This window comes from Paraburkholderia sp. J11-2, from assembly GCF_905220185.1.
Lineage (GTDB): Bacteria > Pseudomonadota > Gammaproteobacteria > Burkholderiales > Burkholderiaceae > Paraburkholderia.
The window spans coordinates 1-55,457 of the sequence record NZ_CAJMYY010000008.1 but is presented as its reverse complement, the minus strand read 5'-3'; the positions used below and the strand labels follow the sequence as shown (position 1 = coordinate 55,457).

Genomic DNA, 55,457 nt, shown 5'->3' with positions numbered 1-55,457 from the left:
CATGGAACAATCGACACCGGATCGTCAGATCGAATTACGCGAATTAAGCGCAGTCAATGCAGCGCTAAATCGTGTTCAGGCAGTCATCGAATTCGACCTTCAAGGCACCATTCTTCACGCCAATGAGAATTTCCTCGCGACGCTCGGCTATACACTCGAGGAAGTGCGCGGCAAGCATCACCGGATGTTCTGCGATCCTGATTATGTGCGTACCGAGGCTTATCGGCAGTTCTGGGACCGGCTTGGCCGCGGCGAGTTCGACCGCGGCGAATACCGGCGCGTAGGGCGCGGCGGCCGCGAGATCTGGATCAACGCGTCATACAACCCGGTGATCGACGAAAACGGCCGGCCCTACAAGGTCATCAAGTTCGCCACCGATATCACCGCCGCCAAGCAGCAGCACGCGGAATACGAAGGGCGTCTGCGCGCCATCGACAAGGCCCAGGCCGTGATCGAGTTCGACACGGGCGGTGTCGTGCTGCACGCGAACCAGAATTTCCTCGACACACTCGGCTATCGTCTCGAAGAAATTCTCGGCAAACATCACCGCATGTTCTGCGAGGAGTCGTACGCGGCCAGCCCCGACTATCGCGAGTTCTGGGCCAAGCTCAATCGCGGCGAGTTCGACGCGGGACGTTACAAGCGCATCGCCAAGGGCGGCCGCGTGGTGTGGATCCAGGCGACCTATAACCCGATCTTCGACGTGAATGGCCGGCTCTACAAAGTCATCAAGTTCGCCAACGACGTGAGCGCCCAGGTCGAGCTGGAAGAGAGCGTGCAGCGCCGCGCGCAGGACGATCAGCGCAAGGTCGAGAAGCTGCTCGGCGTGGTGAGCCGCGCGGCCGCCGGCGACCTCACGGGCGACGTCGAGGTCACCGGCGAGGAGCCGATCGACCAGCTGGCCGCCGGCATCAAGGGCATGATGAGCGACCTCGCGGGCGTGATCGGCAAGGTGGTCGAATCGGCGGGCACCTTCAAGGACTCTTCGCAGGACATCGCCGCGCGCGCGGACACCGTGGCGAGCGGCGCACAACTGCTCGGCGCGACGGTCGAGGAAATGAACGCATCGATCGAGGAACTCACGGCCTCCATCAACTCGATCGCCGACAACTCACGGGGCGCCGACCAGCTCGCCAAGGACACGCAACAGGAGGCGGAGCGCGGCGCGAAGGCCGTGACGCGATCGATCGAGGCGATGGAGTTGATCAACCGCTCGTCGGAGGATATTGGCGAGATCATCAAGGTGATTGGCGAGATCGCCAGCCAGACCAATCTGCTTGCGTTCAACGCGGCGATCGAAGCGGCGCGCGCGGGCGAGCACGGCCTCGGCTTCTCCGTGGTCGCCGATGAAGTGCGCAAGCTGGCGGAACGCTCTTCGCAAGCGACGAAGGAAATCTCCAAACTCATCAACGAGTCGGTGAAACGCGTTGCGCAGGGCAGCGAAATTTCGAAGCAGGCGGGCGAAGCCTTCGAGAAGATCGTGGCGGGTGTGAGCCGCACGACCCAGGCGATTTCGGAGATCTCATGCGGCGCGGACGAGCAGCTCATTGCGGCCCGCGAAGTGAGCGCCGCGATTCAGCAGGTCGCCGAGGAAACCGAGAAGTCGGCGGGTGCATGCGACACGATCGCGCGCGCGGCGGCGTCGCTCAAGGGCGGGGCGGTGGGTCTCGACACGACGGTGGCGCGCTTCGTGGTGTGAAGTCTGGAGGTTGCAGTGGATATCGATCAGGATGCCGAATTGTCGGTGCGTAACGCGCTGTTCGAGAAGGTGCGCCGGCATACCGGTATCGCGATGAACGAGCGCAAGTGGACCATGCTCAAGGGCCGCTTGCGCCGCCGCATCATGACGCTCGGGCTGCCCGACTATGGCGATTATTTGCGCTTGCTCGACGGCAGTTCGGACGAGGTGCGCGACTTCATCGATCTCGTCACGACGAACGAAACGTCGTTCTTTCGCACGCCCCGCATCTGGGAGTATCTGGCGGGCGAATTCCTGCCGCGATGGGCAGCACAGCGCAAGGGCGAGCCCTTGCGCGTCTGGTCGGCTGCAGCGTCGAGTGGCGAGGAGGCGTGGACAACGGCCATGCTCTGCGAGGAGTTGCGCTTGCTGCATCCCTCGCTACGCTATGCGATCGTCGGCACCGATATCTCCGACGGCATTCTTGCGAGTGCACGCGCCGGACACTATGCCGGCCGCAGCATGGAGAGCCTGCGCCAGCAGCGGCCGGAACTCGTGCAGCGGTATTTCCGCAGCGACGCGGCGGGCATCAGCGTGAACGAGGCCTTGCGCACGCACGTGAGCTTTCGCCGTCACAACCTCTACGACGTGCCGCGCGATCTCGGCCAGTTCGATCTGGTCCTGTTGCGCAATGTCCTGATCTATTTCGATCTCGAAGGCCAGAAGGCCGTGCTCGCCAACGTGCGGCGGGCGATGCGGCCGGGCGCCGTGCTGATCGTGGGCGAGTCCGAATCGCTGAGCCGGGTCGCAGCGGGATTCGTCTTCGAACAGCCGCTCATCTATCGCAACGAGGTACGTGAACATGAGCATCCAGCGTGACGTGCAGGTGCGAATGTGTGAAATCGCCGTGAGCAGCGGCGAGGAAGGGAAAATCCTGCGCGCGACGCTGGGGTCGTGCGTGGGCATCGGGCTCCTGTGGCGCTCGCGCGCGACGTACGGGTTAGCCCATTGTCTGTTGCCCGAGCCCACGGGAGGTGCACGGGCCGCGGGTGCTCCGCAGGCCGGCAATGGCGCGAAGTACGTGATCGAAGCGTTGCCGAAACTGCTCGCCATGATGCACGCCCACGAGGCTCGCGAAGGCGATATCGAGGCTGTGCTCGCGGGGGGCGCGAACATGATGCACCATCGCACGACAATTCACGAACCGATCGGAGAGCTAAATGTTCGTATTGCGCGCCAGATGCTGGCCGACGCGCGGCTGAAACTCGTGCATGTCGACGTGGGCGGCGAGTGCGGTCGCCAGCTGAGCATCGACTGCGAGCAGCATCACTATGCTGTGCGCCACTTCTCGCGCTCGCTCGAGCCGAAGTCCTCTGCGATGCCCTCGCAGTTGCCGGAACAAGGAGTCACTCGATGAGTCTACGCACGCTTGCAGCCGGCCCGAACGTGGAACTGTACGGCTCGTTCCATCTGGCGGGCACCGAACTGGCGCTGCCGGTGTCCGCCTTGCAGGAGGTCGTCAATCCGCCCGAGACGCTCACAGCGATCCCGCTTGCACCGTCGTATTTGCTCGGGCTTTTCAACCTGCGCGGCACGCTGATTCCCGTGGTCGATCTGCGGCAGCTGCTGCGTTTGAACGCCGAGAGCACGAGCGCGGCGCGCAAGGTCGCCATTGTCGAATCCGGCGGCGTACGCGTAGGGCTGCTGTTCGACGCGACGGGCGAAATTTTGCGTGTGCCGCGCGAGCAGGTCATCACGCTCGACGTGCCCGAGGGCAGCCCGCCCATGGCGATTGGCGCGGTGCTCAAGCTCGACGGCGGCGAGCGCATTCTGCAGGTGCTCGCGCCCGCGGTGCTGCTCAGTTTGCGCGACATGCCGCAGCTCGCGCAAACGGCGCCGCGCGCGGCCGAGCGGCGTGCGCACCAGGGGCAACGCCGCCAGAATGTGTCGTTCAAGGTGGGCGCCACGGCGCTCGCGCTGCCGATGGACGCGATCCAGGAAATTATCCGCGTGCCGGCCTTGCAGCAGTCGCCGCTCGCCAACGAGGTATGCATCGGCATGCTGAACCTGCGCGGCGCGACGATTCCCGTGCTCGATTTCAGCGCGCTGCTGGGCTTCGCGCGCGCGAGCGGCGACGAGGCGCGTGTGGACGAGCGGCGCATTGTCGTGCTTCATCGCAACGACCTGCATTTCGGCATGCTGGTGGACGAAGTGGCGAGCATCGTTGCATATCGCGAAGAAGACCTGCTGCCCATGCCGGCTTACGGCGGCAATGCGCAGCGCTCGCTGTTCGCGGGTTATCTGGCGGCCGAAGATGGCGCGGGCGTGCTGCTCATGAACGCCGACGCGCTGTTTGCCAACGAGCGTGTCGTGGCGCTCGCGGCGGGTCATCGCGATCTGTATCGCAACGCTCTGACGCAGGCGGCGCAAAAGCGCGGTGCAGGCACGCGGCAAACGCTCGTTACGTTCCGCATCGGCCAGTTGATCGGCGTGCGCATCGCCCAGTTACGCGAGGTAATCGACTATCGCGACGACATCGTGCATACGCCGGGGCTGCCCGGCGTCGTGCGCGGCATGCTCAACCTGCGCGGCGTGCTCGTGACCGTGATCGACGTGCGCGCGATGTACGGCATGCCGCCGTATGAGGATCTCGCGCGCGCGAAGGTGCTGATTGTCGAATACGAGCGTGAAAAATACGGACTGCTTGTCGATTCGGTCGAAGATATCGTGACGCTGACCGGTTCGGCCCAGCTCGCGTTGCCGCAGTCGTTCACGCGCAGCGAAGGCGCGTGCGTGCGCAACGACATGCGCGAAGCCGTGGAACTGCCGGGCAAGGGCACGCTGATGCTGCTCGACCCCGCTTCGCTATGCGCGCGCGTGGCCGAGGAAGCGGCGGTTTGATGGCTGGCCAACCAGTGTGCGAAGCGGCGCGCCGGCTAGCGCGCGGCGCGTTCGCGCTCGAGCCGGCGCACCGCTTCACCCACGTCCTGGCTGAATTGCGCTAGCGCGGCGAGTTCGAGGTTGGGCGGCTGCAGGGCCGACCAGAGCGCATCCACGAGCCGTTCGGCCGTGGCGTCGATGTCCGTGCGGCGGTTGGCGAGCGTCGCGTCCCACAGCACGTGCTCCATGGGCCCGAACACCAGAGAACGCAGCAGCCGCAGCGGCAGGTCGTTGCGGATCTGGCCGTTTTCCTGGCCGCGCGCGAGCACCCGCATGAGCGGCGCCGTGTAGCGGCGCTGCATTTCCGTGAGCGCGTCGCTCAGATCGTGGTGGCGCGTGCGGCCTTCCGAGAGCACCAGTTCGCAGATGCCGGTGCCGCTCTCCAGCATCAACTGCAGATGCATGCGCACGATGAATGCAAACTGCTGGCGCACGGTGCCGTCGCGCGGCAGGCCGCCTTCGATCGCGGCGATCGATTCGTCATACCAGTCGCCGATCACGCGCGCGCACAACTCCCGTTTGCCCCGAAAGTAGCTGAACACCGTTGCCTCGGACACACCGAGGCGCTGGGCGATCTCGGCCGTGGTGGCGCGCGCGTACCCTTTTTCCGAGAACACCTCGCGACCCGCTTGCAGGATTTCCCGCACGCGCTGCTGCGACTTGCGGCCCGCCGGCTGGCGGCGCGAGGCGGGCAGGACGGCTTTCTGGGCAACGGCTTCCATGTTGAGCTTGATTCAATTTACGTCAGGGTGGAATTCATTATCTACGAAAGAATCGCCGCCAGACAAGGAAATTTCATCTGCATGACAACTTGAGCGTCACTCAGAAATACCTATTGACGTTAACGTAAATGTGGCGTGAAATGGGCGTCCATGGGGCGAAGCACCGCCCGGACCGAGATTCTCTGGAGACACACATGAGCAACGTACCCGGTTTGCAGTTCCCGCTTGGCGAAGAAGTCGAAATGCTGCGCGACAGCATCGCCGGCTTTGCGGCGAAGGAAATCGCGCCGCGCGCGGGCGAAATCGACCGCACCGACCAGTTCCCGATGGACCTCTGGCGCAAGTTCGGCGACCTGGGCGTGCTCGGCATGACGGTTTCGGAGGAATACGGCGGCGCGAACATGGGCTACACGGCTCACATGGTCGCGATGGAGGAAATCTCGCGCGCGTCCGCCTCGGTCGGCCTGTCATACGGTGCGCATTCGAACCTGTGCGTGAACCAGATTCATCGCAACGGCACCGAGGCGCAAAAGCGCAAGTACCTGCCGAAGCTCGTTTCGGGCGAACACATCGGCGCGCTCGCCATGAGCGAGCCGAACGCGGGTTCGGACGTCGTGAGCATGAAGCTGCGCGCGGAAAAGAAGGGCGACCGCTATGTGCTCAACGGCACGAAGATGTGGATCACCAACGGCCCGGATTGCGACACGCTGGTGGTCTATGCGAAAACCGACCCCGAAGCAGGGTCGCGCGGCATTACGGCGTTCATCGTCGAGAAAGGCATGAAGGGCTTTTCGGTTGCGCAGAAGCTCGACAAGCTCGGCATGCGCGGCTCGCATACGGGCGAACTAGTGTTCCAGGACGTGGAAGTGCCCGAAGAGAACATCCTGGGCCAGCTCAACGGTGGCGTGAAGGTGCTGATGAGCGGCCTCGACTACGAGCGCGCCGTGCTTGCGGGCGGCCCCACGGGCATCATGGCCGCGGTCATGGACGCCGTGGTGCCGTACATCCACGACCGCAAGCAGTTCGGCCAGGCCATCGGCGAATTCCAGCTCATTCAGGGCAAGGTTGCCGATCTCTACACGACGTACCAGGCGTGCCGCGCATATCTCTACGCAGTGGGCCGCCAGCTCGACACGCTCGGCAAGGACCACGTGCGCCAGGTGCGCAAGGACTGCGCGGGTGTGATTCTCTACACGGCGGAAAAGGCCACGTGGATGGCGGGCGAAGCCATTCAGATTCTCGGCGGCAATGGTTATATCAACGAGTATCCGGTGGGGCGTCTCTGGCGCGACGCGAAGCTCTACGAAATCGGCGCGGGCACGAGCGAGATTCGCCGCATGTTGATCGGCCGCGAGCTGTTCGCGGAAACGATGTAATCCCAGGCAACTCAGGTTAATCAAGGGAGGACGGGATGCCGGTCATCGAATCGAAGCTCAATCCGCGCTCGGAAGACTTCAAGGCCAATACCGCGGCACTCGAAGCGCTCGTCGCGGACCTGCGCGAGAAGATCCAGAAGCTTTCGCTCGGCGGCGGCGAGGCCGCGCGCGACAAGCACCTCTCGCGCGGCAAACTGCTGCCGCGCGATCGCATTGCGCAACTGCTCGATCCGGGCACGCCGTTTCTGGAGTTCTCGCAACTCGCGGCTTACGGCATGTACAACGACGACGCGCCGGGCGCGGGCATCATCACGGGCATTGGCCGCATTGCCGGCCAGGAGTGCGTGATCGTTTGCAACGACGCCACGGTGAAGGGCGGCACGTACTATCCGGTCACGGTGAAGAAGCACGTGCGCGCACAGGAAATCGCGCAGGAAAACAACCTGCCGTGCGTGTATCTCGTCGATTCGGGCGGCGCCAACCTGCCGAACCAGGACGAGGTGTTCCCGGACCGCGATCACTTCGGCCGCATTTTCTACAACCAGGCGAATCTGTCTTCGCAGGGTATTCCGCAGATCGCCGTGGTGATGGGCTCGTGCACGGCTGGCGGCGCCTATGTGCCGGCCATGAGCGACGAGTCGATCATCGTGAAGAACCAGGGCACGATTTTCCTTGGCGGCCCGCCGCTCGTAAAGGCGGCGACGGGCGAGGAAGTGAGCGCCGAGGACCTGGGCGGCGGCGACGTCCATACGCGTCTTTCCGGCGTGGTCGACCATCTCGCGCAGAACGACGCCCACGCGCTGGCGATTGCGCGTTCGATCGTCGGCAATCTGAACCGCACGAAAACGCCGCCTGTTGTGCTGCGCGAACCGCTGCCGCCGCGCTTCGACGCGAAAAGCCTCTACGGCGTGATTCCCGTCGATACGCGCAAGCCGTTCGACGTGCGCGAGGTGATCGCCCGCATCGTCGACGACTCGGCTTTCGACGAGTTCAAGGCACGCTACGGCACCACGCTCGTGACCGGCTTCGCGCACATCTGGGGCCACCCGGTCGGCATCATCGCGAACAACGGCATTCTGTTCTCCGAATCGGCGCTGAAGGGCACGCACTTCATTGAGCTGTGCTGCCAGCGCAAGATCCCGCTCGTGTTCCTGCAGAACATCACGGGCTTCATGGTGGGCCGCAAGTACGAGAACGAAGGTATTGCGCGCAACGGCGCGAAGATGGTGACGGCGGTGGCCACGGCCAAGGTGCCGAAATTCACGGTCATCATTGGCGGCTCGTTCGGCGCAGGCAATTACGGCATGTGCGGCCGCGCGTATTCGCCGCGTTTCCTGTGGATGTGGCCGAACGCGCGCATTTCGGTGATGGGCGGCGAGCAGGCCGCATCCGTGCTCGCCACGGTGCGCCGCGACGGCATCGAAGCGAAGGGCGGCACGTGGAGCGCCGAAGAAGAAAATGCATTCAAGCAGCCGATTCGCGATCAATACGAGGTGCAGGGCCATCCGTACTACGCGAGCGCACGCCTTTGGGACGACGGCGTGATCGACCCGGCGCAAACGCGCGACGTGCTCGGCCTCGGCCTTTCCGCCACGATGAATGCGCCGATCGAAGAGACGCGCTTCGGCGTGTTCCGCATGTGATGCATTGAGGACGAGAACAATGCAATACGAAACGCTCACCGTAGACATCGTCGGGCACGTGGCGACTGTCACGCTCAATCGCCCGGACGTGCGTAACGCGTTCAACGAGACGATGATCGCGGACGTCACGGCGGCATTCACGGCGCTCGGCGCTCACGACAACGTGCGCGCGATCGTGCTCGCCGGCAATGGCAAGGCCTTTTGCGCAGGCGCGGACCTGAACTGGATGCGCAAGATGGCCGGCTATTCCGACGAGGAGAATCGCGCCGACGCCATGCGTCTCGCGCAAATGCTCTCGGCGGTCTATCGCTGCCCGAAGCCGGTCGTCGCACGCGTGCATGGCGACGCCTATGCGGGCGGCATGGGCCTCGTTTGCGCGGCGGATATCGTCGTAGCCGTGGAAACCGCACACTTCTGCCTTTCCGAAGCGCGCCTCGGCCTCATGCCCGCCACGATCGCGCCTTACGTGATCCGCGCGCTTGGCGAGCAGGCATCGCGCCGCTACTTCGTCACCGCCGAAGCCTTCGACTGCGCCATCGCGCAGCGGCTTGGCCTCGTGAGCGAAGCCGTGAGTGCGCAAGCACTCGACGCGACCGTGCAACGCATTACCGAAACGCTTTGCACGAACAGCCCGAACGCCGTGCGCGAGTGCAAGCAGCTCGTGCAGGACGTCGCGGGCCAAACGATCGACAACGCGTTGATCGAAGACACCGCCGTTCGTATCGCGCGTATTCGCGCGAGCGAGGAGGGGCGCGACGGCGTCTCGTCGTTCCTTGAAAAGCGCACGCCGCGCTGGCGCGATCAATAAGGCAAGAAGCAGGAAACGAAGCGAGGACAGCACATGTTCAACAAAATCCTGATCGCCAACCGCGGCGAGATCGCATGCCGGGTTGCGGCTACGTGCAGGCGGCTCGGCGTGAAGAGCGTGGCCGTGTACTCGGACGCCGACGCGAACGCCAAGCACGTCGCGGCCTGCGACGAAGCCGTGCATATCGGCGAAGCGGCCGCCGCGCAAAGCTATCTGCGCTTTGAGCGCATTATCGAAGCCGCACGCGCCACGGGCGCTCAGGCCATTCACCCCGGCTATGGCTTTCTTTCGGAGAACGAAGACTTTGCCCGCGCATGCGAAGCGGCGGGCATCGCCTTTATCGGGCCGCCGGTCGAGGCAATCGCCGCCATGGGCTCGAAGGCGGCCGCGAAGGCGCTGATGCATGCGGCGGCCGTGCCGCTCGTGCCGGGCTATCACGGCGACGACCAGGACCCCGCGCTCCTGCAGCGCGAGGCGGATGCAATGGGCTACCCCGTGCTGCTCAAAGCAAGCGCGGGCGGCGGCGGCAAGGGCATGCGCGTGGTCGAGCGCAGCGAGGACTTCGCGGCGGCGCTCGCTTCGTGCAAGCGCGAGGCGGCAAGCAGCTTCGGCAACGATCGCGTGTTGATCGAGAAGTACCTCACGCGGCCGCGCCACGTTGAAGTACAAGTGTTCGCCGACAAGCACGGCGGCGCGGTCTACCTGTTCGATCGCGACTGCTCGGTGCAGCGCCGTCACCAGAAAGTGCTCGAAGAGGCGCCCGCGCCGGGCCTGGCCGACAACGTGCGCCGCGCCATGGGCGAGGCGGCCGTGGCCGCGGCGCGTGCGGTCCATTACGAGGGTGCGGGCACCGTCGAATTCATCATGACGGGCGCCGACTTCTACTTCATGGAGATGAACACGCGCCTGCAGGTCGAGCACCCCGTGACGGAAATGATCACGGGCCTCGACCTCGTCGAATGGCAATTGCGCGTGGCCGCGGGCGAGCCGCTGCCGCTCGGGCAGTCGCAGCTTTCGATCACGGGCCATGCACTCGAAGCGCGCATTTACGCGGAAAACCCGGCGCGCGGCTTCCTGCCCTCCACAGGCACGCTCAAGCATCTGCGCATGCCCGAGGGCGTTGAGTTCCGGCTCGGCGACGCGGGTCAGCGCGCGAGCGTGCGCATCGACAGCGGCGTGCGTGAGGGCGACATCATTACGCCGTTCTACGATCCGATGATCGCCAAGCTGATCGTGCACGGCGCGACGCGCGAGGACGCGCTGGCGCGCATGGAGCGTGCTCTCGAAGCGTGCGAGGTGGTGGGGCCGCATACGAACGTCGAGTTTCTGCACCGGCTCGTGACCTGTGAGCCGTTTGCGAGCGCCGATCTCGACACGGGCCTGATCGAGCGCAACCACGACGCCTTGTTCTCGCCGCAGCAGAAGCCGGTTCGCGAAGCGCTTGCGCTCGCGTGCGCGGCGCTGCTTGGCCGCGAGGGTGGGCTGACGACGGGCACGTCGCCGTGGCAGTCGCTTTCGCATTGGCGCTTGAATAGCGGCTTTTCGCAATCGCTTGCTTGGCGCGACGTCGAAAGCGACACGGCGTTCGCCGTGGCGCATACGCATGACGGCAGCGAACAGACGCTAGCCTATGCGGGCCACGCGACGCGTTACACATGGTGGCGCGGCGACGGCGCGGACGAATACGGCGCGACCATCGGCGACAAGCACGTAAAGGGTCGCGTATTCATCGACGGCGACGTGTTTCATGTGTTCTGCCTCGGCACGGCAATGGCGTTCGAGTGGCAGAACCTGCTCGCGCACGCCGCCGACGCGGAGCACGGGGAGGGCCGCCTGACCGCGCCCATGCCGGGCAAGGTGATCGCCGTGCTGGTGGAGCCGGGCGCCGTGGTCGAAAAAGGCACGCCGCTCATCGTCATGGAAGCGATGAAGATGGAGCACACGATCGGCGCACCGGCGGCTGGTAAGGTGACCGAAGTTTTGTACGGCGTAGGCGACCAGGTGGCGGACGGTGCGCAATTGCTCGTGCTCGAAGCCGCTTGACGATGCTTGATGAGAGTTGACTGGCTGGGCCAATGAGTTCTTTCCGGTTTCCCTGTAGCCGGAGAACGACGTGAGAGTTTTACCCTGGGGCGCTCTGTTATAGCGGAGCGCCCTTTTTTTCGCTTGCGGCCAGGAACCGCTCAGCGTTGCTTCGCATGCGCCGCAAGCAGTTCCCGATGCCGCGTTTCGGTGTCGTCGTCGGCTGGGAACATGCATTCAAGGCGCAATTCCTGAGCGGCGACGTTTTGCGGCGCGCCCACGCTTGTCACCATCGAAAAATAGCGAAGCACGCTGCCGTTGCTGATGAAACTCAGTGGAATGACTGGCATGCCAGGCGTGCTGCTCGATCCGTGATGCGCTTTCCAGTCGCCCGGCACGCCGGGATATGCAAGCAATTCATCGAGAAGCATACGGGTTTCGTCGTCGATCACGCGGCCGACCGCTTCGCGATAGACACGCTGCAACAGGCTTCGCGAAACGTTCTCCCAGTCGGCAAGGAAGGGGCGTAGGCCCTGAGGATCGAACATCAAATGCAGCATGTTGCGCCGGCCCGTGCGCGCCGCCATGTCGATGAAGTGGCCGAAGAAGCGCGGCGCGGCGTCGTTGGTCATCAGCACGTTCCAGTGCCGGTCCATGACGATGGCCGGAAACGGATCGTGCTGGCGAATCACGCGCTCCAACGCCCGCACGACGTGCTGCATTTCCTGTGCGTTCCAGGGCGCTTCCGAATAAACGGGCGCGTAGCCGGCGGCGAGCAGCAGGGCGTTGCGCTCGCGCAGCGGCACATCGAGTGTCTGTGCCAGGGCAAGCAGCGTGTCACGGCCCGGCACGCTGCGCCCGCTTTCGATAAAGCTGATCTGCCGCTGGGAGATTCCCGCATCCAGTGACAGATCGAGTTGACTCACGCCACGCGCATCCCGCCAATAGCGCAGCAGGGTGCCGAGTTCGCTTTGCGTCGCGTGTGGGACGGCTCGCGTGGCGTTCATCAGTTCTCCATAGTTGAAGTGAACCACGATAGCGGACTCACGCCGCGTTCGCACGCCAGGCAAATGGCTCGAACTGCGCTTCGAGCGCCGGGTGTGTCACGCTCGCGACGTAGTTCGTGATGGCCGATGCGGCGACCACCGCGATGACCTCCAACGTCTGCTCGGCGCTGAACCCTGCATCGAGAAAGCGCTGCTGGTCTTCGCCGGAGATACGGCCGCGCTTTTCGATCAGCGTGCGCGCAAGCGTCGACAAGGCAGCGAGTTGCGCGTCGGCCGGCGGGCGGCCGTGGCGCATCGCTTCGACGTCGGCGCGACTGACGCCTTCCGTCAAGGCTAGCGCCGTGTGAAACGCAACGGGCCATTCGGCTGCATTCGTGACCGCATTGGTCAGCAGCAGTGTCTGGATCTGCGGCTCGCTCAGGCTGCTCGAGTGGACACGCTGGAACACGCTGAAAAAGCCGCCGATCAGCACCGGCGAGTTGGCCATCTTCGCCGCGATGTTCGGGATCATGCCGAACGTCTGCTGCAGTTGCTGGAGCACGGGCTGCGATTGCGCGGGTGCGGACTCGATCGTGTGTTGAGGATAGGTGGACATGCTGACTCCTGGGTGTTGGGCGTCACCCGATTGGCGACGCGACAGCCGAAGAGTAGAAGCGACGGCGCGCCGCGCCAATTACATGCCATGTAATAGCGGCGCTGCAGTGAATCGCGAACTTTGGCGTGCAGGGCGTGGCCGCGTTTTCGAGCGCGCATTTTTCAGGAAAACAGTGCGATCATGTGTGCAGGCTTTTCGGCAGACCTTTCAGGTCGAACTCTGGGACGCCTGCTGCCGAGCCGACTCCCCACTCGGGGAGATGCGGGGTCGGAGTGCAAATCTTCTGCAACCCACCATGGCCATACCACCGCTCTACCAGACAGGTGAGGTCATCATGCTTGGTGTTCGTAAAGCTGTGTTCCCGGTGGCGGGAATCGATATGAGCTTTCTGCCGGCAACGAAGGCGAGCCCGAAGGAAATGCTGCCCGTTATCGACAAACCGCTCATTCAATACGCTGTTGAAGAAGCAATAGCCGCAGGCATTACGGAACTGATATTCGTCACGGGCCGCGGTAAGCGTGTCATCGAGGATCATTTCGACAAGTCCTACGAGGTCGAACATCGGCTGAGGGCGCGAGGCAAGCAAAATCTCGTCGAGCTCGTGCAGGACATCAAGCCGGCCAACGTCGAGTGCATCTACGTTCGGCAAGCCGAGCCGCTTGGTCTTGGCCACGCCATACTCTGCGCAGAAAAGCTCATTGGCGACGAGCCGTTTGCAATCGTGCTCGCTGACGATCTGCTCGATGGAACGCCCCCGGTTCTCGCGCAGATGGTGCATATATTCAGCCACTACGATTCCTCGGTTCTCGCCGTCGAGGAATTCGATTCGCGAGAGTCCACGACGCACGGCGTGATCGATGGCCGCCATTGGGACGAACGCGTGATCAGCGTCAGCCGCATCATCGAGAAGCCTTCGCCCGAACTGGCGCCGTCGAGCTTCGGCGTTGCCGGACGCTATGTGCTCATGCCAAGCATCTTCGCGCATTTGCGTTCGGTGAAGCCCGACTTGAATGGCGAGATCCAACTCACGCCCGCCATCCATTCAATGCGCGAGGGGGAGCAGGTGCTGGCCTACGAGTTCGTTGGCAAGCGCTATGACTGCGGCACCAAGCTCGGCTATGTTCAGGCGACGGTTGATTTCGCCCTGCGGCATGCGGAGTTGCACGAGACCTTCGACGCATGGCTGCGTGAGCGCGTTGGCGCGTTGCAACTGGGTGCGTGGGCACCGGTTCCGATGCTCAACCAGCTGGCTCCGGGCGTGCAGGAACTCGCGCACTGAAGTCATGCCAGGTTGCATAGGAGAATTGAACGATCCGTGCGAACGTGCAGGCTCCATTGCAGGGTTTCATGCTATCTGGATGAAACCCGATGATTCCGCCCTTTTTCAAAGGTGATGCGAGGAAAGGAAAGGTAAGAAACGTTGCAAGGTTCCGCCCGCCCCGCTGCTTTAAAATCGCGGCATGAACCCCAGCGTCCTCATTGTCGACGACGATCCCGTCGTGCGCGACCTGCTGAGCCGTTTTCTGCGCTCGCATAACTTCGATACGGCCGTGCTGCACGACGGCGTCCACCTCCAGCGCCGCCTCGAGCGCGAACGTCCGTCCATCGTGGTGCTGGACATCATGATGCCCGAGACCGACGGCCTCGAGGCCATCGCCGCTCTGCGCGCGGCCGGCGACGACATTCCCGTGATTTTCGTTACGGCGCGCGGCGCGGTGAGCGATCGCATTCGCGGGCTTTCGCTGGGCGCGGACGACTATTTGCCAAAGCCTTTCGATCCGCACGAACTGCTCGTGCGCATTCAGAACATTCTGCGCCGGCGCGGCCCGTCCACCGCGAGCGCGCCGGAAGCGCGCCGGCGCTACCGGTTCGGCGACTTCGAACTCGATTTCACGATGCGCACGCTCTCCTGCGGCGACACGCAAATCCCCTTGCGGGAAAGCGAATTCGCGCTGCTGAAGGTATTCGCCACGCATCCCTACAAAGTGCTTTCGCGCACGCTGATCCACGATATCGTGCACCGCGACGAGCGCGAGTTTCACGAACGCAGCCTCGACGTGCCGATCTGGCGCCTGCGCCGCGTGATCGAGGCCGATCCGTCCAATCCGCGCCACATTCAAACGGTGCGCGGCAAGGGCTATGTATTCGTGCCGGATCCCGCGAATTATTCGGAGGCGCACGGCGCAGCAATTCAGTGAGAAGTCCGTTGAATACGCTGTTCGGGCGCATGGCGTTGCTCTCGACGGCGGTTTTGCTTTCCATGCAGCTTGGCTGGTTTTTGCTGCTTGCCCGCCAGCCGCCGCGCCATGAAGTCGACGGTTTCGCACGCGGCGTGCTGCTCGCGCTGCGCGTGGCCAGCGAGGAGCACGTCGGTGGCGGCACAGTGCCGCCACCCGTGCATCTTGGCGGCTCTCTCGAGCCGCCGAAGGACGGCGACCTGAGCGCCGTGCTGCGCGTGCACCGCGTGCCGGTGTGGAACGTGCCCAAGGACGTTCACTTGCACGAACCGACGCGCCGGCCGCTAGTCGACTTGACGCGCCATCTACGCGAGCAATTGCCGCCCGGCACGCAGTTCGCCGTGGACGATGGGCGGCCGCCGCAACTATGGGTACGCTTTCCGGGCAGCACGACCTGGGTCGTCGTGCCCGTCGATATTCCGCCGCCGCCGCGCTTTGTCATCGAAGGAATCTCGATGCTGCTGGCAGCGCTTACGCTGTCCTTCCTCGCTGCCTGGCAGATCCAGAAACCGCTTGCGAGTCTCGCGCAGGCGGCGCGCCGGTTCGGCACGGGTGAGCGCATTGCGCCGCTCGAAGGCAAGGGGCCACGCGAACTGCGCGATGTGAGCACGTCGTTCAACGACATGATGCGCTGTGTGAACGAGGCCGAAGACGACCGCGTGGTGATGCTGAGCGGCATTGCGCATGATCTGAAGACCCCGCTTACCCGGCTGAAACTGCGTGCGACGCTGATGGCCGAGGAGTCGGAGCGCAATGGCATGCTGCGCGACGTCGACTCGCTCACCCACATCGTCCAGCAGTTTCTGGAGTTCGCGCAACAGTCGCCCGACGCGGGCAGGCTGCTGAGCGTCGATGGCTTTCTGCAAAGCCAGTTTGGCAATCCTGACGAAATCGAGGGCGGCAACGGACCGCTATTCGTGCTCGATTTGCGCGCGGGCCCCCGGTTCAAGCTGCCGCAGGTGACGTTGGACCGGCTCGTCACGAATCTGGTCGACAACGCGCTTGAGTATGGCGCACCGCCGGTCGAAATTTCGACGGCGATCGAAAACGGATCGTGCTGGATAAGCGTGCGCGATCACGGCGCAGGTATCGAGCCCGAGCGGATTCCGGCGGCCATGAGGCCGTTCGTACGTCTGAGTGCGGCGCGTGGCGGCGAAGGCCATTGCGGTCTCGGGCTGGCCATCGTCGCGCGGCTCGCGCGCGACTGCGGCGGCCATTGCGACGTCGAGAACCATCCCGAAGGCGGCCTGCTCGTGCAGCTCAGCTTTCCCGTCACCCACACCTGACACGCCCACACGAAAAAAGCGCGCCGAGCCCTCGCGGACCGGCGCGCAAACAAACGTACCAACGCTTGAAAAGCGGGCGCTTGTGGACGGATTGGGTCAGGCCGTCGTGCTCACGAACAGGCCGCTCGCGGCGCCCGAGCCCTGCTGTTGCAGGTTGCTGGCGAGCGTCGTGAGGAATTGCTGAAGCTCGGACGTCGTGTCGCTTGTGGAACTGCTCGACGATGCGCCCATGGCCGTCAAGAGGTTCTGGAAGTCGGACGTCAGTTCGCTGTCCGAACTGCTGCCGCTCGATGTGCTGCTTGACGCGCTCGAATCGGAGGACGTGCTGCTCGAAGCCGAGGAAGCCGAAGTAAGCGACTGCGCGAGGTTCGAGATTGCCGAGGCCAGATCGTTACCGTAGCCGCCCGCCGACGAGGGCGGCGGAGGCGGCAGCGGAGGCATCATCGCGGCTGCGCTGCTCGTATCGCTCGACGTGGACGACGTGCTGGAACTCGAAGAACTCGAAGCCGCGCTCGTCGCAGACGCAGCGCTTGCCGACGAAACCGTGCTGCTGTCGTCCGTGCCCGTCACGGTGGCGCCGCTTTGTTGCGCGGCCGCCTGGAACAGCGCGCCGAGGAATTGCTGAAGCGCGGCGGCCAGTGCATCGGGCGAAGTGGCCGACGTGCTCGACGTCGAAGCGGTGGCGCTCGACGACGAATCTGAACTGCTGGTGCTAGCGGAAGCACTGGCCGTGCTGTTGGTCGTGAAGCCGAGCGATGAGAGCGCCGAGGCGATGGCGGCAACGAGCGGATTGACGTTGTTAGAGTCCGACGAGGCGTCCGAGGACATTTGCATGCCCGGCGTCTGGCTGGTGCTTGTGGTTTGTCCGTCTGCCTGGTAAGCCGCCCAGGTGGAATACAGCGAGTTTGAGTTGGATAACGCGCTTATCGACATGTTTAACCCCCCGGTAAATGTGCGATATGGTCGATGCTCGACCGAGATGGCTGGTCAGGCCACTCAGTTGGCGCAATCGTATGTCGCCTTTCGCCGCAGGGGGCGGCTTTGTAATTGGAGGAAAGAGTTCTGGTAAGAATCTCGCGCAATCCTTACCTTACCTTTCCTTGGCGGCAATCAGGCCGCTTCGTCGCGCACCGGCGGCGCAAAACGCAGCGCCACAGCAATGCGGTTCCACGCATTGATATTCGCCACGGCGGCGGTCAAGAACGCCATCTGTTCGCCGGGAAATTGTCGCGCGACTTCTTCGTAAAGTGCATCGCTCACGCCTTCATGGAGCTTCGCGCTCAGCGCCTCGGTGTAGGCCAGCGCGGCGCGCTCGCGCTCGCTGAAGCATTCCGGCGCCTCGTGCCATGCGGCCACGAGATCGAGCTTGACGCGCGGCACGGCATTTTCGCGCGCAATGTTGAGGTGATACTGAATGCAGAAGGCACAGCCGTTGATTTGCGAGGCGCGGATTTTCAGCAACTCGGTGAGCGGCTTTTCGAGCCCGGAAGCATCGACCGCCTTGCTCATGGCGGAGAGCGCGGTGGCCACGGGAGCGGCGTCGCGCACGAAAGCTTCATAAGCAATACGGGTGGAAGCGCTGGACATGACTGGACCTCGCGAAGTTTGACAGTTAATATCAGAGCACGAACATCATATTCGAACTCTGACATTATGCGCAAGACTGCGAAGAAAGACCCGGCTATGAAGAGGGGCGAGCCCGTGAGCGCCATTCCGGAGGTCGGTGAGGGCAAGCGCGGCGAGGCGGGCTATTTCGGCTACCTGCTGCGCCAGGCGGGTGCGGCGCACCGTTTGCGCATGGAACGCGCGCTCGACGATATCGGCATTACGCCGCCGCAGTTCGTCGTGCTGACGCTGCTGGTCGCGTACCCCGGCATTTCGGGCGCCGATCTCGCGAGGCTCGCGGCGCTCACGCCGCAAACGGTGAGTGTGATCGTCGCGAATCTCGAACGCGGCGGCGCAATCGTGCGTCGGCCGCACGCGGTGCATGGGCGCATTCAGCAGATCGACGTGACCGACGAGGGCGAGGCGCTGCTCAAGCAGTGCCGCTCGCGTGTGAAGAAGCTGGAGGCGCGCATGGCCGCGGGCTTCACGGCCGAAGAAGAGCAGGTGATACGGCGCTGGTTAGTGAGCGTCGCGCGCGAGGACGACGCCGGCTAAGTGTTACTGCGAGGCGCTTTTCTCCTGCGCGAGACTGCACGAATGGTCGAGCAGGCCTTCCGCCGTTCCTGTTCCGCCATCGACATCGAGCCCGCTGTTCACGACGAGCCAGCCGTTGCGCTGCGCATCGGGGCCTGCGCCCGTCACGAGTATCGTCTGCACGGCCATGGTCTGTTTCGGGCTGAGATCGCGCTCGACTACGCGGAACGGGTTGTTACGGTCCGAGAGGCTCGTCACGCGCGTAACACGGTAGCGCGAGCCGTCGAGCGTCGTCCAGCGCCATGTGCCCGGCGCGATGTCGCCATACGGCGCGAGCGCTTTCGTAATGTCGGGGCGCATGCAATCGACGTGAATGTGCAGTTGATTCTGCGTGCGGCGCTCCGAGGAGTTGATCTCCAGGCCGAGCTGGTTGCCGGCGAGCGGCATGCCGAGTTTCGCTTCCACAAAGCGTCCGGCTCCCCATGCGCCTACCCAGTATTCCGGCGCGCCGCCGTAAAGAATCTCCGGGCTTTCGATGCCGGCCAAGCGGTCAGTGGGAATCACGAGATATTGCGCGCGGCCTGCGATGTCCTTGAGCACGGCATAGCGTTTCTGGAAGTCGACGGTGGTGCAGGGGCCGGGCTGGCCCTTGTCGCGCATGTTCGGCACGCACTGGCCGCCCACGACTTTCCAGAGACCGTTGGAGTCGACCGCGGAGAGGCGTACGCAGGCGCCCGTGGCGGCGAGCGCAACGACTGCCGCCGTGGCCGCGGCAAGGCGGGACATCCGTATGAAAGGGGCAAGGCGCAGGGATCGCATTGGCACGAAGGGTCTGGATTCATTCGATCAAACGCGCCGCGGTGCGAGCCTGCTCACGTCGCGGCGCGACGCAGCGCGCAGTGTAGCGCAATGCCCGTGACAGTCACGAGGCTCGCGGCGACGAGCAGCGCGATCACTGAGTTTTGCGCAACGAATCCGGTGTTCATACGACGTGCCTCGCGATCCAACACGTGAGGAACGACGCCACAAAGGCCACGACGAACTCGCCAGGTTGCGTCGTCGCCTCAAATTTCAGGCGCAGGCAGCGTCCCCAGAATCGCTTCGAACGCGAGACCGATCGCGAGCAGCCTGCGGTCGCCGCCAGCCGGTCCGTCGAGTTCGAGACCGACTGGCAAGCGCGCATCGATTAGGCCCGCCGGGAGCGCGAGGCCCGGAATGCCGGCGTTGCTCGCGGGATCGGTGTTGCGCAGGTACGCCTCCAGTTCGTCGATCGGCGCCGCGCCGTCGATCGACACGCGAGACGAACCGTTCAGCTCGTCGATCGGCACGGCGGCGAGCCGCGTCGTGGGAAAGAGCAGCGCGTCGAGGCCGCTTGCGGAGAAGGTCTGTGCATAGAGCTGCTGCAGGCGCGGCCGCCACACGGTCATCGCGCCGTGGTAGTCGCCGCCGCGCGCGTCGGCGAGCACGGCGTCGTAGGCCGCGCGCACGTCGGGGCTCGCAATACGCGCGGCGACCTCGGCCACGGTTTGCGCGGGCGCGTGGTTCGCAACGAGCCACGCGGCGAGATCGTCGATGGGCTCGTGCAGCGCGATCGCGTAGCTCACGCGGTCGTTCAGCGCGAGCAGCTCGCGCATTTCGACAGGCACGAGCGTGACGCCCGCAGCTTCGAGCTTCGCGAGCGCTACGCGCGCCACATCTTCGAGCGCGGTTTCGAGGCCTTCCCATAGCGGCGCGGGCAGGCCAACACGCAGATTCGGCACGGCGGCAGGCGAGAGCGGACCGTGCCCCGTGATCACGGCGTCGAGCAGCGCGACATCGGCTACGGTGCGTCCCATCGGCCCGACCGTGTCGCGCGTATGGCTGATCGGCACGACGGCTTGCGGGTCGTGATAGCGGCGTTGCGTGCCGCCGTCGCCCACGCTCGGGCGCAAACCGACGATGCCGCACAGCGCGGCGGGAATGCGCGTGGAGCCGCCCGTGTCAGTGCCCAGTCCCGCGGGCACGATGCGCGCCGCGATGGCGGCCGCCGTGCCGCCTGACGAGCCGCCAGGAATTCGTTCGGGATCCCAGGGGTTGCGCACGGGCCCGGCATGCGGCGCGAGATTCGTGCTGGTGATGCCGAACGCAAGCTCGTGCATGTTGGCTTTGCCGAGCACGATTGCGCCGGCGTCGACGAGGCGCTGCACCGATGGCGCGTGACGCGCGGGCAGGAAGCCTTCGAGCGCGGGCGTGCCCGCAGAGGTTTGCAGACCGCGCGTATTGATGTTGTCCTTCACGGCCACGGGCAGCCCCGCAAGCGGCAGACGCGCACGCTCGCCTGGCGCTAGCGCGTCGATACGTTGTGCGGCGGCGAGCGCGCCTTCCACGTCGAGCACGGTGAACGCGTTGAGGTTGGAGAGCGCTTGTGCGCGCGCGAGCAACGTGGCGACGTAGTCGGCGGCCTTCAGTTGTCCTGCGTGGATGGCCTCGACGGCTTGCGTCGCGCTCAGTTCCAGTTGCTGGTCGACAGTCCAGGTCATGCGGCGTTCTCCTCGTGCGGCCATGTGGCCATGCACACAGCGCGTGAGACGTTGTGGCGCTACTTCTTCAGCAAGCGTAGCGCGAAGCGTGCGAGCGTGGGCACGAGCGTTGGCCGCAACAGGCGCGCGTCGTAGCCGCTCATGCGCGCGTCGTTTTCCTCGAGGCAGAGTTCGATCATTTCGCGCGGTTCGAGCGAGTCGCCCAGCACCTCGCGGTTCGCGGGCAGGAAATTCGAGTCGCGCGCGTTGCCGCTGGCGTCGATACCTCGAGCGATAGCGAGCCGCTCCCACACCAGCATGAACCAGATAGCGGCTACGCGCACGGAGTGCCACGGCCTGCGCCACCAGGGCATGGTCTTGCGGTACCACGCTACCCAGTTCACGAAGAAGAGGATATGACGCGCCTCTTCCTGGATCACGGGCTCGAAGGTTTCGACGAGGTCTGCCGGAAAAAAGCCCGAGCGCTGCGCCGAGCGAAACAGGCCGAACGCGAAGAAGCTGTCGATGCACTCGCTATAGCCGGTGAACATCCACGCCCATTCCGCTTTTTTGGGCGGCGGGTACGCGGGTTCCGGCGCAAGTTCGATGCCATAGGCCTGCACGAGGTGCGAGAGCACGACCTTGTGGCGCGCCTCTTCGGCGGCGTCCATTTCGATCGCTTCGCGCAGCAGCGGGTCGTTCAGGGTTTGCGCGTAAGTCTTCACGCGAATCGAGGCGCGGCCCTCGGTTTGCACCGCGATGTCCCAGATCGGCAGCGACGTGAGCCTCCCGAGCGCGTCGGGTTCGAGCTTGGGCCAGTCGAGCACGGCGGGCCGATAAGGATCGTGGGTGTCGAGCAGCATCCGGCAGAACATCTTGCGGTGTTCGTCCGATCCGATTTTGATGGGCCCTGGCGTGGCGTGAGTCCAGTGCCGCAACGCGGCGTCCTGCTCGGAGATGAAGGCTGCGCCTTCGTCCGGATGCGTCAGGGTTTCGGACATGGGCATCGAAATTTGAACGGGGTATGACTCCTATTCTGTCACAACCGTAAGGAAGCAGGCGCGCTCACGCGCAGTGGCGCTGCTGGTCGATCCACATGCGCGCCCAGCGGCAGGCATAGGCGAGCGCGTGTCTTTCTTCGAAGAAGTAATCGAGTGCGTCGAACGAATACTGCGCGCCCGGCTGCGTGCCAATGGTGAGATTGGCGGCGAAAAGGCCGTTCGGGAGTTGCTGCGCGCTGGGGGCGACGACGTAGCCTTTGTAGCGTAGTGGAGTGTTCATGGCCGCGCTTCCTGCTGATCGACTGCTGATTTGCTCGGGTTCTCTTCCTGGGTGGCGCGTGTATTTGCAGCCACTCGCTGTGCCGACACGGACCAGCGTACGAGCCGCCGCGTGTCGATGGAACCAATCATTCGTCGCAAGCAAATCAAGTGCGGCCTGGGACGGTCAGCAGAATGATCCGGATGAGGCGAGGGGTGAATCCGGCTTCAATGTGGACCGGACGAAATGCGCAGTCTGTGGGATGGCGCACGCGATGCGCACCACGCGACATGCGCAATGTGGGTTAGGGAACGTTTCCCGTCCCGCGCGCGCAGCGGCGCGCGGGTGGGCAGGCCGCAGAGCCCGGTTAGTGCGTCAGCTAGCGTTTCAGACAGTGCTTCAGACAGTGCTTCAGACAGCGAGGCTCAGGCGCTTTTCGGTGCGCGCAGCGTTGGCGGCCTGTGTGCTCCCAACGCCGTTCACGGCGCCCGCAACCGGCGCCGCGTGCTGGACCTGAGTGCCGAACGCGAGCGCGAACTGCGCCGCCTGACGGCCGACCGTCGCGAGCTGTTCGGCGACCTTCGCGTCGGAGCACTGCTGTGCACTCTCGAAGCGCGTCTCGAGCGTGTTGATGCCTGCGCCGAACGGCGTGGGCCAGCCGCGCAGCGCGTGCACGATCGAGCGCAGCGAGGTCAGCACGGAACCCGCGGCCTGCCAGCCATAGGCCGTGACGATGCAGCCCACGGCACGGCCGTCCAGGTACGGGCGATGGTCGGCACGCAGTTCTTCGAGCGTGTCGAGTGCGTTCTTCACGAGCCCGGAAACGCCGCCGTGATAGCCCGGCGTCGCGATAATGACGGCGTCGGCGGCGCGCACGGCTTCGATCAGCTCGAGCTGGGCGTCGGTGCGAGTGGGGTCTTCGGGCGCATAGTGCGGCAGCGTGTGCAGGAACGTGCCGCCGAACAATTGCGTGCGCGCGCCGGCTTCTTCGGCGCCGCGCAGCGCGAAAGCAAGCGCGCGCTCGGTCGACGAAGCGGCGCGGGTGGTGCCGCCAATGCCCACGACGAGCGGGCGGCGTTGCGAATCGGAAAGGCTCAAGGGGACTCCCTCAAATGCGATGAGGCCTGGCTCGCGCGTGATCGGGCAACGCGGCCACGAAACCTGGAAAGGGTCATCTTAGAGAGCGCGCCGCGCGGCGCGAAACGACTTTTTGTTCTAACCATATGCCGGCAGCGCTACGTTGCGCTGCGCCATGCGGCCCGAAATGCATATGCCAAACCATTGGTTGGACGCGCGGCGGGCCATGGCTAAGATGAACCCGTCTCCTCCATGACATCTCCTTGACATGGGATTCGGCCCCGCACTTCTCCGGTGACGGGGCTGTTTTTTTTCTGGAGTCGGGAAGGAGTGGCGCTTCGAGGGGTTCGAGGCCGGGATCGCGGCAGATTCGCGCCGCGCTGAATGTCGTGCTATGTGCTGCTCGGTGTGCTGCTCAATACGGCCGGGCGCCAGATCAAACCGTGAGCACGTTGCCGTCGGGGCCGATTTGCGGCGGAATTTCCGGCAAGGTTCCGTTGCCAGGCGCGGTGCGCGCGGGCGCACCCGGCGTGGCCGGCAGCGTGGGCGCGGGCTCGCGCACAGCCGGTTCGGCGACCTTGCGTGTGGTGAGCTTGTCGGCGGAGGCGAGTTTGTGCTTCGTGCCGTGATGCGCCTTCTTGCCGGCATTGGCCGCATGCGCCGAGGGCGTGCGCGCTTCCGGCGGATTCCAGATCTCGATGTAGTGTTCCCCGGCGAGCGCGGTGGACGCGAGGACGCCCAGCAAGGTCCCCGTGATGAAGAATCGCACGTCGTGTTCTCCGTTTCGATGTACAGGCCGGGGCCGCGCCATGCAGCAAGGTGCGATGGGGCGGCGCAAACTGGTACGGCGCCGGTACGGCGACCGGGCGGCACGAACGGCCGGCTGCCACGCACTGTACATTCATACAGGCGCTTATGCAAACGTTTCACGACGTGCCGCGGGCGATCTGTTGCATGGGCGCGCCGCAGCCCGGCGGGGCGCCCATGCGGGCTTGTGCCGGTGCTGAATCTGAGGTGTGCGCTCGGCTCAGGCGTCGAGTGCGGCCCGGTTTTGGGCAACTGCGCCGTCCGCCGTCGATGCAGGCGCGGCCGGGCCGTGAGCGCCGAGCCAGCGCCCGTAGCTGCGCGGCGAGAACGCGAGCGTGAGCACGATCATTGCGCTGATCGATACAGCGAGCATGATCCACGCGCCCGAAAAGCCGCCCGTGAGGTCGCGCACGCGCCCGGCCACGATGGGGGCGAGCGCGGCGATCACGAAGCCCAGACCCTGAACGAAGGCAACGAGTCGCGCGGCCACGCGATGGTCGGCCGAATGGTCGAGGGCGGTGACGAGCGTGACCGAGAACACGCCGCCGAGCCCCGCGCCGGCCGCCGCGACCCACAACAGCGGCGCGGCCTCGGGCCACGCGGCGAGGCCGATCACGCCGAACAGTTGGGCGCACAGCCCCAGAACGAGCCACGGTCGCCGGTCCGTGAACGCTGCTGCGGCAAGCGGCAGGAGCAGCGCGCTGGCGGCCTGGAACACGGTCATCGCGGCGAGCAGCGAGCCGCTCGCTTCCACGCTCGCGCCGTGCTGCTGATAGTAGGCGGGCAGCCACGCGACGAGACTCGTGTAGCCGCCGTTGACGAGCCCGAAATGCAGTCCGAGCGTCCACGCCCGGCGCTTGCGCCAGACCGGCACCGTTGCCGCTTTGACATGCTCCGACGAGGGCGCAGCGGCCTGCTGTGCGCGGCGGTCGCCGCCGCTCCCGCTGTTCAGCGTCCACCAGGTCGCGAGCGCGGTCAGCGCGGGCAGAGACCACACGGCGAGCCCCGCATGCCACGAGCCGCTGATGCGCGCGACGAGCGGGCTCAGGCTCGCGCCGAGCCCGCCGCCGCCCATGATCGACGCCGAGAACAGGCCCATTGCGAGCGGCACCCGCGCGGCGAAGCGTTGCTTCATGACGGCGGGCAGCAGCGCCTGGATGGCCGCAACGCCCGCACCGGCTGCCGCCGCCGTGAGCATGAGCGCGCCGCCGCTGGCGGCGAACGCGCGGGCCGCGCATGCCGCGGCGATCGCCACGAGCCCGAGTGCGACGCCGCGCGTCTCGCCAAGCCGGCGCGCGAGCAGGCTGGCGCCGAACGCACCGAGCCCCATCGCGACGACGGGCAGGCTCGTGAGTAGCGAAGCGCCGAAGAAACTCAGGCCGGTGTCGTGGCGAATGGTCGTCATGAGCGGGCTGATCGAGGTGAGCAGCGGCCGCAGATTCAGGCCGATGGCGACGATCGCGGCATACCACGCAAGCACGCTGGCCGACTCGCCGGACGGCGTCTGGGGACGAATGGAGCGGTTTTGAGGGTTCAATGCGGTCAACCTTTTTACTACCGTATGGTTGACCATTATACAAAAAAATTGTCAACAATCTGCCGATGCTGGCTATCTCCGGCATGGGGGATCGAGTATGGGAGCGGGTCTGTATCGCCGCGTCATCCCGCTCGCTACAATGCGACCTGACCCAGCTGCCTGACCTACATAGCGCGCGTTTTTCATGGCCCAATCCTCCCGCCTCGCTTCGCCCCGCGACACCGACGAACCGTCCGACGTCGAAGCGCATGTCTACGCGTCGATTTCTTCCGCGCTGCTGGAGGGCAAGCTCGCGCCGGGCCAGCAACTGGTGGAGCGCGAACTCGCGGCGGCGTTCGGCTGCACGCGCGGTGCGCTGCGCAAGGTGTTGGCGCGCCTTGGCTACGAGGGCAAGCTCGTGCTCGAACCCAATCGCGGCGCATTCGTTCCGTCGCCTTCGGAGGACGACATCCGCGCCGTGTACCGCGCGCGCCAGGTGGCCGAAGCGGGCGTGATGGTGAGTTTGTGCGGCAAGCTCGACGCCGCGATGCGGCGCAAGCTCGCGGCCCATGTGCGCAGTGAGAAAAAGGCGTTGCGCGAGGCACGCGTGGACGACGCGGTGCGCCTCGCGGGGCGGTTTCATCTGCTGCTGACCGAGCAGGCGGGCGGCGCCGCGCTCGTGGATGCGCTGGCGCAACTGGTCGCGAAAACGGAACTCTACAAGGCGTTGTTCGATCCGTCGAAGGCGTCGATGTGTGCGCCCGACGAGCACGCACAGATCATCGAAGCGCTCGAAGCGGGAGACCTGGCAGCGGCGCTCGCCACGATGCGCGCGCATCTGGCCGAGCTGGAAGAGCGGGTGGTGCAGCAGGCGCGCGTGCGCGCCGGGCGCGATCTCAAGGCGGTATTCGCCGATCTCGCAAACGGTTGAGCCTTCAGGGTAAGCGTCAGCCTCAGCCTCCGCCTACGCGCCGGCGCAGTTCCTTCGAAGCCGCGAGCGGAATGCGCGCGTCGTCCCATGTGGCGAGCCATTCGACCTCTTTCGCGGCGAACACCTGGCCGTGATTGCGCAGCGCGTACTGCAATGAATCGATGACGTGATTGCGGATGATTTCGGGCGTATGCGGGTCGTCGAGGACGATGCGCAACGCTTCGAGCGTGGCCATTGTGCGGCTCCGGCGAATGTGGCAACCGCAACGTTATCTCACGACAAAAATGCACGCCAAAAAAAGCGCTTGCCGGGCGGCAAAAAAGGCCCGGCAAGCGCGCCTCAGTGCCGCGTGCGCTTGAAGATCTCATACTCCTCCGCGAAAGCCCGCGCAACGGCGGGCCGCTCGCGCACGCGTTGCGCATAGGTCGCAATGGCCGGCCATTGCGACACATCGATGCCCACGTACGGCGCCCAGTTCAGCACGGTCACGAGATAGGCGTCCGCCACGCTGAAGGCGTCGAGCAGGAACGTGCGCGATTCGAGGTGATGCGCGAGCAGGTCGAAGCGGCGAGCGATCTTGCCGCGCGCATAGTCCTTGACGGCTTCGTCCACGTCCTTGGCGAGCAGCGGCACGAACACGGCCTTATGCAACTCGGTACCGATAAAGCCCAGCCAGTGATGCAGATGCGCGCGCTCGCGTGTGCCCGCTGGCGGGGCGAGCCGCGCCTCGGGAAAGCGGTCGGCCACCCACGGCAGCACTGCCGAGTTTTCGGTGAGTGTCCAGCCGTCGTCCTCGCGCAGCACCGGCACCTGTCCGAGTGGGTTGACGGCGAAGAAGTCACCGCCTTCGGCGAGCTGCTTCGTGAGCGTATCGACCTGAACGTAGTGTGCTTGTGCGCCTGCCTCGTAGAGCGCGATGCGCGTGGCGAGCGAGCACGCCAGCGGGGCGAAATACAGATCCATCGTCATCCTCCCTTGCGGTTTTTTCGGGTTCTGTGAGTTTTGTACTATAGTGAACAAAAATCGACGATCCAATATTTCTATGCAATCCAGTACAAAAAAGGATAGCCGCCCGCGTGGACGCCCGCGCGCCTACGATCCGGAGGAGGCGCTTGCCCGCGTGCGTGATACGTTCTGGCGCAATGGCTACACAGGCACATCGCTCGACGACCTGAGCGAGGCGACCGGCATGAACCGGCCGAGCCTGTATGGCGCGTTCGGCGACAAGCACGCGCTCTATCTGCAAACCCTGGAGCGCTACGTGGAGGCGGGGCGCGTGGCGATGGAGTCCGCGCTCGACAGCGCGTTGCCGCTGCGCGAGGCGCTGATGCGCGTATTCGACGGCGCGCTCGGCTGGTATTTGCCGGCGCACGACGCGGCGCGCGGCTGCCTGCTGATCGGCACGGCGGCGGTGGAAGCCGTCAACGACGACGCGGTACGCGAGCGTCTTGCCGCGGGCTTGCGCACATTCGACAAGGCCTTCGAGCGGCGCCTGCGCGCAGCGCTCGCGCAAGGCGAGCTACAGCCCAGTGCCAGCGCGCCGATGCTTGCGCGTCTCGCGTCGGCGGTATTGCACAGCATGGCGCTGCGCGCGCGGGCCGGCGATTCGCGGGCCTCGCTTCGCGCCATGGCAGTGGCGGGCGTTGCGCTGATCTGCGGCGAAGCGCCCGCAGCGATCGATGCGACCGCTGCGCGCGCGGCGCGGCGGCGCACGAAGTGATATCACGCTGAGCGCCGTTTGACGGCGCCTGCGGCACGGGTCCGTACGCCGCTTTCCCTTGTTACACTGGCACGGTCGCGCAGGGACGGCTTGCGCACTCGAAGAGGGGAAGACGATGGTGCGCTACAGGCACTACAAGGGTGGCATTTACGAACTGGTATGCGAGGCGACGCTCGAATCGGATCCTTCCGTCACGATGGTCGTGTATCGCGCGGCGAACGGTACGATCTGGACGCGACCCGCAACGGTGTTCTTCGAACTCGTCGAGCACGAAGGCGGGCTTGTACCGCGCTTTGCGCCCGTCAACTGATTCTTTCCAGACTCGTCTTTTTCCACGCTTAAGAGGTTTTGCCGAATGCGTTTACTGATTGCGCTGATCCTGCCCTGGCTCCTGTTCTTCACCATTGGGCGTCCGATTGCGGGCATCGTCTGCCTGATCCTGCAGATCACGTTGATCGGCTGGATTCCCGCTGCGATCTGGGCCGTGTACTCGCTCAGCCAGTACAAGACAGACCGGAAAATAGAGGACGCACTCGGCCGCCGCGGCTAAATTTCGCACTCAGCGCCTATGCGCCGTGCAGCGGCGCGTTGCCGGTTACAACGGTAATCCATGCTCACAATTCAATAAGAACTTAATGCTGTTTTTTCTTTCTTACAAATAGAAAGGAGGATCAGCAATGTTCAAGTTCGTTCTCACAGCAGGGGCCATCGCGCTCCTTGCCGGGTGTGCGGTTGCCCCCGGCTACGACTACGGCTACGGCGGCTATGGCCAGCCGTACTCCACCGGGTATTACAGCGGCTACGCGCCGGGCTATGCGCCGGCATATGGCAGCGTCAATATCGGCGTCTGGGGCGGTGGCGGCGGTCGCGATTATCACGGCGGCGGCGGTGGCTGGCACGGTGGTGGTCCGGGTGGTCCTGGTGGTCACGGCGGCGGACACGGTGCACCCTGGGGCCCGCCGCCCGGTGGTGGTCATGGAGGCGGCCCCGGCGGCGGCCATGGCGGCGGAGGCCACGGCGGAGGTGGTGGCGGTCACGGCGGCGGCGGTCCGGGCGGCGGCCGGTGACGCAGGCTTGCCGCTCGCACAGGCGGATTCCAGGGCGCCGCCATGATCCGCCCCGAGCAGGAAACCGCTTTCAAAACGCATCAGGCCCGCCACTCTCACGAGGGCGGGCCTGATGCTTTGCACGGGAACCCGGCGTCACAGCCGGGGTTGCCGCGAAACTTACTGGCTCGACTGCGACGTACCGCTCGTCGAAGGGCCGTACGCCGTCGCGCGCTGTGCCGCGACCTTGGCTTCGGCAGCCTGAATGTTTTCCGGGTAGTGCATCCAGTCGCTCGGATCGTAGCCGGCGGCGCGCAGTTGCGCGAGATCGGCGCGAACCTCGGCGCGGGTCACGGGTTGTTGCTCGGTTTGTGCCTGCGCGAATGCGGCAGCGGGCACGGCGACGATGGCGGCAAGCACGGCTGCCTTAAGAAACGACTTCATGACTGACCTCCGATATCTTTTGTGAGGAGCCATCGCATCGGCGCGGCCCATGTCGACAATGTATGCGGGCTGAGGGTCAGGGTAAATACTTAGAAGACGAATTCAGTGTTCTCCTCGCGACAACAATCGGGTTCGAAATCTTCAGAAGTATTGCGCCATGCGCGCGCAATCGGCCGAGCAGGCCGCAGACTAGCTGGCCCTAAAACCTTACCGATTATTGCGAAATCTGTAATTCCAATTCGCCTGAAACAGTCTGTATCCGGCGGGGCCGCTTGCCTAGAATCCACTCACAGCCAGCCGTTGCGGCGATTGCAGCGAGCCGGCCGAGCACGACACGATGTGCACCGTCATTGCGCATCGACGTTAAAAAATTTCGGAGGTTGTGATCATGAAGTCGCTTCTCAAGGCTGTTGCGCTTACCGTAGCTCTCGCTGCTCCGCTGGCCGCTTTCGCCCAGGCCGATCAAGGTCTGACCCGGGAGCAAGTGCGCGAGCAACTCGTCGAATTCCAGCAAACGAGCCGCAACCAGGGCGCAGTGGCCGCCCAGGCAACCGCGCCGGTCGCACAGACCGATGGCTCGTTCGGCGGCGTGAGTACGTCGTCGGCAGCGGGTGCCCGCTATGTGTCGGAAGCGGCGCGCACGGGTCCGCAATCGGTGTACTTCGGCGGTCAGTAAGTCCGTCGGCAGTCAGCAGATAAAAAACGGCCCGCGAGTTTGCTTCGCGGGCCGTTTCGCATTTGCGCTCCCCGTTCACTGCCGCTACATCTCTTCTGCCTCCGGCACGTCGAGCACGAGATCCGTGCGCGCGACGGCCACGCAGGTCAGCACATAGCCCTCGGCTTTTTCTTCGCGGCTCAATCCGGGCCACTCGATCGTGAAGCTCACTTCGCCGCTCACCACGCGGCACAGGCAGGCGCGGCAGGTGCCGTTGCGGCACATGCGCGGCAAGCGGATGCCTTCGAACGCCGCCGCTTCGAGCAAACTCAGTTCGGGTGGCGCTTCGAAGCTGCGCCCGAGCGGCTCCACGCGAACGACGGGCACGCGTGGCGGCCCGTCCTGCAAGCCTTCGTGGCTCGTGTCGTTCATGAAATCGATACCCCCAGCAGCCGCCCCGCGCCTGCGGTGAACGCCGCCGCGGCGAGCCCGATCACGATCTGCCGCAGCGCCGAGAACGTTGCGCTGCGCCCGTTGAACAGCGACGTGAACACGCCGACCAGGGCAAGCCCGCAGGCGCTCAGCGCGACCGACTGCGCGATGGCCGTCACGCCGTGCGCCCACAGGAACGGGGCCGTCGGAAACGCCGCGCCGAGCGAAAAGAGGCAAAACGATACAGCGGCGGCCGACCACGGATTGCCGCCCAGTTCCTTCGGGTCGATGCCCAGTTCCTCGCGCGCGAGCGTATTGAGCGCCTCGTCCTTGTTGCGCATGATCTGGGCGGCCACGCGGCGTGCTTCTTCGGGTTCGACACCCTTCGCCTCATAGATGAGCGCAAGCTCGTGGCGCTCGGCGTCGGGCGTATGTTCGAGCTCGTCGGCTTCCTTCGCGAGTTGCGTGCGCGCCAGCTCGCGCGCGTTGGTCACCGAGAGCCATTCGCCGAGCGCCATGGAGCAGGCGCCGGCCACGAGGCCCGCGAGCCCCGTGAGCAAGATCGTGCGATTGGCGCTGCCCGCGCCCGCCACACCCATGATCAGGCAGAAGTTCGAGACGAGCCCGTCGTTCGCACCGAGGACCGCGGCACGCAGGTCGTTGCCCGACGTCGCGCTCTTGTGCCACGACTCGGCCGCGCCGATCGTCTCGCCATGGCCGTGTTCCGGTTCGCGCTTTTTTGCGACGATCGCCTGCACGATGGCGGCGTGCTGCTGTTCCTGCGCGGAAAGCGTCTCGGCGCCGGGTTCGTGCGCGTAGCGGTCGCGGTCGGCGTATTCGGCGGCGGCGACCGTGGGCAGCACGAGCGAAGGACCAAAGGTGCGCGTGAGCGCTTGCAGCAGGCGAGTTTTTGCGCTGCGCCGGTGCGGCCGGGGTGTGACGCCGTTAGCCGCGAGCTTGTCGCGCCAGACGCTCGCGTGCTCGCGCTCGGACGCGGCGAGTTCGGCGAAGATGCGGCGGCGTTCTTCGTCCTTCTCTACTGCGGATAGCGTGTCGTAGACGGCCGCGCTGTCGAGTTCGTCGGCGAGATTGCGCCGGAAGCGGTTGATTTCCTGAGCGGAGGCCATGGGGCGCGATGCGTAATGCGATCCACCAAGCTTACCCTGGCGCCGCTGCGGCCAGAAGCCGCGCTTCGAGCCGGTTTGACCTGTGTGCTCAGCGGCGCTGTCGCAAATGCCGATAGACCGTGTTGCGCGCGAGCCCAAGTTCGCGAGCCGCCGCCGAAACATTGCCGCTATGGCGCGCGAGGGTCTCTTCGATGAGCCTCGACTGCCAGACGGACAGGCGCGCGGGCCCGCGGTCTGTGTCGCTCGCCTCGCAATCGGCCGTGGCATCGCCGGACGGCTGCGCGCATTCGCTCGCGGGGTCGCAATCGTGCATGAGGTCTTCGGGCAGATGCTCCATGTCGATGGCGTCTTCGCCTTCGGCCATGATCGCCGCCGTGCGCAGCGTGCTGGCGAGCTGACGCAGATTGCCCGGCCAGCGGCAACGCGCAAAGCATGCCCGCACAGCCGGCGTGAGGTGCATGGGCGCGCCCGGCACCTCGCGCCGCACGATCTCGAGCATGCGGGCGACGAGCGCGTCGAGGTCGGTGCGCTCCGCGAGCGACGGCAGCGTGACGACGAGGCCGTTGATGCGGTAGTAGAGATCCTCGCGGAATGTCCCTTCGGCGATCATCGCGCGCAGATCGCGGTGCGTCGCGCAGACGATGCGCAAATCCACCGGCACCGCACGCGTACCGCCGAGCGGCACGACGGCGCGCTCCTGCAACACGCGCATGAGCCGTACCTGTTGCGCGAGCGGCATGTCGCCGATCTCGTCGAGAAAGAGCGTGCCGCCATGCGCCTGCGCGATCTTGCCGGCGCTGCCGCGGCGCTTCGCGCCCGTGAACGCGCCGTCCTCGTAGCCGAACAGTTCCGCTTCGATCAGCGTGTCGGGCAGCGCCGCGCAGTTGAGCGCGACGAACGGCCCGTCGCGGCGCGGCGAATCGCGATGCAGCGCCCGCGCGAGCCATTCCTTGCCGGTGCCGGTACGCCCGAGCACGAGCACGGCGATGTCGCGTCCGCGCACGCGCGCCACGCGCTGCAGCGCTGCGGCGAGCCGCTCGTCGCCCGTATCGAGTTCGGCGAGCGTGGGCTGCGGTGTCGTGTCGGCGTTGGGCGCTTTCGCCTGGGCGGGCGCAGGTGCGAATGGCGCGCGGGACGCTTCAGGCACGGCGCTTCGCGCAAGCGTCGCGACGCCCGACATGGCGGCGCCGGGCGTGGCGCGCGCGATCACGCGCACGCCGCTTGGCAGCGCGAGTGTGAGCGGGTCGCCGCTTGCGCGCATGACCTGCTGCATGAACGCCGCAAATGGCTGGCCGAAGAGCGCCGCGAACTCGCGCTGCTGCAGTTCGGCGAGCGGCGCGCCGAACTGGAACAGAGCGCTGCGGTTGGCGCACAGCAGCGTGCCGTCGGCTGAGAAGGCGGCCAATCCTTCGTACAGCGTACCAATGAACTCCGCGCGCGCATGAAACTGGAGCCGGATGGCATCGGCGAATTCAGTGTTGAACAGATGGTTCTCGATCATCTGCGCCGACATGCGCACGAGTGCGAGCGTGTGCTTGTGAAAGCCGCGCGACTCGCCGCTCACGTCGAGCGCGCCGAGCGTGCGCCCGTATGGATCTGCAATTGGCGCGCACGAGCAGGTGAGGATGTGATTGGCGCGCAGAAAGTGCTCGCCCGCATGCACCGTGGTCGGCTGGCCTTCGACGAGCGCCGTGCCGATCGCATTCGTGCCGCGATGCTGCTCGGCCCACGACACGCCGGGGCGCAGCGCCACGCGCTGCGCTTTCTCGACGAAGTCGCTGTCGGCAAAGCTGTGGAGGATCACGCCGTTGCGGTCGGTGAGCAGCACCATGCTCTGCGTATCGACGATCTGCGCGTGCAAGGCGTCCATCACGGGACGCGCCTGGTGATAGAGCGTGCGGTTCGTGTCGATCAGCTCGCGCAGGTCCGCGGCGGCCAGTGCGTCGAATTCGGGCGCTTCGGTGGCGCGCAGTCCGAGTGCGCGCGAGCGCGCGTGAGCCTGCGCGATGGCGTCCGCGCGGGCCGCGTCGTGCGGCGTGACGGGGCGTCGGGTCACTCGTGTCTCCAGTCGTTTTGGGCGCTACGCTGCGTCGCAGCATGACACATGCACGTCAACTGCGCGTGCGGCGCCTCTGGGGCAGTTCATGGTACAGGATCTGCGGCGGCTGCCAATCCGGGTTGCAGCCGGGTAGAAGCGGCGGCGCGCCAAAGCAACTGCGCCTTGAGTTTCCTCGCGTGAGTGCCATGATGAAGGTGAGGGCGCATTCGCGTCGCGTCCCCAGCGGCGGGCGTTTCCGGCCACTGCGGTTGGCAACCGCGCCGCCTGCTTCGTAGCGGAGTTCGTCATGGTGCACGGCGAATTGAGGATCGTGGTGGCGGTGCTTGCCACGTTCGTTGCGCTCTTTGGCCTCGGGTATGCGATCGATGGACTGATCTTCGACGAGAACAACGTCGTGCTGTCCGGAATGCTGACCGTGGCCCTTGGGATCGTCGCGTTCGTGGTGATGCTCACCTTGCACCCAAAAGACCTCGAACATCTCGATCAGCACCGGCATCGCGAATCCTGACGCGCCCGAGCGGCGCGCATGGTGCGATGCGGCAACCGGCGCAGCGCGTTGGCGCAGGGCCGGGAGGAGGATGTTTGTGCGCGCAACGGCAGCTGCGAATGCTGCATTTGCAAAACAGGGAGCAAAGCAAGGGGCAAACAAGGGCCACGCTGGCTATTTCAGGCGTGTGACAACGTCGACCTTGCGGGCGGCGGGAAGTCGTCTAAAGTGAATCCAATCAACCTGCGCGAACGCGTGGTTCGCGGGGGTTGGTGTTGATCCGCGCATGCCGGATCGGGGTGTGCCCAGACAATGTCCTGGGGCAGCCCGGGAAGGTTGAGCGCGGCCTTTTCACCCTCCACCAAAGGCGACTCCCATGCAGATCATGTTTCCGAATGAGGTGCCCGAATACTCGGGCCCAGACCTGACTTTGGCGTTTCCGGCGATGATCGATGGCGAGCGGGTGGAGTGTCTGATCACGGCGGCGGCGCTGGAAGACCACTTCGGAGCGGCCTCGCCGCGTGCCGAAGACATGCTCAGCGCGTTCGACCATCATCGCGACCGCATCGAGGCTTGCGCGCGCCGATTGCTCTCCGAAACACGTGCGCAGTGTCTTGTGCTGCGCAGCGGCTACGTGCGTTTCGTGCAGGCGCACGGTACCGCGTAGTCGACGCAAAAGCGCCCGCAAGACGCGGGCGCTCTCCCTTCAACTGGATTTTTTGCCGCGCCCTTCGGGGCGCGGCTTCGTTTGCGCGTGTGCCGCTAGATGATGCGGCGCAACGTGTTGTCGCGGAACACAACGTGATGCGCGATGGCCGCGAGCGCGTGAAGCCCGATGACCCAGTAGAACAGATTGCCGATCAGCACGTGCGCATCCTTGAGGAACTGACGCGCTGCCGGATCCGGGCCAACGAGTGTGATCTGCAGATCGAGTCCCGCGAGCGTAACCGGATGGCCGCCTGTGTTGATCATCAGAATGCCGAGGAGCGGCTGCACGAAGATGAACAGGTAGAGCGCGAGATGCACGAGGCGCGAGAGAAACGACAGCAAAGCGTTCGAGTCGATGTCCGCGGGCGCGCCGCGCCACAAACGCCACGCAAGGCGCAGCACCGCGAGCGCGAGCACGAGCGTGCCCGCCCAGAAGTGCACGTTGCTCCAGAACGCTCGGCTGTCCGTGCCCTTGGGGCCGCGCACCTCGATCGCGAGATAGGCGAGCGCGACGAGTACGAAGATGGCCCAGTGAAAGAAGATGGCGGGCTTCGTATAGCGTTCGGTTGCGGCGGGGTACGTTGCCACGTGGCGGCTCCTTTATGCGGGGAATCTGGCGATGGTTCCCTATGATAAGGAGGACGCCCCGTGCGGGGGCAGCTACGCGGCCGGGAAGTTTGATGCTGCGGGGTGGCGGCGGCGAAAAAGTGGCGAGTTGCTGGCGAACGGGCCGAACAAGCAAAAAGGGTGGCACTCAGCCACCCTTTTGTGCTTTACGCGTTGCCGAGATAGAAGTACCGGAACAGGAACACGGCGGCGATGATCCACACGATCAGCTTCACGTCGCGCACGCGGCCCGTGAGGAGCTTCAGGCCCGCATACGAGATGAAGCCGAACGCCACGCCATTGGCGATCGAGTAGGTGAACGGCATGGCGAGCGCCGTGAGGGCGGCGGGCACGACTTCGGTCGCGTCGTCCCAGGGCAGATCGGCGAGTTCGCGCAGCATCAGGCACGAGACGTACAGCAGCGCCGGCGCCGTGGCGTAGCCCGGCACGACGCCCGCGAGCGGCGCAACGAACAGGCACGCGAGGAACAGCACGGCAACCGTCAGCGCGGTCATGCCGGTGCGGCCGCCCGCCTGCACGCCCGAGGCGCTTTCGATATACGCCGTGGTCGACGAGGTGCCGAGCACCGAGCCCGCGAGAATCGCGGTGCTATCGGCGAGCAGCGCGCGGTTCAGGCGGTGCATCTTGCCGTGCACGAGGAGGCCCGCGCGGTTGGCCACGCCCATCAGCGTGCCGGTCGCATCGAACAGCTCGACGAGGAAGAACACGAGCACGACGTTGAGGATGCCCGTGGAAAGCGCGGTCTTGATGTCGAGTTGCGCGAATGTCGGCGCGATCGAAGGCGGCGGGGAGAAGATGCCGTGGAACTGGTTGCCGCCGAAGAAGAACGACAAGACCGTGACGCCCACGATGCCGATCAGGATCGCGCCGCGCACCTTCAACACGTCGAGTGTGACGATCGCAAAGAAGCCGATGATCGCGAGGATCGTATGCGGATCGTGCAGGTTGCCGAGTTCGACGAGCGTGGCCGGGCTGCCGACCACCACACCCGAAGTCTTGAGCGAGATGATCGCGAGGAAGAGGCCGATACCCGCGGTGATCGACACGCGAATCGAATGCGGAATGCCATTGACGATGGCTTCGCGCACGCGCAGCAGCGTGACGATGAAGAACAGGCACCCGGAGATGAACACCGCGCCGAGCGCGGCTTGCCAGGTGAAGCCCATGCCCTTCACGACCGTATAGGCGAAATACGCGTTCAGGCCCATGCCGGGCGCGAGCGCGATGGGGTAGTTCGCGTAGAGGCCCATGACGAGCGAAGCGAGCGCCGCGACGAGACAGGTGGCGACGAATACGCTTTCCTTCGGCATGCCGGCGTCGCCGAGGATGGCCGGGTTCACGAAGATGATGTAAGCCATCGTGAGGAAAGTGGTGAAACCGGCGAGCAGTTCGGTGCGCAGGTTGGTGCCTGCTTCTTCGAAACCGAAATAGCGTTTGATGGCGTCCATGAAGATCGGGCCCTTGAGAGTCGAGCGGGTTGTTCGCTGCTTGTTGGTGTGGTGTCTTGCGTGTAGCGGGCGCCGGCAGGTCGTCGGCATGTCCATGCACGCGCCTGCCTTGGTGCGTGGCTACGGGCGCGATTGTAAACAATTGTCTGTCGAGCGCAGAAAAGCCGTTGTGAGCGTGGAACACGTACAACAGCGCGCGTTGCGGCAGCAAGCGGGGGCGCGGGCGGCGAATGCGCCCGTGGTGGCAGGAAATCGGCGCAACGGCTCGCGGGCGCCGGGCGTTGCGTGTCCCGGTGCCGGTTCACTGCGGCCGTACTGCCATCAAGCGATTACTGCGTCATTTGACCGGCGGGAGCGCCATATCCGCCACGCGCCGCGCGTCGCTGCGCGACGATCGCGCCCGCACGTTGAGCGTTTTCCGGATAGTCGATCCAATCGAGCGGGTCGTAGCCCGCCTGCCGCCATTCAACCAGATCCGCACGGACCTGGGCGCGAGTGAGCGGTTGCGAGGGATCGTACGGTTGGGCCACCGCCGCAGCCGACGCGAAGCAGCACGCTGCGGCAACGATGCCGAGCGCTACACGCGGAAGGGAGTTCATGGCAAGGCCTTTCGTATTAGGGATATCCCTGAAATTATAGGCGCTATCTTGATAACCGAAAGGTGGATCGAGGCTATCGCTTGCTGCCGCGGGAGCGGGCCGCGCGGAAGTCGGTCGGGCGCTGTCCGGTCCATTTGCGGAACGCCCGGTGAAACGCGCTCGGCTCTGCAAACCCGACCGCCGCCGCGACGTCGGCGACCGAGCGGCCCGGCTCCTGCAGCGCCGCGATCGCAAGGTCGCGGCGCAACTCGTCCTTGATCGACTGGCAGCTGTGGCCCTCCTGGCTCAAGCGCCGGCGCAGCGTGGCGGGCGCCACGTTCAGGCGTTGCGCGATGGCATCGGCATCGGGCCAGGCGGCGACAGGCAGTGCGCGCAGCGCACGCCGCACGCGCGCCGCGAACGAGCCCGGATTGCGGTACTTCACGACGAAGTTGCCCGGCGCGTTGCGCAGAAACGCGCGCGCCGAGCTGGCGGTCTGGATCACGGGCAGCTCGAGAAAGCCGGGTGCGAATTCGAACCACGTGGCCGGCTGGTCGAACGTCATGTCGTCGCAGAGCATGAGCTGGTATTCGTGCGCGGCGTGCGGCTGCGGGCAGCGAAAGCGCGCGCAGAGAAGCGGAATGCGCCGCCCAACGAGCCAGCACACGAGTCCGTAGACAAGGATGAACCAGGTGGCATACGCGAAGAGGGTGGGCGCGGGTTTGCCCGCGCGATGCGAGAGCGTGACGCGCACGCGCGTGGCGTCGATGTCGATCTCGCCTGCCAGGTCGTCGAGCACGAGCCGCATGAAGTGCACGGCGCGCTGCAGCGCCTGGCGGCCGGTGCTGGCGCCAAGCGCCGAGTGCGTCATGGCGATGAAACTGCCGCTTTTCATCGCGTGCGAGTCCTGGCCGAAGAATTCGTCGTCGAGCGCGCGCGCGATGCCCGACCACAACTGGCCGTATTGCGCCGCGCTCACGCGGGCCTCGGGTGCGCGCAGCACAGCCGGCGCGATGCCGGCTGCCTCCGTGAGCGGCGCGATTTCGAGTCCGCCCGCGCGCGCCAGCGCGAGCGTCTCGTTCACGAGGCTCATCGAGATTGTGCCTTTTTCGCTCAGTGTATGCATTCGCGTTGGTTGCAAGGAGCCGCCTGATGATGGGTTGTTGCAGACGATATGGTAAATCCGATCAACGACTTTGAGCGTGACGGGCATCGAATACGGTCGCCTGCGTGCCTACACTTTTCGCAAGCCTTGCAGCCGGGGCCGCATCGCGCCACAGTGGAAGGCAAGCGCAAGAGACACAGGAAGGGGACACACATGGACGAGTTCTACACCGACGACCAGCGCATGATTCGCGACGCCGCGCGCGACTTCGCAAGCGAGCAGCTGGCGCCGAACGCGGCGCAATGGGACCGCGACGGCAAGCTGCCCGACGAGGTCGTCAAGCAACTGGGTGAACTGGGCTTTCTCGGCATGATCGTGCCGCAGGAGCAGGGCGGTTCGTACACCGACTACGTGGCCTACGCGCTCGCCATGGAAGAGATCGCGGCGGGCTGCGCCTCGTGCGCGACGCTCGTCAGCGTGCACAACTCGGTGGGCTGCGGGCCGATCCTGCAGTTCGGCACCGACGTGCAAAAGGACCGCTGGCTCGGCAAGCTCGCAAGCGGCGAGCTGATCGGCGCGTTCTGTCTGACCGAGCCGCAGGCGGGCTCCGAGGCGAACAACCTGCGCACGCGCGCCGAACTGCGCGACGGCAAGTGGGTGCTCAACGGCAACAAGCAGTTTGTGACCAACGGCTCGCGCGCGAATATCGCCATCGTGTTCGCCGTGACCGATCCCGACGCGGGCAAGCGCGGCATTTCCGCGTTCATCGTGCCGACCGATACGCCGGGCTTCAACGTCGGGCCGCACGAGAAGAAGATGGGCATCCGTGCTTCGGACACCTGCCCGATTTCGCTCGTGGACTGTGCGATTCCCGAAGCGAACCTGCTCGGCCAGCGCGGCGAAGGATTGAAGATCGCATTGGCGAATCTCGAAGGCGGACGCATTGGCATTGCCGCGCAGGCGCTCGGCATCGCACGCGCGGCCTTCGACGCGGCGCGCACCTATGCGCACGAACGCGTGCAGTTCGGCGAACCGATCATCAAGCATCAGAGCGTGGCGAACATGCTCGCGGACATGCATACGCGCATCAACGCCGCGCGGCATCTCGTGCATCACGCGGCACGGCTGCGTTCGCTTGGCAAGCCGTGTCTTTCGGAGGCTTCGCAGGCTAAGCTCTATGCCTCCGAAATGGCCGAGGAAGTGTGTTCGCACGCCATTCAGATCCACGGCGGCTATGGCTTTCTGAACGACTATCCGGTGGAGCGCCACTATCGCGATGCACGCATCACGCAGATTTACGAAGGCACGAGCGAAGTGCAACGGATGGTGATTGCACGGCAGCTTTAACAAGTAGTAAGGATGGCAAAGTAAAAATAAGCGCGCGTACGCGCCGATGAAATAAGGAGACGACGATGACCGGGTTCACCCCTTCCGCGCAGGCCTTCATCGACGCACGCGAATTGCTGCTGCGTCACCGCACCGACTACGTACGCGCTTACGACGAGTTCGCGTGGCCGAAGCTCGACACGTTCAACTGGGCGCTCGACTACTTCGACGTGATGGCGCGCGGCAACGACAACCCGGCGCTCTGGATCGTCGACGACCTCGCGAACGGCGGCACGCGCTATTCGTTCGCGCAGATGTCCGAGCGCTCGTCGCGCATGGCGAACTTCCTGCGTGAGCAGGGCGTGGTGCGCGGCGACCGCTTGCTGTTGATGCTGCCCAATCGCGTCGAACTCTGGGACGTGATGCTGGCGGCAATGAAGCTCGGCGCGATCGTGCTGCCCGCGACGACGCAGCTCTCGCCCGACGACGTGCGCGAGCGCGTGGAAACGGGCGGCGCGGGCTACGTCGTGGTGGACGCCGCCGAACTCGGCAAATTCGATGCGCTCGACAAAAGCGTGAAGCGTATCGCGGTTGGCGCGGCGCCCAATGCCTGCGAAGGCTGGATCGATCTCGCGCGCGCGTACGAAGCGAGCGCCGCCTTCGAACCCGACGGCCCGACGCGCGCCACCGACCCGCTCCTGCTCTATTTCACCTCGGGCACGACCTCGAAGCCCAAGCTCGTCGAGCACACGCACGAAAGCTACCCCGTAGGCCACCTTTCGACGATGTACTGGATCGGCCTCATGCCGGGCGACATCCACTGGAACATCAGTTCGCCGGGTTGGGCCAAACATGCGTGGAGCTGTTTCTTCGCGCCGTGGAATGCGCAGGCGTGCGTGTTCGTCTACAACTACGCGCGCTTCGTGCCGAAAGACACGCTCGCCGCGCTCGTGCAATGCGGCGTGACTACGCTGTGCGCGCCGCCCACGGTGTGGCGCATGCTCGTGCAGGAGCCGCTCGCAACGTATGCGGTGAAGCTGCGTGAGATCGTGGGGGCGGGCGAGCCGCTGAACCCCGAGGTCATCGAGCGCGTGCGTCACGCGTGGGGCATCACGATCCGCGACGGCTACGGCCAGACCGAAACGACCTGCCAGATCGGCAATTCGCCGGGCCAGCCCGTGGTGGCGGGCTCGATGGGGCGCCCGCTGCCGGGCTATCGCGTGGAACTCGTCGATGCCGACGACCATCCCGCGAGCGAAGGCGAGATCGCTCTGCCGCTCCTGCACCGTCCGCTCGGCCTCATGACGGGCTACGCGAACAACGCGAAAGCGAGCGAATACGCCATGCGCAACGACTACTACCATACGTCCGACGTGGCGCTGCGCCGTGACGATGGTTACTACGTCTACGTGGGCCGCGCCGACGATGTGTTCAAGTCGTCCGATTACCGCCTGAGCCCGTTCGAACTGGAGAGCGTGCTGATCGAGCATGAAGCGATCGCCGAAGCGGCAGTCGTGCCGAGTCCGGACGAACTGCGCCTTTCAGTGCCGAAGGCGTTCGTCATCGTGCGCCAGGGTTTCGAAGCGGGCCCCGAACTCGCACGAGAGGTGTTCCGCTTCTCGCGCGAAAAGCTCGCGCCGTACAAGCGCATTCGCCGCCTGCAGTTCAGCGACTTGCCCAAGACCATCTCGGGCAAGATTCGCCGCGTGGAACTGCGCCGCCGCGAAATGGAGCGCAGCGCCGAACCCGCGCGCCAGCCCGACGAGTACTGGGAAGAGGATTTCCCCGAGCTGCGCTGATATCCAAACGGAGTCCGAAATGATCGAATTCGAGTACGCGCACGAGGGCGCGGTGGCCCTGCTCACGCTTTCGCGGCCACCGGCGAATGCCTTCACGGTCGACGGCTTGCGGCAGCTGCAGCAGGTCATCGAAGCGTTCGACCGCGAACCACAGGTCCGCGCCATCGTCATCACCGGCAGCGGGCCGAAGTTTTTCAGCGCGGGCGCCGACCTCCATGCCTTCGCCAATGGCGATCGCGAGGTCGCGCGCACCGCGGCGAGCGCGTTCGGCGCGGCATTCGAGGCGCTGCAGAAGGCGCGGCCCGTGGTTATCGCGGCGATCAACGGCTATGCAATGGGCGGCGGCCTGGAGTGCGCACTCGCCTGCGATATCCGCATTGCCGAGGAGCATGCGCAACTCGCTCTGCCCGAGCCCGCCGTGGGGCTGCTGCCCTCCGGCTGCGGCACGCAGACCTTGCCCTGGCTCGTGGGCGAAGGCTGGGCCAAACGCATCATCCTTACGGGCGAGCGCGTGAACGCGCAAACGGCGCTGCGCATCGGCCTCGTCGAGGAAGTCGTCGCAACGGGCGGCGCACGCGAGGCCGCGCTCGCCATGGCCGCGCGTGTCGCGGGCTTGAGCCCGCAAGCAGTCACCTTCAGCAAGTCGCTGATCCATCAGGCGCGCAATGGCGTGCCGCGCGACGCGGCGCTCGCTGTCGAGCGCGAGCGCTTCGTCGATCTGTTCGATTCGCCTAACCAGCGTGAAGGCGTCAACGCGTTTCTGGATAAGCGCAAACCTCACTGGCATCTTGAAACGGAGAGCTAAGTAATGAGTGCAACACCCGCTTGCGATCAGGCGGCAACGGAAGCCGAAAAGAATGTGCTGTTTCGCGTGGTCAATCGCGTGGCGATCGTCACGCTCAATCGTCCGTCTGCGCTCAATGCGCTTTCGCACGCCATGGTGCGCGAACTGGCTGTGCTGCTGGAACGCGTGCGCACGGACGACGGCATCGTCGCGCTCGTGCTCGAAGGCGCGGGCCCGAAAGGTTTTTGCGCGGGCGGCGACGTGCGCGCGATTTACCAGCTGGCGCGCGAGAAAGCGCGTGAGGGCGCGAACGGCTGGCAGCAATTCTTCATTGACGAATATCGCCTCGATTACGCACTGCATACGTTTTCCAAGCCGCTCGTCGCGCTGCTCGACGGCGTGACGATGGGCGGCGGCATGGGGCTCGGCCAGGCGGCGTCGCTGCGCGTGGCGACCTCGCGCACGAAGATCGCCATGCCGGAAACACGCATCGGCTTGCTGCCCGACGTGGGCGCGACGCACTTCCTCGCGCAGATGCCGGTGGAGATGGCGCTATACGTAGGTTTGACCGGCGCGATGCTTGGCGGCGCGGACGCGGTGCATTGCGGCCTCGCGGATGCCTGCGTGCCGGGCGAATGGCTCGATGGTTATGAGGCGCGTCTTCTGGCTGCGCAATGGTCAGGCGATGTGCATGCGGCGTTGCGCGAAGTGTTCGTCGCGCCGTGTCACGAGGCGAACGAGGGCGCGCTAGCAACGTTCACGTCGCTCGTCGTGCGGCACTTCGACCGTCGCCTGCGTGTCGAGCAGATCGTCGCCTCGCTGCGCGCCGACCTCGAACACGACCACTCGCAAGCGGAACACGCGTGGCTCGAAACCACGCTCGAAGCGCTCACGCACTATTCGCCCACCATGCTCGAAGTCACGCGCGAAGCGCTGCTGCGCGGCCGCCAGATGACGCTCGCCGAGTGCTTCCGCATGGAGCTTGGCATCGTAGGCCGGGCGATCGAGGAAGGCGACTTCTGCGAAGGCGTGCGCGCGCATCTCGTCGACAAGGACCGCAAGCCGCGCTGGGTGCCGGCCACGCTCGTGGAAGTGCGCGCCGAACGCGTGCAGCACTTCCTTGCGTCGCTGTGGCGCGCCGAGGCACATCCGTTGGCCGACCTCGGCAAATAGCGGGTTAGTCGGAGGACTCGCGCGCCGACGGCTCGCGCAGCGCGGCGAGCCGCAGTTCGCGCTCGGCGCCGAGCGTTGGGGCGCCGTGCGAAGGACGCTGCGCGCGCGCCAGCAGCCGCAGCGTGGCGACAGAACCTGCCACGGCGAGCAGCAGTGGAATCGCCAGATCGTGATTCACGTGCGTGAACTCGAGGATCAGCACGGTCGCGGTAATCGGCATCTGCATCGAGGATGCGAGAAACGCGCCCGCCCCGACGATCGCAAAGGCGCCCGGCGAAAGACCGGGCCACACGTGATTCACCAGCCCCGCGATCACGATGGCGAGCAGCGCGCCGTTCGCGAGTCCCGGCGTGAGCAGGCCGCCCTTGGCGCCCGCGCGCAACGTGGTCGTCGTGATGAACACGCGCAGCACGAGCAGCGTGGCGGCCAGACCAATGCCGAGGTTGTCGTCGAAGCTCAAGCCTGCCGGGCCCTTGCCGTTGCCGAGCAACTGCGGAAACCAGATGGCCAGCAGGCCGATGCCCGCAAAATTCACCAGCGTGTAGAGCGGCAGCCGCCAGTCCTTCGGCGACGCGTCGCGCGCGCGGTTCGTCACGCGCGAGAAACCGTGCGCGGCTGCGCCGAACAGCGGCCCGCAAAGCACCGACCACACCACGAGCTGCGCATTGATGCCGTAGGGCGGCACGTGGTATTGCTGCTCGTCGCCAAGACCGATCCATGCGATCACGGCCGCAATGGAAGAGGTGGTGATGGCCGGCACCACCACCGACCAGCCGAACGTGCCGAGCAGCACTTCTAGCACGAAAATCGCGCCGCCAAGCGGCACGTTGTACACCGCCGCGAGCCCCGCGCCCGCGCCGCACGCGATCATCACCCGGCGCTCCGCAGCGGTGAGGCCCGTACGCTTCGCGAGCCAGCTTGCGAACGCGGCGCCGATCTCGCGCGGCGCGACTTCGCGCCCGAGCGGCGAACCCATCGCGACGGTCACGATCTGCAGCAGCGCATGAACGGTGGTCGCGAAAATCGGCATGCGCTTGCCGCCCGGCTTGATCGCCGCGCTGATGCTGACGAGCGGACGTGCGTAGCGATAGAGCGCCCACCATCCGCCACCGCCGATCAATCCGCAGGCCACGAGCACGGCCACGCGCCGCCAGGGCGCGGTATCCGTCACGCCCTGCAGAAAGCTCTCCGCTCCGACGATATGGCCCGCGCCGTAACCGTAGGCCACGTGCTGGATCGCGTGCAGCAGCAGCGCGAGCAGCATGCCGCCCAGGCCCGCGCCGATGCCGGTAAGCACGGTCACGATCGCAAGCGTGGCAAGCGGGCTGCGCGGCGGCGGACGATCGGCGTTGGCGCGAGGGCGCGGCGAGGGAAGGGGATCGAGGGATGACACGGCGGAAAGGCGAGCGGGAAAGTCGCGGGGCGACGGGCTGGCGCCCATTGTAGCGAGCGGGTAAGGGCGGCGCGTCCAGCACGTTCAGCGCGCCCGGCGCGCCCCGGCAAAAACGAAAACGCCCGCCGCGAGTCGCGCGGCGGGCGTCGGGTCAGGCGAGGCGCTTACAGGTAGCTGCAAACGTAGTCGAGCGTCTCGATCACGTCGATGTCGAAGCGGCTCTTGCCCGGCACCGAGAACGACTCGCCGGCGCTGTAGGTCTTCCACTCGTCGGTGCCTTCCAGGCGGATGCGGCACTGGCCGGCCTGCACTTCCATCAGTTCGGCGGCGTCGGTGCCGAAGTTCAGCGTGCCCGGCAGGATCACGCCGAGCGTCTTGCGCGAGCCGTCGGCGAACAGCACGGTGTGCGAAACGCACTTGCCGTCGAAGTAGACGTTGGCGCGTTTGATTACGGAAACCTGGTCGAATTGTGCTGCTGCCGTCATGGCGGTCTTCCTCTGTCTTCGTGAATGGAACCGGGCGCCGGGACGACGCGTCGTCCGCGGTGAGGCCGCCATCATACCGGCAGTCGGGGGCGGCGGGGGGCTCGCTCCTGCGCCTTGCGTGGACCTTGGCGCTTGCCGCGGCCTACGAATTTCTCTTTGAATATTTACAAACATATAACAAGTTATTACAATCGAAATAACGAATGAGAATCATGCGCATTCGTAACAACGACATTTCGCCGACCAACTCGCTCACTCATGTCCGTCCATTTCCCGACGCGGATGCGCGCCATCGCTTCCGTCGCTGCGCTCTATTGCTCCGGTTTCTTCGCATCGCCTCTCGTTTACGCGCAAACCGCACCTGCCGCCGACAGTTCAGCCGCCGCGAGCGCAGCGCCAGCTGCGCCGGCATCGTCAACCGCCGCTACGGAAAGCACGCTGCCCGCCGTGAAGGTCGTTTCCGCGCCTTCCGACATGCAGACCAAAGCGCTCGATTCGTACAAGTTCACGGCGCCGCTCATCGACACGCCGCGCTCGGTCACGGTGATTCCCGAGGAAGTGCTCAAGGAAAAGAACGTCACGACGTTCCAGGACGCGTTGCGCACGGTGCCCGGCATCACGTTCCTCGGCGGCGACGCGGCGGCGAATCCTTCCGCCGATCGCCCCGTGATTCGCGGCTTCGAATCGCGCAACTCGATCTTTGTGGACGGCATGCGCGACTCGGGCGTGCAGAACCGCGAAACCTTCGATGTGCAGAACATCAGCGTCATCAAGGGCCCGGATTCCGTGTATGCCGGGCGCGGCTCGGTAGGCGGCAGCATCGACATCACGACGAAAACACCGCAGGCCGATAACTTCATCAACGGCAGCGTGGGTCTTGGCACCGATAGCTACCGCCGCGCCACCATCGACTGGAACCAGACGCTCAACGACACCACCGCGTTCCGCCTGAACGCCATGGGCCACGACGCCGACCAGGCGGGCCGCACCGACGTGTACAGCAAGCGCTGGGGCGTGGCGCCCTCGATCGCGTTCGGCCTGAACTCGCCGACCACGGTCACGGTGAGCTACTACCACCTGAACACCTACGACATGCCCGACTTCAGCGTGCCGTTCCGCTCGACGGGCGGCACGCCGGTGTCGTCCAACCGCGGCCAGTTCTACGGCCTGAACACGCGCGACTACCGCTACGGGCAGACCGACACGGGCGAAGTGAAGGTGGAGCACCGCATCAACGACGCGTGGAAGATCAAGAACACGACGATGTTCGGCCGCTCGACGCTCGACTACGTGGCGACCAATCCGCAGCTGACGAACGCGACCTCGAACATCCTGAGCCTGCAGGCCAAGAGCGGCAAGTACGCGACCAACAGCGTCGCGAACCAGACGGAAGCGACCGGCAAGTTCGACCTCTACGGCATGCGCCACACGTTCACGGCGGGCGTGGAGTTCAGCCACGAGCAGGACCTTTACGAGGGCTATCTCGTGACCGACTCGGCGGGCAACAACATCCGCTCGGGCGGTCCGTGCTCGGTTGCGTACAACTGCGCGTCGATCAACAACTGGAATCCGAACAATCCGTGGACGGGCAGCATCGTCCTGAACGGCGACAAGAGCTTCCCGGGCCCTGCCACGCATACGCAGACGAATATCGCTTCGGCGTACATGTTCGACAGCGTGCAGCTTTCCGAGCGCTGGATCTTCAACGCGGGCTTGCGCTTCGACCGCTACGACGTGACCGCGCAGCAGGCGGGCGTGGCCGATCTGTCGAATACGTCGAATCTCTTCAGCTACCAGTTCGGCCTCGTGTTCAAGCCGATCCCGACTTTGAGCCTTTATACGTCGTACGGCACCTCGGCGAATCCGCCGGGCTCGAATTCGGGCCTGGGCGGCGGCACGGACCAGATCACGGCGACCAACAAGGACCTCGCGCCCGAGCGCTCGCGCAATATCGAAGTGGGCGCGAAGTGGGATGTGCTCGATCAGCGCCTCTCGCTCACTACGGCGTTGTTCCAGACCGAAAAGACCAACGCGCGCGTGAGCGACGGCCTGGGCGGCACGATCAACGCAGGCTCGCAGCGCGTGCGCGGTTTCGAGTTCGGGTTCGCGGGCAACGTGACGAACAAGTGGTCCGTGTTCGGCGGCTATTCGTACCTGGACGCGATCACGACCGACGCCGGCCCGGCGAGCCCGGCACTCTCCGGCCTGCCGATTGTGATGGTGCCCAAGCACAACTTCACGCTGTGGACGAGCTATGACGTGCTGCCGAAGCTCACGGTGGGTGCGGGCGCAACGGTTTCGAGCCTGACGTATGCATCGGTTTCGGCGACTTCGCGCAAATGGACGCCGGGCTATGCGCGCTTCGATGCTTCGGCTACGTGGCGCGTGTCGAAGAAGATCGATCTGCAGCTCAACGTGAACAACATCTTCGACAAGGAGTACTACCAGAGCGCGTACCCGATTTATGCAACCTGGGCGCCGGGCCGCTCAGCGGTCGTGACCGTGAACTTCTATCAGTGATCGTTCATTGAGCACTAGCGGCAAGGCATGAAAAAAGGGGCGCTCGTCACGGAGCGCCCCTTTTTCGTGGCTTAAGGGAATCAGCGTGGCCTTATTCCGGCTTCACCGCCACCGAAGCCTCGGAAGTCAGCATCAAGAACGTAAAGCTCTCTTGCAGATAAAGCTTCACGCTCTTGTCGTCATGCGACGAATACCCGATCGACACATCCTGCCCGAGGTGGAACGCGAAGTCGCCGCCACGCGTGCTCAGGATCGCGCCGCCTTCGATGGCCGGCGCCCAGATGATCTCGCCGTTCACGAGACGGCGAATGTGCTCGAGAACCGGATAGCCTTGGTCGCTCGCTTCGCTCACCGCCGTATAAGCATCGGAGCCGAGCAGCACCGCATACGGGCCGTCCACGCCTTGCAGACGCAACTGTTCGAGCGCCTTGGCGATGACCGTGGGGTAGTCGGCGATATCGGCCGGCAACGGCAGGATCGGGTTCGACGAGCCTTCGCGAATGCCCGTGATCTGCGCGGCCGTGTAGCCGTCGAAGATCGCGCGGTCTTCCGCGAACGCGAGGCGCGTGGCCGCTTCCTTGGCCGGTTGCCAGTCGGAGTCTTCTGCGCCGCGCTCCACGTCGTCAATGGCGTCGCGCGAGAGTTCGAACGGCACGCGCAATTCCACAATCGCCTTCACTTCGCGCTGGCGCGCGCGGATGCCTTCCAGCGGCGCTTCAATGCCGTTCTGGTGGCCGGTGCCGATTGCCGCGAGCGCCGGGCCGCCGGGGCCCTCGACGTCCACGACGCGGCGGCCCGCGAGCGAGCGCTTGAAGGTGCGCGCGACTTCTTCTTCGATTTGCGACCACGCGGCCGTGGAAATGGGCGCCAGCTCGCGATGGAGGTTATTCATACCGGGGTGCTCCTTTGAGGGATCCGATGGCGAGCGAGCCGTCCGCGCTCGGCGCGGCGGCAGGCCCGGATTCTGTTTTTGTTTCTGATGTGTTGGCGGCGCTCACCTCGATGGTGGGCGCGGCGCCCGGGTCGACTTCGGCGAGCGCTTCGAGCAACGGTTGCGAAGGCACGAAGAACAGGCTGCCCGTGACAGCGCGGCTGAAGTCGAGCAGCCGGTCGTAGTTGCCGGGCGGCAGGCCGACGAACATGTTTTCGAGCATCTGTTCGATCGGCTCGGGCGAGCGCGCATAGCCGATGAAGTAGGTGCCGAATTCGGCCGAACCGGGCCGGCCGAACGGCATGTTGTCGCGCAGGATCTTGATCTCGTTGCCCGCGTTGTCTTCGAGCGTGGTGAGCGAGCTGTGCGACCAGCTCGGCTTCACGGCTTCGTCCAGTTCGATGTCCTGGAGTTTGGTGCGCCCGATGATGTGCTCCTGGGCCTCCACGGAAAGCGCGTTCCAGCCTTTCATGTCGTGCAGGTACTTCTGCACGAGCACGTAGCTGCCGCCGCAGAATTCGGGGTCGTCGCTTTCGCCGATTACGGTGAAATGCACGGCTTCGTTGCCCGTGGGATTTTCGGTGCCGTCGACGAAGCCGATCATCGCGCGCATGTCGAAGTTGCGAAAGCCGTGCACTTCGTCCACGGTCGTGACCGCGCCTTCCAGGCGCGTCATGAGCTGGGTGGCGAGCTCGAAGCACAGGTCGGTTTCGTCGGCGCGAATATGCAACAGAATGTCACCTGGCGTGGCGATCGCCCGGCGCTCGCCGGTGCCGAATTCGCGGAACGGATGCAGGTTGGCCGGGCGCGGTTCGCCGAACAGCTTGTCCCATGCGTCGGACGAAAAGCCCACCACACACGAGAGATTGCCCGCGGGCACGCGTTTGCCCACCGCGCGCACGAGGTTGGCGACGTCGGCGCACCAGGCGCGCACGGTGGCGCGGCTTGCTGCGTCTTCGTTGACGGTGGCCACGATGAAGAAGGCGTTGCGCGTAACAGCGCTGGAGACGGACTGCGGTTCCTGCGTGAGAGAGGCCGGCGTCATGATGTGGGGTATCGCTTGGGAATCGGGTTTGAGTTCTGCTGCGCCCGCATAGTTTAGCCAAACTCGCGGAAAAAGGCCGTTTGCAGGCGAGAGGGGTGCCGTGCGACGATAATTGGCATGTTAGGCATGGGACAGGAGACACGCCATGTGGGACCACACCGAGCATGAAGGCTTCGAGATCTGGGTGCTGCCGATTCCGGCGTTCGGGCCGCGCTCGCCCGAGCCGCTGTTCCACTACAGCGGCTACATTTGCCGCCACGGCGCGGATGCCCATGTCGAAGGGCGCAGCGTGCGCTTTCACGACATGATGCGCAATTACACCGGGTCCGACGCCGCGCTCGACGCCGCCTACGCGGACGCCCGCAAGCGCATCGACCGCTTCCATGCCACGGGAAGCTGGGGCGAGAGCACCGCCTGAGCTTTCGATTTGCCTTTCAGCGGCCGCCCTGCACGATCAGCTTCACGGGCCGCCCCTCGCAACCCGCTTCGCCCGGCAGCGCGAGCGTGCGCCAGCCGGCCGGCTGGCCGGGGGCGCTGAGGTCCGAGGCGTCGTCGAGGTAGCTCGTGACGACGTTGAACGGCCAGGAACCGCGGCGCAGTCGCTCGTGCACGAGCGAGCCGACCCAGATTGGCGTGAGTTCCCCTGCGTCTGCGTTGCCATTGCCATTGTTGCTTCCAGCATGCCGCGGCGCGAGCGCATAGCCTGACGGCCAAAAGCGCAGCACGTCCCGGTGGCTGCCCGGCGCGAGCTTTTCGTCTCCGGCGTCATTCCCGTCGGTCAGGCGCGCGCGGGCGAACACGAGCGGCGAGGGCAGGCCGTTGTTCAGCTTCGGCAGCAGCGGCAGCGACATCACGTCCACGTTCGGCGCAACGAGCGAAAGCACGCTTCTCAGCGAGATCTGCGGGCCTTCGGCCCAGCCTGCGTCGCGCAGCGCCGTGCGCAGGTCGTCCGCGCTTGCGGCCCACTGGATCGTCATCGGCTCGCGGCGCGCGCCTTTCATGTCGAAGCGATAGCACGCAAACGTCCTCCACAGCGAGTCGCTCCACTGCAATTGCGTGATGACGACGGGCGGCGCCGCCGTGGCGGTCGTAGGCGGCGCGGGTGGGCGCACTGACGGCACCGTCTGCAGGAGAACGGCGCCGACCAGCACGATGAGCACGATGGGCGGCACATACGGACGTTGCGGCGGCCGCTTGGGGTAGCGCCAAAGCGAGGTGAGCACGACGATCGCCACCCAGATCGCGGCGAAGGCTGCGCCGCCGATGGCGTCCGAGAACAGGAAACGGTCGAAGTAGAGCCCCGCGAACGCCACGGACACGACAATCGCGTTGCCGAGCGCGGCGACGAGCGCGGCCTCGAGCATGCTCGCGCGGCGCACGAGCAGGAACATCACGAAGCCGTAGACGATCACCATCGACGCCACGCGGTCGCTCGGGAATACGTAGGCTTCGATGGCCTGGCCGCCGCCCGTCGCCGTATGGTGGATCACGAAGCGCAGCATGAGGATGAGCAGCTGCGAAACGGCCGCCGCAATCATCCAGTAAGCGATGGTGCGCCAGCGCCGCTCCAGCACCATCCACACGGCCATCGTCGCGATGAGCGCCGCCAGCGTCCAGGTGCTGCCGAGTGTCTCGACGCGCGCGAGCGTCGCATCGGCCCATGTGGTGTGGATCGACTGAAGGAACTGGCGCACGGACTGGTCGAGCTGCACGAGCGGCTCGCCGCGCAGCACGTTGCCGAGCACATAGGAAAACACGGCCGCGCATACCGGCACGAGGCCCGTGATCACGATCACGGGGCCGAGCGCGGGCTGCGCCGGATCGAGCAGGCGGGCGAGACGCTTCGAGGCGCGCCCGGGATGCTGCGCCGCCCACTGCGCCGCGCTGCGCCGCGACGCGCCGGCCCAGTTGTCGATGTGCAGGAGCAGCATGCGCACGAAGCGCCAGATGAGCCAGATCGCGAGCGCAACGATGCCGATCACGACCACGAGCCGGAACGACACCGCGCCCGCGAGCTGGAGCGAGGCGCCGAACACCACGCCCGGCACGATATGCGCGGGCGCCCAGATGAGCGCGGAGATCACGTTCATCATGAAGAAGCGCATGGGCTTCATGCCGGCCATGCCCGCGACGATCGGCACCACGGCGCGCAGCGGCGCGATGAAGCGCGCGAGGATCACGCTGCGTGTGCCGTGGCTCACGAAGTAGGCCTGCGCGCGTTCGAGAATGCCGGGGTGGCGGCTGAACGGCCACATCTGGCCAAGCGAGCCGCGGTAGCGGTGGCCGATCCAGAAGCTCACGCCGTCGCCGGCCACGGCGCCCACTATGGCGCAAACGAAGAGCCAGCCCAGATTGATCGTGCCCGTGGCTGCGAACGCGCCCGCAATGAACATCGCCGTGCTGCCGGGAACGAACGTGCCGATGAACGCGAGCGATTCGAGAAAAGCGGCGACCACGACAAAAGCAAGCGTCCACGTAGCGTGCGCGGCGAGCAGGTGCAGCAGATGATCGTAGGCGTGCTCCATCGGCGGTGCGGCTGGGTACGGGCGTGGCGGCGGTTGATCGGGCGGCGCGCGGTGCGCCCGGTTGCGCGCCGCGTCCCATGCGCACTATAACCGGCGCCGCAATTGCGCGTGCGCCGTGGTGTTGGCGCGCCGCGCACGCCGCTATGAAGGCCAAAAGAAAGCGCCCCGCAGCGTGCGTGATGCATACGCTGAGGGGCGCGGGACTCGCGCATGACGTTGTCCGTTTCGTTGCGCGATCAGGCGATTTAGCGCCTCAGTGCCTCAGTGCTTCACGGCCTCCATCGGCAGGAGTCCGGTCTGGCCGTAGAATTCCTGCGCGGCGAACGCCTCGCGTTCCTTGCGGGCGCGCGCACCGGCGTCGAGGCGCGAGACTGCCCAGATACCGAAGAACGCGAGCGGCACGGAAACGATCGCGGGATTGTCGAGGAACACGGGTGCGTGGGCGTGATGGAGCACGTCGACCCACACCGACTTCGAGAAGACCGTGAGCAGTACCGACGAGACAAGGCCGAGCGTACCGCCTGCAACCGCGCCGCGCGTGGTCATGCCGCTCCAGAAGATCGACATGACGAGCATCGGGAAGTTGGCGCTGGCCGCCACGGCCGCGACGAGACCCACGAGGAATGCCACGTTCGCGTGCTCGAAGAGGATGCCGAGGCCGATTGCAATTGCGCTGAGTACGAGTGTCGCGACGCGCGAGATGCGCATCTCGCGATGCTCGTTCTTGCGTCCGCGCGCGAGCCAGCTTGCGTAGAGATCGTGCGAGACCGTGGTTGCGCCCGAGAGCGTGAGGCCTGCCACCACGGCGAGGATCGTCGCGAACGTGACCGCCGCGATGAAGCCGTAGAACAGGTTGCCGCCCACCGCCTGGGCGAGCTTCACGGCCACCATGTTCGAACCGCCGAGCAGGTCGGTCGTGAGATTGAAGTGGCCCGCCGCGTCGACGCGGAAGAACTCGGGATGCTGGGCGAGCAGCGCGATCGCCGAGAAGCCGATCACGAACGTGAGCAGGTAGAAGTAGCCGATGAAGCCCGTGGCATAGAACACCGACTTGCGCGCCTCTTTCGCGTTGGGCACCGTGAAAAAGCGCATCAGGATATGCGGAAAGCCTGCCGTGCCGAACATCAGCGCGATACCGAGCGAGAGCGCGTTCAGCGGATCGCGAATCAGCTTGCCCGGCGCCATGATGCTCAGGGCGCCCGGGTGCACGTTGACGGCCTGGCGGAACATCTCGTTCGCACTGAAGCCGAAGTGCGCAAGCGCGAGCACCGCCATGAACGTCGCGCCGCACAGCAGCAGCGCCGCCTTGATGAGCTGCACCCACGTCGTGGCTTTCATGCCGCCGAAGAACACGTAGATCACCATCAGCACGCCCACGACGATTTCGGCGATCCAGTAGTCGAGCCCGAACAGCAGTTCGATGAGCTTGCCCGCGCCCACCATCTGCACGACCAGATAGAAGATCACGACCATCAACGAATTGGCCGAGGTGATCAGGCGGATCGGGCCTTGCTTGAAGCGATAGGCGACCACGTCGGCGAACGTGAACTTGCCGAGATTGCGCAGCGGCTCGGCGATCAGAAACATCACGAACGGCCAGCCGACGAGAAAGCCGATCGAGTAAATGAGTCCGTCGAATCCGAAGATGAACACCATGCCCGAGAGGCCGAGGAACGAAGCCGCGGACATGTAGTCGCCGGCAATCGCCAGGCCGTTCTGCAAGCCGCTGATACCGCCGCCGCCCGTGTAGAAGTCGTGCGCGGTGCGCGTGCGGCGCGCGGCCCACTGCGTGATGCCGAGCGTCACGAGAACGAAAAGCACAAACATGCCGATGGCTACCGGGTTGTGCTGGGGCGCGGGCATGGGCGCTGCCGCGGCAGCGGGCACGTTTGCGCGGGCGAAGCTGCTGGCGGCCGCGAGTGCGAGTGCGGGGAGAAGGCGGGCTGGCTTCATGCAGGCACCTCGTCATGGAGCTTCGCGATGAGCGCGCGCATGGCCGGATCGAAGCGGCGGTTGGCGCGCAGCACATAGAGGCCGGTGAGCGCAACAGCGCACAGGATGATGCCTACGCCAACGGCAATGCCGACGCTGGTGGTGGCGCTCGCATAGAGCGGATGCGCGAGCTGATGCGGCGCGAGCGCGACGACCAGGATGAAGCCGTAATAGATGGCGATCATGAGCGCGGTCAGCGTGAAGCTGAAGCGCCGGCGCACGGCAATCAGCTGCCGGTATTCGGGATGCGCCTTGATCGTTTCGATCGAGGGTGTCGTCATGGTGTCTCCGGTTCCACGTCATGCAACCAGTGCCGTCTCGTTGCGGCAAGCGCGCATGCCCCGTGCTGCCTTCGGCGGGTGCATGACGCCGTTTGCGGCGGGTCTGGTTGTCGTTTCTATCGAATGACCACGGCGCTTGTGGGCGCCGCGGCGGGTGCGCGTTTGACGGCTTGTCGTTGCCGCTTCTTGCGCTAGCTGCGTCGTCAGGCGAGCGTGCTCGCCAGC

55 protein-coding genes are annotated in these 55,457 nt (G+C 65.4%); 26 read left to right on the top strand and 29 right to left on the bottom strand.

Going from position 1 to position 55,457, the window contains the following annotated elements:
- Position 1: 1 nt before the first annotated feature.
- The 4 genes from U5A57_RS13060 to U5A57_RS13045 are packed head-to-tail and all read left to right on the top strand — an operon-like array spanning position 2 to position 4,579.
- Complete coding sequence (locus tag U5A57_RS13060; RefSeq protein ID WP_321911427.1) at positions 2–1,699, top strand: methyl-accepting chemotaxis protein; 1,698 nt, start codon at positions 2–4, stop codon at positions 1,697–1,699.
- Positions 1,700–1,714: 15 nt separating this feature from the next.
- Positions 1,715–2,557 (top strand): protein-glutamate O-methyltransferase CheR, encoded by an 843-nt coding sequence (locus U5A57_RS13055; protein ID WP_321911425.1) that lies wholly within the window; start codon positions 1,715–1,717, stop codon positions 2,555–2,557.
- Positions 2,541–3,095, top strand: coding sequence for a chemotaxis protein CheD (locus tag U5A57_RS13050; RefSeq protein WP_321911423.1), 555 nt, complete (start codon positions 2,541–2,543; stop codon positions 3,093–3,095). The genes U5A57_RS13055 and U5A57_RS13050 overlap by 17 nt, the downstream gene beginning before the upstream one ends.
- Positions 3,092–4,579, top strand: coding sequence for a chemotaxis protein CheW (locus tag U5A57_RS13045; protein WP_321911421.1), 1,488 nt, complete (start codon positions 3,092–3,094; stop codon positions 4,577–4,579). Before U5A57_RS13050 ends, U5A57_RS13045 begins: the two co-directional genes overlap by 4 nt.
- A 35-nt stretch (positions 4,580–4,614) precedes the next feature.
- On the opposite strand, the gene U5A57_RS13040 is transcribed toward U5A57_RS13045, so the two are convergent.
- The gene (locus U5A57_RS13040; protein ID WP_321911419.1) at positions 4,615–5,340 is read right to left on the bottom strand and encodes a TetR/AcrR family transcriptional regulator; all 726 of its coding nucleotides are present in this window, start codon (positions 5,338–5,340) and stop codon (positions 4,615–4,617) included.
- Positions 5,341–5,534: 194 nt separating this feature from the next.
- On the opposite strand from U5A57_RS13040, the gene U5A57_RS13035 reads away from it, so the two are divergent.
- The 4 genes from U5A57_RS13035 to U5A57_RS13020 are packed head-to-tail and all read left to right on the top strand — an operon-like array spanning position 5,535 to position 11,210.
- Entirely contained in the window at positions 5,535–6,716 is a 1,182-nt protein-coding gene (locus tag U5A57_RS13035) for an isovaleryl-CoA dehydrogenase (protein WP_158759228.1), read from the top strand.
- A gap of 35 nt (positions 6,717–6,751) precedes the next feature.
- Positions 6,752–8,359 (top strand): carboxyl transferase domain-containing protein, encoded by a 1,608-nt coding sequence (locus U5A57_RS13030; protein ID WP_321911415.1) that lies wholly within the window; start codon positions 6,752–6,754, stop codon positions 8,357–8,359.
- 19 nt (positions 8,360–8,378) lie between these two features.
- Positions 8,379–9,167, top strand: a complete 789-nt coding sequence (locus tag U5A57_RS13025; protein ID WP_321911413.1) for an enoyl-CoA hydratase/isomerase family protein — start codon at positions 8,379–8,381, stop codon at positions 9,165–9,167.
- Between the two features lie 33 nt (positions 9,168–9,200).
- Positions 9,201–11,210: an acetyl/propionyl/methylcrotonyl-CoA carboxylase subunit alpha gene (locus tag U5A57_RS13020; protein ID WP_321911412.1), complete on the top strand. Its 2,010-nt coding sequence runs from the start codon at positions 9,201–9,203 to the stop codon at positions 11,208–11,210.
- 140 nt (positions 11,211–11,350) lie between these two features.
- Here U5A57_RS13020 and U5A57_RS13015 read toward each other — a convergent pair whose 3' ends face one another.
- Both U5A57_RS13015 and U5A57_RS13010 read right to left on the bottom strand, forming a co-directional pair.
- On the bottom strand, positions 11,351–12,196 hold the full coding sequence (locus tag U5A57_RS13015) for a helix-turn-helix transcriptional regulator (protein ID WP_321911411.1): 846 nt from the start codon (positions 12,194–12,196) through the stop codon (positions 11,351–11,353).
- A gap of 37 nt (positions 12,197–12,233) precedes the next feature.
- Positions 12,234–12,791: a carboxymuconolactone decarboxylase family protein gene (locus tag U5A57_RS13010; RefSeq protein ID WP_321911409.1), complete on the bottom strand. Its 558-nt coding sequence runs from the start codon at positions 12,789–12,791 to the stop codon at positions 12,234–12,236.
- 334 nt (positions 12,792–13,125) lie between these two features.
- Between U5A57_RS13010 and galU the strand changes: the two genes are divergently transcribed.
- From galU to U5A57_RS12995, 3 genes are all read left to right on the top strand, one after another.
- Entirely contained in the window at positions 13,126–14,070 is a 945-nt protein-coding gene (gene galU / locus U5A57_RS13005) for a UTP--glucose-1-phosphate uridylyltransferase GalU (RefSeq protein ID WP_321911768.1), read from the top strand.
- 181 nt (positions 14,071–14,251) lie between these two features.
- Entirely contained in the window at positions 14,252–14,989 is a 738-nt protein-coding gene (locus U5A57_RS13000; RefSeq protein WP_028202613.1) for a response regulator, read from the top strand.
- Complete coding sequence (locus U5A57_RS12995; RefSeq protein WP_321911406.1) at positions 14,986–16,314, top strand: ATP-binding protein; 1,329 nt, start codon at positions 14,986–14,988, stop codon at positions 16,312–16,314. The genes U5A57_RS13000 and U5A57_RS12995 overlap by 4 nt, the downstream gene beginning before the upstream one ends.
- 96 nt (positions 16,315–16,410) lie before the next feature.
- Here U5A57_RS12995 and U5A57_RS12990 read toward each other — a convergent pair whose 3' ends face one another.
- Positions 16,411–17,148, bottom strand: a complete 738-nt coding sequence (locus U5A57_RS12990) for a hypothetical protein (RefSeq protein ID WP_321911404.1) — start codon at positions 17,146–17,148, stop codon at positions 16,411–16,413.
- Between the two features lie 276 nt (positions 17,149–17,424).
- The gene (locus tag U5A57_RS12985) at positions 17,425–17,901 is read right to left on the bottom strand and encodes a carboxymuconolactone decarboxylase family protein (RefSeq protein ID WP_321911402.1); all 477 of its coding nucleotides are present in this window, start codon (positions 17,899–17,901) and stop codon (positions 17,425–17,427) included.
- A 66-nt stretch (positions 17,902–17,967) separates the two neighbouring features.
- On the opposite strand from U5A57_RS12985, the gene U5A57_RS12980 reads away from it, so the two are divergent.
- Positions 17,968–18,474, top strand: coding sequence for a MarR family transcriptional regulator (locus U5A57_RS12980; RefSeq protein ID WP_321911401.1), 507 nt, complete (start codon positions 17,968–17,970; stop codon positions 18,472–18,474).
- Positions 18,475–18,477: 3 nt separating this feature from the next.
- On the opposite strand, the gene U5A57_RS12975 is transcribed toward U5A57_RS12980, so the two are convergent.
- The 7 genes from U5A57_RS12975 to U5A57_RS12945 form a co-directional block, all read right to left on the bottom strand.
- The gene (locus U5A57_RS12975; RefSeq protein ID WP_321911399.1) at positions 18,478–19,239 is read right to left on the bottom strand and encodes a CDP-diacylglycerol diphosphatase; all 762 of its coding nucleotides are present in this window, start codon (positions 19,237–19,239) and stop codon (positions 18,478–18,480) included.
- Positions 19,240–19,517: 278 nt separating this feature from the next.
- A complete protein-coding gene (iaaH, locus tag U5A57_RS12970) occupies positions 19,518–20,972 on the bottom strand; it encodes an indoleacetamide hydrolase (protein ID WP_321911398.1) in 1,455 nt (484 codons plus the stop codon).
- 59 nt (positions 20,973–21,031) lie between these two features.
- Positions 21,032–21,952, bottom strand: a complete 921-nt coding sequence (locus tag U5A57_RS12965) for a ferritin-like domain-containing protein (RefSeq protein ID WP_321911396.1) — start codon at positions 21,950–21,952, stop codon at positions 21,032–21,034.
- Positions 21,953–22,016: 64 nt separating this feature from the next.
- On the bottom strand, positions 22,017–22,232 hold the full coding sequence (locus tag U5A57_RS12960) for a transcriptional regulator (protein ID WP_321911394.1): 216 nt from the start codon (positions 22,230–22,232) through the stop codon (positions 22,017–22,019).
- A gap of 390 nt (positions 22,233–22,622) precedes the next feature.
- Positions 22,623–23,309 carry an NAD(P)H-dependent oxidoreductase gene (locus tag U5A57_RS12955; RefSeq protein WP_321911392.1) on the bottom strand — a complete coding sequence of 229 codons (687 nt, stop codon included), beginning with the start codon at positions 23,307–23,309 and terminating at the stop codon, positions 22,623–22,625.
- Positions 23,310–23,724: 415 nt separating this feature from the next.
- On the bottom strand, positions 23,725–24,057 hold the full coding sequence (locus U5A57_RS12950) for a hypothetical protein (protein ID WP_321911390.1): 333 nt from the start codon (positions 24,055–24,057) through the stop codon (positions 23,725–23,727).
- Between the two features lie 258 nt (positions 24,058–24,315).
- Complete coding sequence (locus U5A57_RS12945) at positions 24,316–25,611, bottom strand: cyanate transporter (RefSeq protein ID WP_321911766.1); 1,296 nt, start codon at positions 25,609–25,611, stop codon at positions 24,316–24,318.
- A gap of 205 nt (positions 25,612–25,816) precedes the next feature.
- Between U5A57_RS12945 and U5A57_RS12940 the strand changes: the two genes are divergently transcribed.
- The gene (locus U5A57_RS12940) at positions 25,817–26,542 is read left to right on the top strand and encodes a GntR family transcriptional regulator (RefSeq protein ID WP_321911389.1); all 726 of its coding nucleotides are present in this window, start codon (positions 25,817–25,819) and stop codon (positions 26,540–26,542) included.
- Positions 26,543–26,564: 22 nt separating this feature from the next.
- Here U5A57_RS12940 and U5A57_RS12935 read toward each other — a convergent pair whose 3' ends face one another.
- Positions 26,565–26,777, bottom strand: coding sequence for a hypothetical protein (locus U5A57_RS12935; RefSeq protein ID WP_321911388.1), 213 nt, complete (start codon positions 26,775–26,777; stop codon positions 26,565–26,567).
- A 104-nt stretch (positions 26,778–26,881) separates the two neighbouring features.
- Positions 26,882–27,505: a glutathione binding-like protein gene (locus U5A57_RS12930; protein WP_321911387.1), complete on the bottom strand. Its 624-nt coding sequence runs from the start codon at positions 27,503–27,505 to the stop codon at positions 26,882–26,884.
- A 79-nt stretch (positions 27,506–27,584) separates the two neighbouring features.
- Between U5A57_RS12930 and U5A57_RS12925 the strand changes: the two genes are divergently transcribed.
- The 4 genes from U5A57_RS12925 (at position 27,585) to U5A57_RS12910 (ending at position 29,329) form a co-directional block, all read left to right on the top strand.
- Positions 27,585–28,262: a TetR/AcrR family transcriptional regulator gene (locus U5A57_RS12925; protein WP_321911385.1), complete on the top strand. Its 678-nt coding sequence runs from the start codon at positions 27,585–27,587 to the stop codon at positions 28,260–28,262.
- Positions 28,263–28,377: 115 nt separating this feature from the next.
- A complete protein-coding gene (locus U5A57_RS12920; RefSeq protein ID WP_321911383.1) occupies positions 28,378–28,572 on the top strand; it encodes a DUF1653 domain-containing protein in 195 nt (64 codons plus the stop codon).
- A 45-nt stretch (positions 28,573–28,617) separates the two neighbouring features.
- The gene (locus tag U5A57_RS12915; RefSeq protein WP_028209664.1) at positions 28,618–28,812 is read left to right on the top strand and encodes a YqaE/Pmp3 family membrane protein; all 195 of its coding nucleotides are present in this window, start codon (positions 28,618–28,620) and stop codon (positions 28,810–28,812) included.
- A 127-nt stretch (positions 28,813–28,939) separates the two neighbouring features.
- Entirely contained in the window at positions 28,940–29,329 is a 390-nt protein-coding gene (locus tag U5A57_RS12910) for a hypothetical protein (RefSeq protein ID WP_321911381.1), read from the top strand.
- A 159-nt stretch (positions 29,330–29,488) separates the two neighbouring features.
- Here the strand turns inward: U5A57_RS12910 and U5A57_RS12905 are convergent, their stop codons facing one another.
- Complete coding sequence (locus U5A57_RS12905) at positions 29,489–29,752, bottom strand: DUF4148 domain-containing protein (RefSeq protein WP_321911379.1); 264 nt, start codon at positions 29,750–29,752, stop codon at positions 29,489–29,491.
- 388 nt (positions 29,753–30,140) lie between these two features.
- Here U5A57_RS12905 and U5A57_RS12900 point away from each other — a divergent pair, with 388 nt between their 5' ends.
- Positions 30,141–30,428: a DUF4148 domain-containing protein gene (locus U5A57_RS12900; protein WP_321911377.1), complete on the top strand. Its 288-nt coding sequence runs from the start codon at positions 30,141–30,143 to the stop codon at positions 30,426–30,428.
- 84 nt (positions 30,429–30,512) lie between these two features.
- Here U5A57_RS12900 and U5A57_RS12895 read toward each other — a convergent pair whose 3' ends face one another.
- The 3 genes from U5A57_RS12895 to U5A57_RS12885 form a co-directional block, all read right to left on the bottom strand.
- Positions 30,513–30,839 (bottom strand): 2Fe-2S iron-sulfur cluster-binding protein, encoded by a 327-nt coding sequence (locus U5A57_RS12895; protein WP_321911375.1) that lies wholly within the window; start codon positions 30,837–30,839, stop codon positions 30,513–30,515.
- Positions 30,836–31,966 (bottom strand): VIT1/CCC1 transporter family protein, encoded by a 1,131-nt coding sequence (locus U5A57_RS12890; protein ID WP_321911374.1) that lies wholly within the window; start codon positions 31,964–31,966, stop codon positions 30,836–30,838. The genes U5A57_RS12895 and U5A57_RS12890 overlap by 4 nt, the downstream gene beginning before the upstream one ends.
- A gap of 88 nt (positions 31,967–32,054) precedes the next feature.
- A complete protein-coding gene (locus tag U5A57_RS12885) occupies positions 32,055–34,022 on the bottom strand; it encodes a sigma-54-dependent Fis family transcriptional regulator (protein ID WP_321911373.1) in 1,968 nt (655 codons plus the stop codon).
- 289 nt (positions 34,023–34,311) lie between these two features.
- Here U5A57_RS12885 and U5A57_RS12880 point away from each other — a divergent pair, with 289 nt between their 5' ends.
- Complete coding sequence (locus U5A57_RS12880; protein WP_158759257.1) at positions 34,312–34,533, top strand: DUF2964 family protein; 222 nt, start codon at positions 34,312–34,314, stop codon at positions 34,531–34,533.
- Positions 34,534–34,888: 355 nt separating this feature from the next.
- Positions 34,889–35,179, top strand: coding sequence for a DUF1488 domain-containing protein (locus tag U5A57_RS12875; protein ID WP_321911371.1), 291 nt, complete (start codon positions 34,889–34,891; stop codon positions 35,177–35,179).
- Positions 35,180–35,274: 95 nt separating this feature from the next.
- Here the strand turns inward: U5A57_RS12875 and U5A57_RS12870 are convergent, their stop codons facing one another.
- From U5A57_RS12870 to U5A57_RS12855, 4 genes are all read right to left on the bottom strand, one after another.
- On the bottom strand, positions 35,275–35,808 hold the full coding sequence (locus U5A57_RS12870) for a cytochrome b (protein WP_321911369.1): 534 nt from the start codon (positions 35,806–35,808) through the stop codon (positions 35,275–35,277).
- A gap of 185 nt (positions 35,809–35,993) precedes the next feature.
- Positions 35,994–37,295, bottom strand: a complete 1,302-nt coding sequence (locus U5A57_RS12865; RefSeq protein ID WP_321911368.1) for an NCS2 family permease — start codon at positions 37,293–37,295, stop codon at positions 35,994–35,996.
- Positions 37,296–37,624: 329 nt separating this feature from the next.
- Positions 37,625–37,894 (bottom strand): DUF4148 domain-containing protein, encoded by a 270-nt coding sequence (locus U5A57_RS12860; RefSeq protein ID WP_321911366.1) that lies wholly within the window; start codon positions 37,892–37,894, stop codon positions 37,625–37,627.
- Between the two features lie 73 nt (positions 37,895–37,967).
- Positions 37,968–38,999, bottom strand: a complete 1,032-nt coding sequence (locus U5A57_RS12855; protein ID WP_321911364.1) for an AraC family transcriptional regulator — start codon at positions 38,997–38,999, stop codon at positions 37,968–37,970.
- Between the two features lie 192 nt (positions 39,000–39,191).
- Here U5A57_RS12855 and U5A57_RS12850 point away from each other — a divergent pair, with 192 nt between their 5' ends.
- The 4 genes from U5A57_RS12850 (at position 39,192) to U5A57_RS12835 (ending at position 44,060) form a co-directional block, all read left to right on the top strand.
- A complete protein-coding gene (locus U5A57_RS12850; RefSeq protein ID WP_321911362.1) occupies positions 39,192–40,325 on the top strand; it encodes an acyl-CoA dehydrogenase in 1,134 nt (377 codons plus the stop codon).
- Between the two features lie 65 nt (positions 40,326–40,390).
- Positions 40,391–42,103 (top strand): AMP-binding protein, encoded by a 1,713-nt coding sequence (locus U5A57_RS12845; RefSeq protein ID WP_321911360.1) that lies wholly within the window; start codon positions 40,391–40,393, stop codon positions 42,101–42,103.
- Between the two features lie 19 nt (positions 42,104–42,122).
- The gene (locus tag U5A57_RS12840) at positions 42,123–42,908 is read left to right on the top strand and encodes an enoyl-CoA hydratase (protein ID WP_321911358.1); all 786 of its coding nucleotides are present in this window, start codon (positions 42,123–42,125) and stop codon (positions 42,906–42,908) included.
- A gap of 3 nt (positions 42,909–42,911) precedes the next feature.
- On the top strand, positions 42,912–44,060 hold the full coding sequence (locus U5A57_RS12835) for an enoyl-CoA hydratase/isomerase family protein (RefSeq protein WP_321911356.1): 1,149 nt from the start codon (positions 42,912–42,914) through the stop codon (positions 44,058–44,060).
- Positions 44,061–44,064: 4 nt separating this feature from the next.
- On the opposite strand, the gene U5A57_RS12830 is transcribed toward U5A57_RS12835, so the two are convergent.
- Together U5A57_RS12830 and U5A57_RS12825 are read right to left on the bottom strand one after the other, a co-directional pair.
- The gene (locus U5A57_RS12830) at positions 44,065–45,453 is read right to left on the bottom strand and encodes a chloride channel protein (protein WP_321911354.1); all 1,389 of its coding nucleotides are present in this window, start codon (positions 45,451–45,453) and stop codon (positions 44,065–44,067) included.
- A 164-nt stretch (positions 45,454–45,617) separates the two neighbouring features.
- Positions 45,618–45,938 carry a pyrimidine/purine nucleoside phosphorylase gene (locus tag U5A57_RS12825; RefSeq protein WP_254337311.1) on the bottom strand — a complete coding sequence of 107 codons (321 nt, stop codon included), beginning with the start codon at positions 45,936–45,938 and terminating at the stop codon, positions 45,618–45,620.
- A 258-nt stretch (positions 45,939–46,196) separates the two neighbouring features.
- Here U5A57_RS12825 and U5A57_RS12820 point away from each other — a divergent pair, with 258 nt between their 5' ends.
- A complete protein-coding gene (locus U5A57_RS12820) occupies positions 46,197–48,458 on the top strand; it encodes a TonB-dependent siderophore receptor (protein ID WP_321911350.1) in 2,262 nt (753 codons plus the stop codon).
- Positions 48,459–48,549: 91 nt separating this feature from the next.
- Here the strand turns inward: U5A57_RS12820 and U5A57_RS12815 are convergent, their stop codons facing one another.
- Positions 48,550–49,350, bottom strand: a complete 801-nt coding sequence (locus tag U5A57_RS12815; RefSeq protein WP_321911348.1) for a family 1 encapsulin nanocompartment shell protein — start codon at positions 49,348–49,350, stop codon at positions 48,550–48,552.
- Entirely contained in the window at positions 49,343–50,434 is a 1,092-nt protein-coding gene (locus U5A57_RS12810; protein WP_321911346.1) for a Dyp-type peroxidase, read from the bottom strand. Before U5A57_RS12810 ends, U5A57_RS12815 begins: the two co-directional genes overlap by 8 nt.
- A 145-nt stretch (positions 50,435–50,579) precedes the next feature.
- Between U5A57_RS12810 and U5A57_RS12805 the strand changes: the two genes are divergently transcribed.
- On the top strand, positions 50,580–50,852 hold the full coding sequence (locus tag U5A57_RS12805; protein ID WP_321911344.1) for a hypothetical protein: 273 nt from the start codon (positions 50,580–50,582) through the stop codon (positions 50,850–50,852).
- A gap of 16 nt (positions 50,853–50,868) precedes the next feature.
- On the opposite strand, the gene U5A57_RS12800 is transcribed toward U5A57_RS12805, so the two are convergent.
- From U5A57_RS12800 to U5A57_RS12790, 3 genes are all read right to left on the bottom strand, one after another.
- Positions 50,869–52,959 (bottom strand): VTT domain-containing protein, encoded by a 2,091-nt coding sequence (locus U5A57_RS12800; protein WP_321911343.1) that lies wholly within the window; start codon positions 52,957–52,959, stop codon positions 50,869–50,871.
- Between the two features lie 261 nt (positions 52,960–53,220).
- Positions 53,221–54,912, bottom strand: coding sequence for a cation acetate symporter (locus tag U5A57_RS12795; RefSeq protein WP_321911341.1), 1,692 nt, complete (start codon positions 54,910–54,912; stop codon positions 53,221–53,223).
- Complete coding sequence (locus U5A57_RS12790) at positions 54,909–55,232, bottom strand: DUF485 domain-containing protein (RefSeq protein WP_321911339.1); 324 nt, start codon at positions 55,230–55,232, stop codon at positions 54,909–54,911. Before U5A57_RS12790 ends, U5A57_RS12795 begins: the two co-directional genes overlap by 4 nt.
- Between the last annotated feature and the right edge of the window lie 225 nt (positions 55,233–55,457).

Excerpts from the sequence above, each read along its gene's own strand:
- U5A57_RS13060 (WP_321911427.1), top strand. The coding sequence starts at position 2 with ATGGAACAATCGACACCGGATCGTCAGATCGAATTACGCGAATTAAGC.
- U5A57_RS13050 (WP_321911423.1), top strand. The coding sequence starts at position 2,541 with ATGAGCATCCAGCGTGACGTGCAGGTGCGAATGTGTGAAATCGCCGTG.
- U5A57_RS13045 (WP_321911421.1), top strand. The coding sequence starts at position 3,092 with ATGAGTCTACGCACGCTTGCAGCCGGCCCGAACGTGGAACTGTACGGC.
- U5A57_RS13040 (WP_321911419.1), bottom strand. The coding sequence starts at position 5,340 with ATGGAAGCCGTTGCCCAGAAAGCCGTCCTGCCCGCCTCGCGCCGCCAG.
- U5A57_RS13035 (WP_158759228.1), top strand. The coding sequence starts at position 5,535 with ATGAGCAACGTACCCGGTTTGCAGTTCCCGCTTGGCGAAGAAGTCGAA.
- U5A57_RS13030 (WP_321911415.1), top strand. The coding sequence starts at position 6,752 with ATGCCGGTCATCGAATCGAAGCTCAATCCGCGCTCGGAAGACTTCAAG.
- U5A57_RS13025 (WP_321911413.1), top strand. The coding sequence starts at position 8,379 with ATGCAATACGAAACGCTCACCGTAGACATCGTCGGGCACGTGGCGACT.
- U5A57_RS13020 (WP_321911412.1), top strand. The coding sequence starts at position 9,201 with ATGTTCAACAAAATCCTGATCGCCAACCGCGGCGAGATCGCATGCCGG.
- U5A57_RS13015 (WP_321911411.1), bottom strand. The coding sequence starts at position 12,196 with ATGAACGCCACGCGAGCCGTCCCACACGCGACGCAAAGCGAACTCGGC.
- U5A57_RS13010 (WP_321911409.1), bottom strand. The coding sequence starts at position 12,791 with ATGTCCACCTATCCTCAACACACGATCGAGTCCGCACCCGCGCAATCG.
- galU (WP_321911768.1), top strand. The coding sequence starts at position 13,126 with ATGCTTGGTGTTCGTAAAGCTGTGTTCCCGGTGGCGGGAATCGATATG.
- U5A57_RS13000 (WP_028202613.1), top strand. The coding sequence starts at position 14,252 with ATGAACCCCAGCGTCCTCATTGTCGACGACGATCCCGTCGTGCGCGAC.
- U5A57_RS12990 (WP_321911404.1), bottom strand. The coding sequence starts at position 17,148 with ATGCAAATGTCCTCGGACGCCTCGTCGGACTCTAACAACGTCAATCCG.
- U5A57_RS12985 (WP_321911402.1), bottom strand. The coding sequence starts at position 17,901 with ATGTCCAGCGCTTCCACCCGTATTGCTTATGAAGCTTTCGTGCGCGAC.
- U5A57_RS12980 (WP_321911401.1), top strand. The coding sequence starts at position 17,968 with ATGCGCAAGACTGCGAAGAAAGACCCGGCTATGAAGAGGGGCGAGCCC.
- U5A57_RS12975 (WP_321911399.1), bottom strand. The coding sequence starts at position 19,239 with ATGTCCCGCCTTGCCGCGGCCACGGCGGCAGTCGTTGCGCTCGCCGCC.
- iaaH (WP_321911398.1), bottom strand. The coding sequence starts at position 20,972 with ATGACCTGGACTGTCGACCAGCAACTGGAACTGAGCGCGACGCAAGCC.
- U5A57_RS12965 (WP_321911396.1), bottom strand. The coding sequence starts at position 21,952 with ATGTCCGAAACCCTGACGCATCCGGACGAAGGCGCAGCCTTCATCTCC.
- U5A57_RS12960 (WP_321911394.1), bottom strand. The coding sequence starts at position 22,232 with ATGAACACTCCACTACGCTACAAAGGCTACGTCGTCGCCCCCAGCGCG.
- U5A57_RS12940 (WP_321911389.1), top strand. The coding sequence starts at position 25,817 with ATGGCCCAATCCTCCCGCCTCGCTTCGCCCCGCGACACCGACGAACCG.
- U5A57_RS12935 (WP_321911388.1), bottom strand. The coding sequence starts at position 26,777 with ATGGCCACGCTCGAAGCGTTGCGCATCGTCCTCGACGACCCGCATACG.
- U5A57_RS12930 (WP_321911387.1), bottom strand. The coding sequence starts at position 27,505 with ATGGATCTGTATTTCGCCCCGCTGGCGTGCTCGCTCGCCACGCGCATC.
- U5A57_RS12925 (WP_321911385.1), top strand. The coding sequence starts at position 27,585 with ATGCAATCCAGTACAAAAAAGGATAGCCGCCCGCGTGGACGCCCGCGC.
- U5A57_RS12920 (WP_321911383.1), top strand. The coding sequence starts at position 28,378 with ATGGTGCGCTACAGGCACTACAAGGGTGGCATTTACGAACTGGTATGC.
- U5A57_RS12915 (WP_028209664.1), top strand. The coding sequence starts at position 28,618 with ATGCGTTTACTGATTGCGCTGATCCTGCCCTGGCTCCTGTTCTTCACC.
- U5A57_RS12910 (WP_321911381.1), top strand. The coding sequence starts at position 28,940 with ATGTTCAAGTTCGTTCTCACAGCAGGGGCCATCGCGCTCCTTGCCGGG.
- U5A57_RS12905 (WP_321911379.1), bottom strand. The coding sequence starts at position 29,752 with ATGAAGTCGTTTCTTAAGGCAGCCGTGCTTGCCGCCATCGTCGCCGTG.
- U5A57_RS12900 (WP_321911377.1), top strand. The coding sequence starts at position 30,141 with ATGAAGTCGCTTCTCAAGGCTGTTGCGCTTACCGTAGCTCTCGCTGCT.
- U5A57_RS12895 (WP_321911375.1), bottom strand. The coding sequence starts at position 30,839 with ATGAACGACACGAGCCACGAAGGCTTGCAGGACGGGCCGCCACGCGTG.
- U5A57_RS12890 (WP_321911374.1), bottom strand. The coding sequence starts at position 31,966 with ATGGCCTCCGCTCAGGAAATCAACCGCTTCCGGCGCAATCTCGCCGAC.
- U5A57_RS12880 (WP_158759257.1), top strand. The coding sequence starts at position 34,312 with ATGGTGCACGGCGAATTGAGGATCGTGGTGGCGGTGCTTGCCACGTTC.
- U5A57_RS12875 (WP_321911371.1), top strand. The coding sequence starts at position 34,889 with ATGCAGATCATGTTTCCGAATGAGGTGCCCGAATACTCGGGCCCAGAC.
- U5A57_RS12865 (WP_321911368.1), bottom strand. The coding sequence starts at position 37,295 with ATGGACGCCATCAAACGCTATTTCGGTTTCGAAGAAGCAGGCACCAAC.
- U5A57_RS12860 (WP_321911366.1), bottom strand. The coding sequence starts at position 37,894 with ATGAACTCCCTTCCGCGTGTAGCGCTCGGCATCGTTGCCGCAGCGTGC.
- U5A57_RS12855 (WP_321911364.1), bottom strand. The coding sequence starts at position 38,999 with ATGCATACACTGAGCGAAAAAGGCACAATCTCGATGAGCCTCGTGAAC.
- U5A57_RS12850 (WP_321911362.1), top strand. The coding sequence starts at position 39,192 with ATGGACGAGTTCTACACCGACGACCAGCGCATGATTCGCGACGCCGCG.
- U5A57_RS12845 (WP_321911360.1), top strand. The coding sequence starts at position 40,391 with ATGACCGGGTTCACCCCTTCCGCGCAGGCCTTCATCGACGCACGCGAA.
- U5A57_RS12840 (WP_321911358.1), top strand. The coding sequence starts at position 42,123 with ATGATCGAATTCGAGTACGCGCACGAGGGCGCGGTGGCCCTGCTCACG.
- U5A57_RS12835 (WP_321911356.1), top strand. The coding sequence starts at position 42,912 with ATGAGTGCAACACCCGCTTGCGATCAGGCGGCAACGGAAGCCGAAAAG.
- U5A57_RS12825 (WP_254337311.1), bottom strand. The coding sequence starts at position 45,938 with ATGACGGCAGCAGCACAATTCGACCAGGTTTCCGTAATCAAACGCGCC.
- U5A57_RS12820 (WP_321911350.1), top strand. The coding sequence starts at position 46,197 with ATGTCCGTCCATTTCCCGACGCGGATGCGCGCCATCGCTTCCGTCGCT.
- U5A57_RS12815 (WP_321911348.1), bottom strand. The coding sequence starts at position 49,350 with ATGAATAACCTCCATCGCGAGCTGGCGCCCATTTCCACGGCCGCGTGG.
- U5A57_RS12810 (WP_321911346.1), bottom strand. The coding sequence starts at position 50,434 with ATGACGCCGGCCTCTCTCACGCAGGAACCGCAGTCCGTCTCCAGCGCT.
- U5A57_RS12805 (WP_321911344.1), top strand. The coding sequence starts at position 50,580 with ATGTGGGACCACACCGAGCATGAAGGCTTCGAGATCTGGGTGCTGCCG.
- U5A57_RS12800 (WP_321911343.1), bottom strand. The coding sequence starts at position 52,959 with ATGGAGCACGCCTACGATCATCTGCTGCACCTGCTCGCCGCGCACGCT.
- U5A57_RS12795 (WP_321911341.1), bottom strand. The coding sequence starts at position 54,912 with ATGAAGCCAGCCCGCCTTCTCCCCGCACTCGCACTCGCGGCCGCCAGC.
- U5A57_RS12790 (WP_321911339.1), bottom strand. The coding sequence starts at position 55,232 with ATGACGACACCCTCGATCGAAACGATCAAGGCGCATCCCGAATACCGG.